Here is a 56,817-nt window from a genome sequence, read left to right on the forward strand (position 1 = left end):
GCAGTTCCGACTCGGGAGTTTCACTGGGGTTCACCCGTTCACCCTACGGTGTGGGCCCCGCGAGCGCTGTGTCATATAGGAAGGACACGGCCGGGTCCGGAGATCGCGGTGTGGTCCGGTTCACGTACCCCTCACCTGCGGAGGTGCGGTTGGTGGCTTTGTCGCCCGCGCCCTTTACGCTTGTACGCATGCCTGCGTCCCGTACCGCCCGCGTTCAGCCTGGGAGGCGTCCTGTCGCCGACCCCGCGTTCGATACCACGCTTCTCGACACGCTCGCTCGTCGTGTCGTCATCGGCGACGGTGCGATGGGCACCATGTTGCAGGCGGCGGATCTGACGCTGGACGATTTCCGCGGCCTGGAGGGCTGCAACGAGATCCTCAACGACACCCGGCCCGACGTGCTGCGCAGCATTCACCGCGCGTACTTCGAGGCGGGCGCCGACGCGGTCGAGACCAACACCTTCGGCTGCAACCTGCCGAACCTGGCCGACTACGACATCGCGGATCGGATCCGGGATCTGTCCGAGCGCGGCACCCGGCTCGCGCGGGAGGTCGCCGACGAGATGGGCCCGTCCGCGGACGGGACCCCTCGCTATGTTCTGGGTTCGATGGGTCCCGGCACCAAACTGCCCACCCTGGGGCACGCACCCTTCACGGTGCTGCGCGACGCCTACGTCGAATCCGCCCTGGGCATGCTCGACGGCGGCGCCGACGCCATCCTGATCGAAACCTGCCAGGATCTGCTGCAGGTCAAGGCCGCGATCACCGGCAGCCGCCGGGCCATGGCGCAAGCCGGTCGCCGGATCCCGATCATCACCCACGTCACCGTGGAGACCACGGGCACCATGCTCGTCGGTTCCGAGATCGGCGCCGCGCTCGCCGCCCTGGAGCCGCTCGGCATCGACATGATCGGCCTGAACTGCGCCACCGGCCCGGCCGAGATGAGCGAGCACCTGCGCCATCTGTCCAAGCACGCGCAGCTGCCGGTGTCGGTGATGCCGAACGCGGGCCTGCCGGTGCTCGGCCCCAATGGCGCGGAATACCCCTTGACGCCCGAGGAATTGGCGATCGCGCTGCGCGGGTTCGTCGCCGAATACGGCTTGGCGCTGGTCGGCGGCTGCTGCGGCACCACGCCCGAGCACATCCGCCAGGTCACCGCGGCGGTGCGCGAGGTGGAGAAATCGCTGCCGCCGATCGCCGAGCGCCGCCGGCCCGAGCACGAGCCGAGCGTCTCCAGCATGTACACCGCGGTGCCGTTCGAGCAGGACGCCTCGATCCTGATGATCGGCGAGCGCACAAACGCCAACGGCTCCAAGGCTTTCCGTGACGCCATGCTGGTGGAGGACTGGCAGAAGTGCCTGGACATCGCCAAGGACCAGACCCGCGACGGCGCGCACATGCTCGACCTGTGCGTCGACTACGTCGGCCGCGACGGTGTCAAGGATATGGAGGCCCTGGCCTCGCGCCTGGCCACCTCCTCCACCCTGCCGATCATGCTGGACTCCACCGAAACCCCGGTGCTGCGCGCCGGTTTGGAGCACCTGGGTGGCCGGTGCGCGGTGAACTCGGTGAACTACGAAGACGGTGACGGCCCCGAATCCCGCTTCCAGCAGACCATGGCACTGGTCGCCGAGCACGGCGCGGCCGTGGTGGCGCTGACCATCGACGAGGAGGGGCAGGCACGCACCGCCGAGAAGAAGGTGGAGATCGCCGAACGCCTGATCGCCGATATCACCGGCAACTGGGGTCTGCTGGAGAGCGACATCATCATCGATACGCTCACCTTCACCCTCGGCACCGGCCAGGAGGAGTCGCGCAAGGACGGCCTCGAAACCATCGAGGCCATCCGCGAACTCAAGCGCAAACACCCGGATGTGCAGACCACCCTGGGGCTTTCGAACATCTCCTTCGGTCTCAACCCGGCTGCCCGGCAGGTGCTGAACTCGGTGTTCATGCACGAATGCGTCGAAGCCGGACTGGATTCGGCGATCGTGCACGCGTCCAAGATCCTGCCGATGGCCCGCATTCCCGAAGAACAGCGCCAGACCGCGCTGGATCTGGTCTACGACCGCCGCGGCGAGGATTACGACCCGTTGCAGAAGTTGATGTCGCTGTTCGAAGGTGTGTCGACTTCCTCGACGAAGGCCTCGCGCGCGGAGGAACTCGCGGCGCTGCCGCTGTTCGAGCGTCTGGAGCGGCGCATCGTCGACGGCGAAAAAGCCGGTATGGAAGCCGATTTGGACGCAGCCATGGCCGAGGTGCCGCCGCTGCAGATCATCAACGAAACCCTGCTGTCGGGCATGAAGACCGTCGGTGAGTTGTTCGGGTCGGGCCAGATGCAGTTGCCGTTCGTGCTGCAGTCCGCCGAGGTGATGAAAACCGCGGTGGCCTATCTGGAACCGCACATGGAGGCCACCGACGACAGCGGCAAGGGCCGCATCGTGCTGGCCACCGTCAAGGGCGACGTGCACGACATCGGCAAGAACCTGGTCGACATCATCCTGTCCAACAACGGCTACGAGGTGGTCAACCTCGGTATCAAGCAGCCGATCGCGACGATTCTCGACGCCGCCGTGGACAAGAAGGCCGACGTCATCGGCATGTCCGGCCTGCTGGTGAAGTCCACGGTGATCATGAAGGAGAACCTGCAGGAGCTCAACGCCAAGGGCGTCGCCGAGCAGTTCCCGGTCCTGCTCGGTGGCGCGGCGCTGACCCGTGCCTACGTCGAGCACGATCTCACCGAGGTCTACCAGGGCGATGTGCACTACGCGCGGGACGCGTTCGAAGGCCTGCGTTTGATGGACGAGATCATGACCGTCAAGCGCGGCGGCGGTATCGACCCCAACAGCCCGGCCGCCGTCGCCGAGCGGGAGAAGGCCGCCGAACGCAAGGCCCGCCACGAGCGTTCCAAGCGCATCGCCGAGGAGCGCAAGGCCAAGGAGGTGCCCGTCGTGGTGCCCGAGCGCTCCGACGTGGCCGCCGACCTGCCCGTTCCGGTGCCGCCGTTCTGGGGCACCCGCGTGGTGAAGGGGCTGGCGCTGCAGGAGTATTCGGGTCTGCTCGACGAGCGAGCGCTGTTCCTGGGCCAATGGGGTCTGCGCGGCCAGCGCGGCGGTGAGGGCCCCAGCTACGAGGAGCTGGTGGAGACCGAGGGCCGGCCGCGGCTGCGGTACTGGCTGGACAGGCTGGCCACCGAGAACGTGCTGCAGCACGCCGCGGTGGTCTACGGATACTTCCCGGCGGTGTCGGAGGGCGACGAGGTCATCGTGCTGACCGAACCGGATCCGGATGCGCCCGAACGCTATCGGTTCACCTTCCCGCGCCAGCAACGCGACCGATTCCTCTGCATCGCCGACTTCATCCGTTCCCGGGCCAAGGCGAAGGAGGCCGGTCAGGTCGACGTGCTGCCGTTCCAGCTGGTCACCATGGGCCAGCCGATCGCCGACTTCGCCAACGAGCTGTTCGCCGGCGACAATTACCGCGACTACCTCGAGGTGCACGGCATCGGCGTGCAGCTCACCGAGGCGCTCGCCGAGTACTGGCATCGCCGAATCCGCGAGGAGCTGACGCTGGAAGGGCATGCGGTGGCCGAATCCGATCCGGCCGACGTGCAGGACTACTTCAAGCTCGGTTACCGCGGCGCCCGCTATTCCTTCGGCTACGGCGCCTGCCCTGATCTGGAGGACCGCGCGAAGTTGGTCGACCTGCTGGAGGCCGGCCGGATCGGTGTGGTGCTGTCGGAGGAACTGCAGTTGCATCCCGAGCAGTCCACCGACGCGTTCGTCCTGCTGCACCCGGAGGCCAAGTACTTCAACGCCTGATCCGACCACGCGGGATGTTGTGACGGTGCTCACGGAATGATCGGCGTCGGCGGACCGCGTATTCGGTTGTCCGGGAACGGATAAGACCAGGTTATCCGGTACCGGCGGGCACGTGATTCGTCCCACCCGGCGGAAGTCTTGCCGCGAGTTGGTGGATCTCCGCCGGTTGGGTATGCCATTGTCGATGCAGTTGCAACTGCATCCGGAGCAGTCGGCGGATGCGTTCTGTCGGCGACTGTTCGCAGGTCGCCCGAAATGGTCGGCCACAAACTGCTTACGGGTGCAAAGTACTTCGGCGCGTACGATTTTCGGATATTCCGGACTCGCGCGCAGGAGTGCGATCGAGCTCGGCGTGAAAGCAGGGAGGGTTACAACCCAATGACGGCGGACCGGTTGATCGCTGGACGGTATCGGCTCACGGATCCGATCGGCACCGGCGCCATGGGCGTGGTGTGGCGTGCCACCGATGTCCGGCTGCGGCGCACGGTCGCGGTCAAACAATTGATCCTCGGCCCCGGGTTGTCCCGCTCGGCCGCCCTCGAAGCCAAGTTGCGCGCCATGCGCGAGGGCCGGATCGCGGCCCGGCTGCACCACCCCAACGCCATCACCGTCTTCGACGTCGCCGAAGAGGACGGCCAGCCCTGGCTGGTCATGGAATACATGAACGCGCCCAGCCTGGCGGCGAAACTGTCCGGCCACCAGACGCTGCCGCCCGAGGAGGTGGCGCGGATCGGCGCGCAGGCCGCGGCCGCGCTGTCCGCCGCGCACGAGGCGGGGATCATGCACCGCGACGTGAAGCCCGCCAACCTCTTGGTCGCCGACGACGGCACCGTGAAGATCACCGACTTCGGTATCTCGCGTGCTGTCGGCGACGTCACGGTCACGGCCACCGGCTTCCTCGCCGGGACCCCTGCCTATCTCGCGCCGGAAGTGGCGCGCGGCGAGAATCCCGAACCCGCCTCCGACGTGTTCGCGCTCGGTTCGACCCTGTACGCGGCCGTCGAGGGCAGCCCGCCCTTCGGTGAAGGCGACAACCCGCTGGCTGTGCTGCACTCGGTGGCCCGGGGCGAGATCCCGCCGCCGAAGCAGGCCGGTGAACTCGGCCCGGTGCTGCTGCGTCTGCTCGCACCCGTCATCGATGCCCGGCCGACCATGCGCGAGGCCCGCGAGGCGCTCGAGGCCATCGCCGACGGCCGGGTGCCGGCCTTGGCCGCGGCTCCGGTGAGCACCCGGGTGATGCCCGCGCCGGGTGGCGACGCCACCACGGTGCTCGCCACCCCGGGTTCCGATGATCACGGCCCGACCGAATTCATTCCGGCCGCCGCACCGGCGGCCCGGAACCCCACCCCGCCACCGCCCACCCGGACCGGTGACACGCTGCGCGGGGGTGCGGGGGAGCGCGGACCGAACAAGCAGATCCTGGCGCTGGTGGCTTTCGCCGCGGTGGCGGTGTTGATTGCCGGGGTGCTGCTGTGGAGCCGCGACAACGGCGACGACCCGGTGGCCCAGCAGAGCACTACCGCGGAGCCGGCCGCCCCGTCCTCGGTCGGCGGCGGCGATCCGGTGCAGCGGGAGCCGCAGAACCCGCCGTCGTCGACGACCACGCCGCCGCCCACGAGCAGCACCACGCCGCCGCCCACCACAACCCCGCCCCCGACGACCACGCCGGCCGGGCCGCCCACCCCGGAGCGGGTCGCGCAATTCATTCAGGGCTACTACGGCATGCTGCCCGGCAATATCGACGGTGCGTGGTCCCAGCTCGCCCCGGCCTATCAAGCCCAGACCGGCGGCTACAACGCCTACTCCTCGTGGTGGCGGACGATCCGGTCGGTGAGCGTCAGCAATGTCACGCCCAGCGGGGACGGGGCCACGGCCACGATCAACTACGTGAAAGCCAACGGTCAGCGGGACAGCGAAACCCGCTGGTTCCGCGTGTCCTCCGAAGGTGGCCGCCTGCTCATCACCGCCTCGAGCACCTGACCTCCGGAAACGGCCAGCCGTTACTCTGGTGAACGACTTGGTGGAGAGGCCGCCGCGGATTTCGAGGAGTGACACCGAACGTGACAGCGCTTGCCGCGGTTCTCTGGGATATGGATGGCACGCTGCTCGATTCGGAGAAGCTGTGGGACATAGCCGTTCGTGAGCTCGCTCGGGAACTGGGGCACGAGATGACCGACGAGATCCGCCACGCGCTGATCGGCTCCGCGGGCCCCGACGCCATGCGCATCATCTTCACCGGCCTCGGTCTCGAACCGGACGTGGCCGAAGTCGAGCGGGCCCGGCTGTTCCTGGAGACCCGCGTCGCCGAGCTGATGACCGGACCGATCCCGTGGCGCCCCGGCGCGAAAGACGCCCTCGCCATGGTCCGCGCGGCCGGCCTGTCCAGCGCCTTGGTCACCAACACCAAGCGGTCCCTCGCCGAATACGGCCTGGACACCCTCGGCCGGGAATTCTTCGACGCCTCGGTCTGCGGCGACGAAGTCCTCCAGGGCAAGCCCGACCCCGCCATCTACCTGCGCGCCGCCGAACTCCTCGGCGTCGACCCGAAACACTGTGTGGCCATCGAAGATTCGCCGACCGGCGCGCGAGCGGCCGAACTGGCGGGCTGCGCGGTCCTGGTCGTGCCCTGCGAAATCCCGGTCCCCCCGAGCCCCACCCGCGTCTTCCGCGACACCCTCATCGGCCTCACCCACACCGACCTGCGACACATTCGCCACGAGATCGCCTGACCCGCGATCATCGCACGTCCGACGTGGCCGGCTCGCGCGGTGGCCGCCGCATTGGAGGTAGGCACAAACCGCGGTGAGAGGCATTGTCTTACAACATAACTCGGTATCGGTGCGGATTGTGATGGTGCTCACGGGGTGGGGAAAGCGGCGCGCGGAGCTCGTGGGTCGATCAAAATAGCAACATGGCGGCGACCGGGGATTTGGACGAATTGGTCGACACCGTGCGCTATCCGCTGGCCGATCGCGAGGGTCGGGGCGCGGCTGTGGCGCGGGCTCGGGCCGACCTGGCCGACGGTGGCTGCACGGTCTTGCGGGGGTTCATCCGGCCGGAACTGATCGAAACGCTGCGGGCGCAGGGCGCGGCGCTGGCGCCGCACGCGCACTACGAGGTCGAGCAGGTCAACGCCTACAATATTCCGCTGCACACCGACTTGCCGCCCGATCATCCGGGGCGGATCGTGCTGGAGCGAGGCAACGCGTTCGTGGCGCGCGACCGGATCCCCGGCGACGCACTGATTCATCGGCTCTACACCGACGAACGGTTCCAGCGTTTCGTCGCGGACTGTTTCGGCCTCGCCGAGCTGCATGAATTCGCCGATCCACTGGCCGGGCTCTGCCTGAACGTGGTGGCTCCCGGCATGTCGCACCCCTGGCACTTCGACACCAATGAGTTCACCGTCAGCATGCTCACCCAGCCCGCGGAATCCGGCGGGGTCTTCGAGTACTGCCCCAATATTCGATCTCCCGAAGCGGAGAACCTCGACGACGTTCGCAGTGTGCTCACCGGCTCCGGTGCGCGGCACGTGCGTCGGCTGGAGTTGCGGCCGGGTGACCTGCAGCTGTTCCAGGGGCGCTTCTCGCTCCATCGAGTGTCACCGGTATCCGGTGCCGCGCAACGCCATTCGGCGATCTTCGCCTACACCGACCGTCCCGGTGTGATCGGCACCGTGGAGCGCACCCGGCAACTGTTCGGCCGTGTCCTGCCCGACCATCTAGCCGCCCGGGCACGCCTGGTCCGTGGCGACCAACTGCTCGACTGAGCAGCCGCGTCCGTTCGAGAGGAACACACACGTGCCAGTACCGTTGCATACGACCGGGAAAGCCTCCTTCGACGACATCTACCACCGTCCCGATCCGCGCGACTATTACACCCGCCTGGCAGATTTGGACTATCGCATACCGGAATTAGCGAAAACCCATTTCGCACAGCAAATCCTGGAGTGCCGCGCGGCGACGGGCGGCGAAACGCTCACCGTGCTCGATATCGGCTGCTCCTACGGCATCAACGCCGCGTTATTGCGCCTGGATACCAGCATGGGCGAGCTGGCCGAATATTACGGCGATGCAGTCGAATTCGATCGGGCCGCATTGGCCGCTCGCGACCGCGCGCGACTGGCCACGGCGGACAAACTGCCGGGTATCCGATTCCTGGGTATGGATGCCGCCCGCCCCGCGCTCGCCTACGCACACGCGGCGGGCCTGCTGCACGACACGGTGCATGCCGACCTGGAAACCTCCGAGCCGACCGAGGAGCAACGCCGTATTCTGGCGAGCGCCGACCTGGTGATCTCGACCGGATGCATCGGCTATGTGACGGAGAAAACCCTTGCGCGCATCGCGTCCGCCGGCTCGCGCCGCCCACCGTGGATGGCGCATTTCGTGCTGCGAATGTTCGATTTCGCGCCGATCGCCGCGCACCTGTCGACCCTGGGTTATCGCACCGAACGTGTTCCCGGCATGTTCGAGCAGCGCCGGTTCGCTTCCCCTGGTGAAAGGTCGCAGGTGCTGGATCTTTTGACCGCCAAGGGCATAGATACCGCAGGCTATGAAGCACAGGGCTGGCTTTACGCCAACCTCTACCTCTCGCGCCCATAATTCCCTTGCCGCACCGCATCGAATACGAGGAATCCCAGTTGAGTGACCGAACCTTCGCAGCCGACGACCATCTGCCCCGGGTGCCGCTGCCGGCATTGACGGACAGCTGCACCCGATTCATGCAGTGGTGCGCACCGTTGCTCAGCGCCGAGGAATACGCCACCACCCAGGCCGCGGTCGACGATCTGCTGCGCCCCGACGGTCCCGGCCGGAAATTGCACGCGGCACTCACCGAATACGACAACACTCCCGGTGTCGGCAGCTGGCTGGACTTGTTCTGGCCTTCGCGTTATCTCGGACGGCGTGATCGCATCGCCCTGAACGCCAATTTCTTCTTCCTCTTCCGGGACGACACGACCTTGGCGACGTCGACCGAGGCGAATCAAGTGGATCGTGCCGCGGCGATCGTCTCCGCCGCCACCGCGTACAAACTCGCGCTCGACGACGAAGCGATCGAGCCCGCCACCCAGCGCGGCCAGCAGTTGTCGATGTGGCAGCACAAATATCTGTTCTCCGAAACCCGGATTCCCGGCGCCGATCAGGACAGCGTGCGGGTGCCCTACAGCGATGACTGGCCGGGGCCCTCGGACGCACGCCACATCGTGGTGTTCTGCCGCGGCACTATGTTCCGGCTGGACGTGATCGGTCCGGGCGGGCGGCCGTACTCCCCGGACGACCTCGCCGAAGCCTTGCGGGCGGTACTCGCCACGGCGGGCACCGCCGAGGCGCCCGTCGGACATCTCACCACCAAGGCCAGAGCCGAATGGGCCGCCAGCAGAACAACTTTGCGGGCCGAACCGGCCAACGTCGCAGCACTCGACACGATCGAGACCGCCCTGTTCTGCCTATGCCTGGAAGATCTCGAGCCGCGTGACGACTTGCACGCCTGCGATCAACTGCTGCACGGGAACAGCGGGAACCGCTGGTTCGACAAAGCGGTGTCGTTCATCGTTTTCGCGAACGGTCAGGCCGGCATCAACGTCGAGCACTGCGGACTGGACGGCACCACCATTCTGTCCTTCGTCGACACCCTGCTGGAGACGCCGGCGGCTGAGCACGCGGCCCGCTCGGGTGCGCACACACAAGGCACACCGCCGCTCGAGCCGATCGAATTCGTCCTCGACGAGGCACTGCGGGCCGATATCGCGGCGGCCGGCGCGGACTTCGCGGAGTACGCCGCGGCGAACGCCACCACCACGGTCTCCTTCGATTTCGGCACGGCCCGCGCCAAACAACTCGGCATCTCCCCGGACGCGTTCGCGCAGTTGAGCTATCAGTTCGCACACCGGCGCAGCAAGGGTTTCACCGGCGCCACCTACGAATCCATCGCCACCCGTCAGTGGCGCAACGGCCGCACCGAGGCGATGCGGGTGGTGACGCCGGAGATGGTGGCGTTCGTCGACGCGATGCAGGACCCCGCGGTGGGCCGGGAAGCGCGCATTGCCGCCGCCCGCACCGCGGCGGGCGCACACGTCGAACGGGCCAAGCAGTGCCAGGCGGGCGACGCGCCCGAGCAGCACCTGTGGGAACTGCAGTGGATCCAGCGTCGCCGGGGCGCCGAGCTGGGCGTCACCGAGCCGATCCCGCTCTATGACAGCCCAGGGTGGCTGATCATGCGCAACGACTACCTCAGCACCAGTTCCGCTCCGTCGGTCAACATCGAGTACTTCGGGTTCGGTTCCACCAGTCCGACCTGCATCGGCGTGGCCTATGTGCTGCTGCCGGACCGGTGGAACCTCTACCTCGCCACGCCGAAAGCGGTGGCCGGCCAGATGTACGCCTTCGCCGACCAGCTGCGCACCGCGGTCGCCGATCTGGCCGCATTGCTGGCGTGATCGAGGTCCGCACGCGGGGTGAGCAACTCTCCCGCGTGCGGATCTGAAACAATCTCTTTCGTGAAGAACTTCGAATCCCTGTTCGCCGAGCTGCAGGATCGTGCCGCCACCCGCCCCGCGGGCTCCGGCACCGTGGCCGCATTGGATGCCGGCGTGCATGCCCAGGGTAAGAAGGTGCTCGAAGAGGCCGGCGAGGTCTGGCTGGCCGCCGAGCACGAGAGCGACGAGTCGCTCGCCGAGGAGATCTCGCAGCTGCTCTACTGGGTGCAGGTGCTCATGGTGGGCCGGGGACTGAAGCTCGAAGACGTGTACCGACATCTGTGATGTCCGCACCTCTTCCCGCCGAAACTCCCTGAAAGGACCAGCCCATGCTGCGCGTCGCAGTCCCCAACAAAGGCGCTCTCTCCGAATCCGCGACCTCGATCCTGGCCGAGGCCGGCTATCGCAAGCGCACCGATTCGCGGGATCTGACCGTCCTCGATCCAGCCAACCAGGTGGAGTTCTTCTTCCTGCGGCCCAAGGACATCGCCATCTACGTCGGTTCCGGTGAACTCGACCTCGGCATCACCGGCCGCGATCTCGCCCTGGATTCCGGCGCGCCGGTGCAGGAACGATTGTCCCTCGGCTTCGGCCGCTCCACCTTCCGCTACGCCGCCCCCGCCGGGCGCGATTGGACGGTCTCCGACCTGCGGGACAAGCGCATCGCGACCTCCTACCCGAATCTGGTGCTCACGGATCTGCGGGCCCGTGGCATCGAGGCCGAGGTGATCCGGCTCGACGGCGCGGTGGAGATCTCCATCCAGCTCGGCGTCGCCGACGCCATCGCCGACGTGGTGGGCTCCGGCCGCACGCTGCGCCAGCACAACCTGGTCGCGTTCGGCGAGTCGCTGTGCGATTCCGAGGGTGTGCTGATCGAGCAGGTCGGTTCCGACCAGAACGAGCGGGCGCGCAACCAGCTCATCGCCCGCGTGCAGGGCGTGGTCTTCGGTCAGCAGTACATCATGCTGGACTACGACTGCCCGAAGGAGTTGCTGGACAAGGCGGTTCAGATCACCCCCGGCCTGGAGTCGCCGACGGTGTCCCCGCTGGCCGACGAGAACTGGGTCGCGATTCGCGCCATGGTGCCGCGCAAGCAGGGCAACGAGGTCATGGATCAGCTCGCCGATCTCGGGGCGAAGGCCATCCTGGCGTTCGACATCCGGTCCTGCCGCGCGTTCTGATCAGTCGTTCGCGACGGCGTCGCGCTGGGCCGGACCGCCGGCGCTTCCGCTGAGGTGCCTCCGGTGCCGTCCACCCATGTATTCACGGTGAGCGCAACCGGTGTGCGCGGGTTTCGGCCGTCATACCTTGGGTCCTCTCGATGAGGAACGCAAGGAGTGACCGACCGTGTCGCAGATTTCGCCCGAAGACGATTCGGGCCGCACGTTCACTGTGAACGAGGACTGGCTGGCGGCGATCGCCGGACTGCTGCTCATCGCGCTGGTCCTGACCGGTGTGATCCCGGCTTGGCTGGTATCCCCGGATTGGCTGGTGCGGTGATGAGCGGCGAAACTGTCGCCGAAACGCCGGTCAAGTCGGAAACGGCCGCGCTGCAAGGGATTGCCAGGCCGACGAAGCGGGAGATCGCGGCCGGGGTCGCCGTGGTGCTCGCGCTGGGGCTGGTAACCCGCTACTTCGACGCGCATGTGCCGGAGTGGGCCAAGGGCACGCCGTTCCAGCGGGTCGCCAAGTCGGTCGAGTACCCGGTGTACGCGATCGCGCTCGGCCTGCTCGGCAATGTCATCCTGACGAAACTGCATCTGCGGGAACGGCTTTCGGCGGGTTTCCGCACCGAGTTCTTCATCAAGACCGGTGTGGTGCTGCTCGGCGCCTCGATCAACCTGAAGATCCTGGTGACCGCGGCGGGCCCGTCGATTCTGCAGGCGCTGTTGCTGATCACCGTGGTGTTCGGGTTCACCTGGTGGTTCGGCGGTGTGCTCGGCCTGGACGACAAACTGCGCGCGCTGCTGTCCTCGGCGGTGTCGATCTGCGGAGTCAGTGCCGCGATCGCCGCCGCGGGCGCGGTGCAGGCCAAGCGGGAGCAGATCGCCTACGCGGCTTCGCTGGTGATCATCTTCGCGCTGCCGTCGATTTTCGTGCTGCCTTGGCTGGCCGACCTGCTCGGGCTCTCCGATGCCGTCGCGGGCGCGTGGATCGGCGGCAATATCGACACCACGGCCGCGGTGGCCGCCTCTGGTGCGCTGGCGGGGGAGGACGCGCTGAAGATCGCCGGCATCGTGAAGACCACGCAGAACGCGCTAATCGGCATCGTGGCGATCGCGCTCACCGCGTATTTCACGCTGCGCGTGGAACGCCGGCCGGGGGCGGCCCGGCCGTCGGCGCGCCAATTCTTCGAGCGGTTCCCGAAGTTCGTTCTCGGTTTCGTGGCGGCGTCGATCATCGGCACGCTCTACCTGCAATCGGTGGACAAGCAGACCGGGACCGCGCACATCGCGATCGTCAACGATCTGCGGACCTCGTTCCTGATCCTGGCGTTCGTCTCCATCGGGCTGGAGTTCTCCTTCCGCGGACTCCGTGCCGCCGGGTGGCGGCCCATCGCGGTCTTCGGCTCCGCCGTCGTGGTGAACCTGATTGTCGGCCTAGGGCTTTCGGTTATCCTCTTCCGCGACTTCACCCTGTGACCCGGTGGAGAGCTCCCGGCGGCGCACGGCCGCCGGGACTCCGGATCGGCGGCGACCACCACGTACCCGGTGGTCAGTCCGCGACCGCGTCGGCGAAGGTTTCCTCCGGGGACTCCGGAGCGTCGGCGGGCCAGCCGGGATAGGCCGGTGGCGTCCCACCGAAGGCGGGGCAGAGGGGTTTGTAGTCGCAGTAACCGCAGAGCCAGCTGGTGGTCGGCTGGAACTCGCCGGTGCGCCCGGCTTCGAGGATCGCCTCCCAGAGCGCGCCCAGGGTGCGTTCGAAGCGGGCCAGTTCCTCCGCGTCCGGCGCGTAGGTGAGGATCTGCTCGTCGGCCAGGTAGATCAGCCGCAGCTGGGCGGGCAGGATCCCGCGGGTGCGCAGCACCACCAGGGCGTAGAACTTCAGCTGAAACAGCGCCTTGGTCTCCTGCGCGAGCCCGGGGGCGCGACCACTCTTGTAATCGACCACGCGCAGCTCACCGGTCGGCGCGACATCGATCCGATCGACGAATCCGCGCAGCAGCACCCCGTTACCGAGTTCGACCTCGACTCGGGCTTCCCGCGATTCCGGTTCGAAGCCTGTCGGGTCTTCGAGGCGGTAGTAGCTGTCGAGCAGTTGGCGTACTTCCGCGAGCAACGGCTCGATCCCGTCGGCGACGACCAGTTCGGCGACCTCGGGCCGCCCCTCGAGGACCCGGGCCCAGGCCGGCTCGATCAATGCGGCGGCGCGCTCCGGTCTTCGCTGGTCGGCGGGCAACCCGTAGAGGTCTTCGAGTACCGCGTGCACCACCGTGCCGCGCACCGCGCCACGCGAGGGACGCTCCGGAATCCGATCGATCGCGCGCAGGCGATATTTCAACGGGCACTGTTTGAAATCGATTGCGCGCGAGGGTGACAGCGCCGGCCTGCGCCGCCCCGAATCCTGCTCCGGCCCGGCCTCGGGGGTGAGATCGGCAGGGGGCTTGCACGCGGACGCTGACATACCTGGCAGGCTATCCGGCGGCACTGACATAAAGACAGCTCGCCGCGTGCGAGCTCAGCGGCCGCAGGCGGCGGCGCGGCATCATCACGAAGTCGTGGCGAGTACCGCGATCGAATTCGGAACGGAGATACATGACGGCCAGACGGACCGGGCCTTTCACCATCGGTGACCGGGTGCAGCTGACCGACGCCAAGGGGCGCCTGTACACGGTCGTGCTGGAGGAGGGCAAAGAGTTCCACACCCATCGCGGCGGCATCAAGCACGACAAGCTGATCGGCGCGGACGAGGGCACCGTCGTCACCTCCACCAACGGCACCCCGTATCTCGCACTGCGCCCGCTGCTGGTCGACTATGTGCTCTCCATGCCCCGCGGCGCGGCCGTCATCTACCCGAAAGACGCCGCCCAGATCGTGCACGAGGGCGATATGTTCCCCGGCGCGCGCGTGCTGGAGGCCGGCGCGGGCTCCGGCGCGCTGACGTGTTCGCTGTTGCGCGCGGTCGGCCCGCAGGGCGAGGTCATCTCCTACGAGATCCGCGACGATCACGCCGAGCATGCCATCCGCAATGTGGAGACCTTCTTTGGCGAACGTCCAGCTAACTGGTCGTTGACGGTCGCCGATGTGGCGAACTACGACGGCGAACCGGTCGATCGCGTCGTGCTGGACATGCTCGCGCCCTGGGACGCGCTGCCGGCGGTGTCCAAGGCGCTGGTCCCCGGCGGCGTGTTGATCGTCTATGTGGCGACTGTCACGCAGCTGTCCAAGGTGGTCGAGGCACTGCGCGAACAGGAATGCTGGACCGAGCCGCGGTCTTGGGAATCGATGGTCCGTGGCTGGCACGTCGTGGGCTTGGCGGTGCGGCCCGAGCATCGGATGCAGGGCCATACCGCGTTCCTGGTGAGCGCGCGCCGCCTCGCCGAGGGCACCGTGACCCCGAAACCGCAACGGCGTCCGTCGAAAGGCTGACGCTGCGACCGGCTAGGGCGCGCAGGGGGCAACGAATGCCAGCAAGGTGCACGCACCCGCGTCCGACAGCTTCCACTTGCCGTCCAGGTATTCCCAGGTCATCGGCATCGCGGGCGCGGCGCCGTGCGGGGAGGTGGTGACCACCTGCGCGGTCGCCTTGGTGCCGTCCACCTTGACATCGCTCACCGCGAAGGTGAGCGTGCCGTAACCGGCGAGCGCCCGGTTCATGGTTTCGATGTTGGCCTGCCGCTTGGCGCCGTCGGCCACGACCGCGGTCTTCTCGGCGGTGGGCTTGGCCGGATCGGCCAGCAAAACCAGCGTCGCCTGCAGGTCAGCGGCCGAAGGCGCCGCCACGGCGGACTGCGCGCCGTTGCCCGCGGCGGAAGTGGTGACCGCCGCACTGGTGCTGGTGGCGGTCTCGGATTTATCGTCGGAACCACAACCGGTTACACCGGCCGTAACGGCGAGCGCCACCGCGACGCTAGCCATAGACAGACGGAGTGTCCGCACGGGAAGGAGCATTGAGTCAGCAACCTTTCGGCTCGATCGGCGAGCATGCTCGCCTGGTTCGGGTTAGGGGAGGCTAACATGGACGCAAGCAGGTCGATCGCAGCCCAGATGTGATCACGACGAAACCGTGTTGGAAGGCGAGAACCGTTCGAGCCCGGTAGCGTTGATAGACCGGGACTGGGAGGAGCAGCACATGAGCCCCATCGAGAATTCGGATTCGGCGGCCTGGAGAGAGCTCGAGGCGGTACGCGCCGAAGCAGCTGCACTCCGGAGGCAACTCGCCGATTCACCCGATCGCGCACGGGAATTGGAAGCCCGCATCGATTCGCTGACCATTCGCAATACCAAGCTGATGGACACCCTCAAGGAAGCGCGGCAGCAACTCGTCGCACTCCGCGAGGAAGTCGATCGACTGGGTCAGCCACCGAGTGGATACGGCGTTCTGATCGGTGTGTACGACGATCAGACGGTCGACGTGTTCACTTCCGGGCGCAAGATGCGGTTGACCTGTTCGCCGAACATCGACACCTCGACGCTGGAATACGGCCAGACCGTCCGCCTCAACGAGGCGCTCACCGTCGTCGAGGCCGGCGTCTACGACGCGGTCGGCGAAATCGGAAGTCTGCGAGAGATTCTCGACGACGGACGGCGCGCGCTGGTGGTCGGCCATGCCGACGAGGAGCGCGTGGTGTGGCTGGCCGGGCCGCTGTCCAAGCTCGCCGAGATGGATGATCTGGAAGATCCGGATCGTCCCATTCGCAAACTGCGGCCGGGCGATTCGCTCCTGGTCGACACCAAGGCCGGCTTCGCCTACGAGCGCATTCCCAAGGCCGAGGTCGAAGATCTCGTGCTCGAGGAAGTGCCCGACGTCGACTACAGCGATATCGGTGGCCTCGGTCGCCAGATCGAGCAGATCCGCGACGCCGTGGAGCTGCCGTTCCTGCACAAAGACCTGTTCCGCGAGTACGCGCTGCGGCCGCCCAAGGGTGTGCTGCTCTACGGTCCGCCCGGTTGCGGTAAGACGCTGATCGCGAAGGCCGTCGCGAACTCGCTGGCCAAGAAGATCGCCGAAGCCCGCGGTGAGGATGCCAAGGAAGCCAAGTCCTTCTTCCTCAACATCAAGGGCCCGGAGCTGCTGAACAAGTTCGTCGGCGAGACCGAGCGGCACATCCGCATCATCTTCCAGCGCGCCCGGGAGAAGGCGTCGGAGGGCACCCCGGTGATCGTGTTCTTCGACGAGATGGATTCGATCTTCCGCACCCGTGGTTCGGGTGTCTCCTCCGACGTGGAGACCACCGTTGTGCCGCAGTTGCTTTCGGAGATCGACGGTGTCGAGGGCCTGGAGAACGTCATCGTCATCGGCGCCTCCAACCGCGAGGACATGATCGACCCCGCGATCCTGCGCCCCGGACGTCTCGACGTGAAGATCAAGATCGAGCGCCCGGACGCGGAATCGGCCCAGGACATCTTCTCCAAGTACCTGGTCGACACGCTGCCGCTGCACGCCGACGATCTCGCCGAGTTCGGCGGCGACCGGACGGCCTGCATCCAGGCGATGATCGATCGGGTGGTCGAGCGGATGTACGCCGAGAGCGAGGACAACCGCTTCCTGGAGGTCACCTACGCCAACGGTGACAAGGAAGTCCTCTACTTCAAGGACTTCAACTCCGGCGCCATGATCCAGAACATCGTGGACCGGGCCAAGAAGTACGCCATCAAGTCGGTGCTCGACACCGGCGCCCCGGGCCTGCGCATCCAGCATCTCTTCGATTCGATCGTGGACGAGTTCGCCGAGAACGAGGACTTGCCCAACACCACGAATCCGGATGACTGGGCACGCATCTCGGGCAAGAAGGGCGAGCGGATCGTCTACATCCGCACGCTGGTCACCGGCAAGAACGCCAGTGCCAGCCGGGCCATCGACACCGAGTCGAATACGGGTCAGTACCTGTAGGTTCCACCTACCGCAGGGCCGCGTTTCCACTCGGGAACGCGGCCTTTCGGCATCTCGGAGTGTTGCGCGGTCCGGCCGATATCCGACATACCGGGTAGCGTTTCCCGCGCTGACCAGAGGAGATCGAATGAATTACCCGCAGCCCGAACCCTATCCGGGTGCTGAACCGTATCCGGGCGGTTCCTACGAGCCATACGGTCCGGGCGGCGGCAAGCCGCCGGTCCCGTCCACGGTGCAGTACGCCTTCTATCTGATGCTGGCGGGCGCCGCCGTCACGGTGCTGAGCACGCTGCTGATCTTCACGCAATTGGACGTGGTGCGCGAGGAGGTGCAGAAGCAGGACGTCGATGCGGTCTTCACCGAGTCCCAGCTCGATTCCCTCGTCATCTTCTCGGTGGCCATCGGTGTCGCCACCAATCTGGTGTCCGCCGGGTTGTGGATCTGGATGGCGTTCGCGAATCGAGCGGGCAAGAACTGGGCCCGGATCACCGCGAGCGTCCTGTTCGGCCTCAGCACCGTGTTCACCATTCTGAGCCTGGTGGGCTCGGGTGTGTTCGGCGCGGGCAGCGGGGGCGCCGGGATCATCGCGGGCGTGCTCACCTGGCTGATCGGAGTGGCCGCGATCGTCCTGCTGTGGCACAAGCGGTCGGCCGCGTACTTCAAGCCCGCGCCGCCCCCGGGGTATGCCCCGCCGCCGGGCTTCGCTCCGCCGCCGCCCGGATCCTGACGGCGCGAAGGGCCGCGTTTCCCGCCAGGAGACGCGGCCCTTCGGGCGTCCGGACTCAGTTCGCGATGGCTACCGAGTCGATGACCATGTCCGCGGCGGGCGCACCGTCACCGGTGCCGTCCTTGGTGCCGCCGTTCGCGACGGCCGTCAGCTTCTCCATGCCGGCGGTGATCTTGCCGAAGGGCGTGTAGTTCGGCGGCAGCTGCGAATCCTGGGTGACCAGGAAGAACTGGCTGCCATTGGTGTTCGGACCGGCATTGGCCATGGCGACGGTGCCCGCCGCGTAGGTCGCGCCGGCCAGGTTCTCATCCGGGACCTGGTAGCCCGGACCGCCGGTCCCCGTGGCGGTCGGATCGCCGCATTGCAGCACGAAGATGCCCTGGGTGGTCAGCCGGTGGCAGCGGGTGTGATCAAAGTAGGCCTCGTTGGCCAGGAAGACGAACGAGTTGACCGTGCGCGGAGCCTTGGCCGCGTCGAGCGCGATCGTGACGGCGCCGCAGCTGGTGTTCAGCGTCGCGGTGTAGTTCGCGCCCGGATCGATTGTCATCCCCGGTTCCGCGGGCCACTGCTTGCCGTTCGGCTGGCCGGCGTCGGGTGTGCAGTCCGGGGCCGCGGCCGCGGCCTCGGGCATCGCCACGATGCCGCCGAGGCCGAGTACTGCCAGTGCCGCGCCAGCAGCGAAAAGCCGTGCACCGCCTAGGGTTCCCCGGAGAAGTCCGCTACGGGTGCTATGGACGAATTGCCGCTGTTCGCTGCTCAACGTTCTCCAGTCTCCTTCATTCGCTTACCGCATCGGTCGATGCTTTGGCGCATCATGCCATTTCGGGGCACGGCGTGGAGGCGGATGCCGAAGGGAATTCCCGGTTCGCGTCGGTCGACAGCGAACACGAGATCATCCAGCCGCTGATCGACGGACTGACCCAGGGGCAGCGCGACGAGACCTGGCCCGGAATGCTGCGTCTGAGCTGAGCCGCGCTCCCGGCCTCGGCTTCGGGCGGAATACTCTGCGGCTCAACGCTGTCGGCGCTGCTATAGTCCTCGCCTAGTCGGGTTTTCACCTGACTATTCGGGAAGGGAGGCCCGAATGGTTGGTGTCGAGGGCACCACCTTCGGTGGGTACATCATCGAGCGAAGGCTCGGCAGTGGCGGTATGGGCACCGTGTACGCGGCCCGGCATCCGCGCCTGTCCCGGGTCGACGCCGTCAAGATCCTGTCCGAGCAACGGGGCGGCGACCCGGAATTCCGGGCCCGGTTCTTGCGCGAGGCCGAGATCGCCGCGCGTTTGCAACATCCGAATCTGGTGGCGGTCCGCGACCGCGGCGACCAGGACGGCCGGCTGTGGATCGCGATGCAATACGTCGAAGGTCCCGATCTCGGTGCGCTGATCAAACGTGGTCCCGCCGTCCTCGACATTCCGCGCGCCGTGCACATCCTCACCGAAGCGGCACAGGGGCTCGACGAGTTGCATCGGGCGGGGCTGCTGCACCGCGATGTGAAGCCCGCGAACATCCTGATCGCCGAACAGCCCGGCGGGCCGGACCGCGTGCTGGTCACCGACTTCGGGATCGCCAGGGCCGCAGACGATTCCACCACCTTGGCCGGACCGGGTGGAGTCACCGCCACACTGGCCTACGCGGCGCCCGAGCAGATCAGCGGTGCGCCGGTCGACCGGCGTGCGGACGTGTACGCGCTGGGCGCGACGCTGTATCACATGCTCACGGGCACGGTCCCGTACCCGCGCAACAGCCCCGGCTCGGTCATGTACGCGCATCTGCACGAGCCGCCGCCGCGCCCGTCCCAGCGAAACCCGCAGGTAACCAAGGCGTTCGACACGGTGATCGCCACGGCGATGGCGAAGCGGCCGGATGACCGGTATGACAGTTGCGGCGCGCTGGCCGCGGCCGCCGCGGCGGCGCTCTCCGGCCGCCGCGCCGCCGGTAGGGGCCGTCGCGGGCTCGCCGCCGCCCTGCTGACTGTGCTGGCGACGACGGCGGCAGCCGTCTGGTTCGTGCGCGCCCAGGAGACGACGCCGGCGGCGGCGCGTCATCACCCCGTCGCCGATAGTGTCGACCCGGCGCAGTGGGGCGTGTACGCCTATATGCCCGAAGCCTTTCCGCGGCTGCTGCCGCCGTTCCCGTACGGCTCGGGGTATCAGGATCTCTCGGCGTGTGTGCCGCAGGCCGAGGCGGTCGACAGCCTGCTCGACAGCGCGGTGCCGGTCGGGGAGTTGTTCTGCCTCGGGGATCGGAATCCGGCCGAATCGGTGCAGGTCTTCTGCAATGCCGATCGGTCGCCGATGGGGCCGAGCCGGTCGTATGCCAAAGCCGAAGGTGACGAGCACTGGTCCCGCCCTTCGGGCACGGGGCATGTGTTCTGGGGAAGTGATCTGTATTCCGGGACAGGGACGTTCCTGGACGGCAAAGTCTGGGGTGTGCTCGATGTCTACTTCGACGACCCGGCCCGCAACTTCTGCCGGGTACGAGTGGTGGGCGAGGGACCGACCGGGACGGTACTACGCGATCGGTGGTGGGCGAATGCGCCGCTTTAGTATTGCGTCGGCATTGACGGCGCTCGCGCTCGTCTCGGGGTGCACCATCGCGGGCAATCCGCAACCGCAGCAGTACGACCTGACATCGTTCGACGTCGGCCCGTACAGCGTCCAACCGCTCGAGGTGCCGGCCGAGACCAGCGAGAAGCACGGGCGGACTTTGGAGTCGGCGCGGATGACCGAGGCGTTGATCGATCCGGTCGAAGCGGATCCGGCCCTGGACAAGCCGACCGGCACGACGGCCTTGGCCGCGCTGCCGACGCCGGCGAAGGTGACGACCTTGCTCGCGGCCCCGGTTCGCGCGGTGCTCGAGCGCAACGACATGCTGAGCGCGGCGGCGGTCGGCGGCACCGATGTCACCTCGGGTCCGCGCGGCCCGGTCGTGGGCGAGTCACGGGTGCTCACCGTGCTCGTGACGCGCTTCGCCGATGCCGCGACGGCACTACGCGCCGCCCGCGACATGGATGCCGCCGACGCGGCGGTGAACCCGGAGAACGTCGCCGTCACGATCCCGGAATACCCTGCGGCGCTGGCGCATTGGCGGCCGAACGTGCCGACCTTGGCCGTCACCCTGCCCACCGACTTCTATGTGATCAGCCTGCTCGTCGGGCACACCAGCCCCGACCTCGCGGCGCTGGCCGAGCTCGCCCGCAAGGCCTTCGCCGCACAGCTGCCGCGGTTACGCGCATTCGCGCCGACCCCGCGCGAGCGGTTCGTCTCCATGCCGCTGGATCCGGAAGGCATGCTGGCCCGGATGCTGCCGCTGGCGCCGAGCCGCTGGCCCTACCCCACCGTAACGGCGGTGAACCACAGCGAGATCGCGGGATGGGGCGGCACCCTGCAACCCAGTGGCCTGGTGTTCGGGCCACGGGCCGCCTACCTGTATCTCACCCGGCCGCGGCGGACAGCGACGGAGGCATTGGCCTTCAACGGGTTCAATGTCCTGGCTCGGTACCCGGATGCCACCGCCGCGCGCGCGAGCTACGACCGCACGAAAAGAGTGCAGTTGGAGAGCGGACTGAGGGAGGTGCCCGGTCCCGCCGGGGTGGCGGATGTCTTCTGCGCCGAGAACCCGTCGCCGGATAAGCTCGGCGTCATCAAGTACACCTGCTGGGTACTGCACGGCCGGTATGTCGCAACGCTTTTCGCCCGGGAGTCGAAGAGCGCGCAGCAGCGGGCAGCTGCCCAGTACGGCCTGCTGGTGAACGGCGGATAGCGTGATGTCCGAGATGCCGCCCGCACCGGCATTGGCGCCCGGGACGATATTCGCCGGTTACCGCGTCGAGCGCGTGCTCGGTAGCGGTGGCATGGGCACGGTGTACCTCGCCGCGCACCCACGGTTGCCGCGCTACGACGCGCTGAAGGTCTTGTCCGAGTCGCACAGTGCCGACCCGGAATTCCGGGCCCGATTCGGTCGCGAGGCCGAACTCGTCGCGCGGCTGGACCACCCGAATATCGTGGCGGTCCGGGACCGGGGCGACGAGCACGGGCGGCTCTGGTTCGCCATGCAATTCGTCGAGGGCGGGGATGCCGCCGAGCTCCTTCGCCGCTACCCGGGCGGAGCACCGCCGGCCACGGTGCTGCATATCGTCAGCGAGGCCGCCGCCGGGTTGGACGCCGCGCACCGGGCAGGTCTGCTGCACCGTGACGTCAAACCGGCGAACATCCTGCTCGAGCCGCGCCCCGGCGCCCCGGATCGGGTGTATGTCACCGACTTCGGCATCGCCCGCGCGGCCGCCGAGACCACGGCGCTGACCGAGGCGGGCACCGTGCTGGCCACGCTCGCCTACGCCGCGCCCGAGCAGATCATGGCGCAGCGGATCGACCAGCGTGTGGACGTGTACGCCCTGGGCTGCACGCTTTACGAATTGCTCACCGGGGCAAAGCCTTTCCCGCGCGATAGCGCCGTCGCGGTGATGCACGCCCACCTCTACGACGCGCCGCCACGGGCGAGTGCGCACAATCCCGCGCTGCCCGCCGCGCTCGACGGAGTGCTGGCCACGGCGCTGGCGAAGAATCCGGAGCAGCGCTATCCGTCCTGCGGGGCACTGGCCGCCGCGCTGGCAGCGGCATTAGGCGCGAACCCGGAGACCACCGCGGTGCTGCGACCGCCGACCGGCCCGCGCAAGCCGTGGGCCGTGGTCACCGCCGTCGCGGCCATCCTCGCGGTGGCGCTGGTCGCCGGTGTGATCTGGATGAACCGCGCCCCGGCACCCACCGGCCACGCCGGGACATCCAGTAGCGCACCGGCTGCCACCCCGACCAGCACGGCGCTTCCCGTCGCGGCGGTGTCGTGGAGTAGTTATCGCGTGGTCGTCGACGCACTGCCCGGACTGTTGCCCGTCAACCCGATCGGCAGCGGATACCAGGGAATGCGATGTGTCGCGGTGGACAGCGAGATGAAACAGATCGACCTGAACGCGCGACCCGGCAAGATCCTGTGGCTGTCGTGCTACGGCAACGAGGATCCGCTGGAATGGATGCTGGTGAGCTGCAACGCCAACCTCGCTCCGACGCTTCTGTCCCGGCCGACTGACGGCACGATCGCGGGAGACGAGCTCTGGGAGCGGCCGTCGGGCCGGGGGCGGATGGTCTGGGGGAACAATCCCGATCTGCGGACCGGGCAGCCCGAGGGGATGCTGTTCATCCAATTCGACGATCCCGCACGGAATTTCTGTCAGCTGTCGGTACAGGGCGGCTCGAGCGGGCAGGAACTGATCGACCGGTGGTGGCGTGATGCGCCGCTGTAGCCGAGGGGAGGAATGGTGATCGAAGCCGAGGAGATGACCGTCGCGGAGATGATCCCGCGCGGTGCGCTCGACATCGCCCGGACGGTGCACATCGTGACCGAGACGGCGCGGGTGCTCGACGAACGCCGCCGACATGGGGCGGCCGCCCACACCGTGCGGGCAGCGGACATCCGGGTAGCCGAACTGCCGGGCGGCCCGGATCTAGTGCGGGTGGCGACCCCGGGCCACACCGCTGAGACGGTGCGAAACGAGCCAGTTCCGGACGACACCGAGACGGTGCGCGAGGCGTCTCCGCCGGACGACACCGAGACGGTGCGACTTTCGGGTTCGGTGCCGCAGGACACCGGCACGGTGCGCCTCGCGGGCGGTTCTGGACCCGGCGCGATGACGGCGGGCAGTTCGGCACCCGGTGCGACGGCGGCGGGCAGTTCGGCACCCGGCGCGACGGCGGCGGGCGGCTTGGCACCCCGCGCCATGACGGCGGGCAGTTCCGCACCGGAAGCCCTTGCGGCGGGCGGCTCGGCACTCACCGCCAGGACCGAGCGGGCATCCCCGGTCGCCGTGGATCCCCGCGTCGACGTGCAGGCACTCGGTCGTGTGCTGTACGAAATGCTCACCGGCACCGAGGCGTCGCCGGGGTCCACGATTCTGCCGCCGACACAGGTGAACCCCTGGGTCCCCAAGGGATTCGACGCCGTGGTGGCCACGGCATTGACCGGCGGCTATCCCGACTGTGCCGCGCTGGCCGCCGCGGCGGCCGGCGCCGCCGATGTCCCGGCCGAAGGTGGCTCGCCGGAATCTCGGCGTCGCCCGATCCTGCTCGCGATCGCCCTGGCTCTGGTCCTGAGTGCCGCGGTGGCGGTGGGTGTGTGGGCGACCCGCGACGAATCGAGCTCGGCCGCCGGTCCGGCCGACGCTCCCGTGGGCACCAGTCGCTCGCCGGAATTGAAGAAGGCGCTCTGGGGTTCGCATGCCTTTGTCGCGGACGCCTTTCCGCGACTGCTGCCGGCCTCGATACACGGGATCGGATACGACGAGATTTTCGGCTGCGATACGGTCGATTCCCAGTTCGACACCGTGTCGATGGACGAGACGCCGCTGGGCTTCGCCACCGTGTACTGCGCCGGGAACACCGAGCCGCTGGTAACTCTCAAGGCCAGCTGTGATGTCAAGGGCGCGACCTTGACACCCAAGGGCGACACCTGGCGGATCGAGGGCGAGCAGCGCTGGACGCGCGGGACGGAAACCGGGGTGCTGAGGTGGGGCAACTACACCACCGTCGACAACCGGGTGCTCGGCCGCCTCGAAGTGTTCTTCGACAGTCCGCAGCGCAAGAGTTGTTATCTGACTATCAACGGAACCGGATCCGGGACCGGTCTACGCGACGGGTGGTGGTCTCGTGCGCCGCTATGACCTTTCATCGATAGTGGCGGCGCTCGCCGTCCTCGCCATGGTGGCGTCCGGTTGCGCGGTCGAAGGCAAACCCATTGCCGCCCAGCCGGATCCGGCCACGCTGGATGTCGGTCCGTTCGGCGTCGACGGGCCTCTTGCCGAGCCGCGTAACGACAGCGAGGCGCACGGGCGGGTGCTGGAATCGATCCGCATGGGTGAGGCGGTGGTCGATCCCTTCGACGTCGATCCCGCATTGACCTTCGGTCTCGGGTCGGTAGCCTCGGTGCCGATTCCGACGCCCGCGAAAGCCGGTTTCCTGGCCGCTCCGGTGCGCGCGGTGCTCGAACGGCACGGGATGCTCGCCGGCTTCTCGGTCGGGGGGACGGATCAGGAAATATCGGCCCAGGTCGCTGTCGGCCGGGCGAAACTGCTCACGGTCATGCTGCTGCGCTTCCCTGACGCCGAAGCCGCCCGCAAGACGGCCGGGGAGATCGATGCCGTCGACACCGCGGTGAGTCCGGAGAACGTCGCGGTCCGGCTCGCGGAGCATCCTGGCGCCTATGCCCATTGGCGTCCCACGGTGCCGACGCTGGCGGCGACGATCTCCGAGGGGCCCTTCGTGATCAGCGTGCTGGCCGGTCACACCGCACCGGATCTGGCTGTGCTGAGCGGTTTGGCGAGTGCCGCGTTCACCGCCCAATTGACACGGGTGCGGGAATTCGTACCGACGCCGTCGGACAAGTTCGCGCAGCTTCCGCTGGACCGGGACGGCATGCTGGCGCGGCTGCTGCCGGAAGCGCCGGGACTGTGGCCGGTCCCGACCGTGATCGCGGTCCGCAACGACGAGAATGCCGGCTGGCGCACAGGTTTCATCGTGGCGGGGGTCGTCTATGGCCCGCGCGCCGCCGGCCGGTACGGCAGTTGGGAGAAGGTGTACGACGAGGAGGAGGACGACGGCGGGATGCTGCTCGCGGTGAACGGGGGCCATGTCCTGGTCAAGCATTCCGACGCGGCCGAAGCGCGGGAAGCGTTCGTCGAAACCGTGTCCGAACTGAACGAGCAGGGGCAGCGTGCGGCCCCGCCGCCCACCGGTCTGCCGGACGGGCGGTGTACGGAGTCGTTGGCGAGCGCCGGGAAGAACGCGTTGCGCTACGCATGCCGAGTGTTGTACCGCCAGTACGAGGCCATTACCTACGGCCGCACGCTCCGGGAAGCGCAGCAGAAGATCGCGGCGCAGTACGCGCTGCTGGTGCGTAGCGAGTGAGCCGATGCTAGGAAACCTACGGCCCGGCACGGTGTTCGCCGGATATCTGATCGAACGTGTCCTCGGCGGTGGCGGTATGGGGACGGTGTACGTGGCCAGGCATCCGCGTCTGCCGCGCCGGGAGGCGCTCAAGGTGCTGGCTCCCGAGCACAGCGCGGATGCCGAATTCCGGGCGCGTTTCATCCGCGAAGCCGAACTGACCGCCCGGCTGAACCATCCGAATATCGTTGCCGTGCACGACCGCGGCGTGACCGAGGACCGCCTGTGGATCGCCATGCAATTCGTCGACGGCGTCGATGCCGCGGCGCTGGTGGGCAACGGATCCGGTCTGCCGCCGCACCGGGCACTGCATATCATCGAGCAGGCCGCCCGCGGTCTCGATGAAGCCCACCGCGCCGGCATGGTGCATCGGGATGTGAAACCGGCGAATATCCTGATCGAAGCCCGGGACGGCGACGCCGATCGAGTGCTGGTCACCGACTTCGGAATCGGCTGGGCCGCAAGCGAATCCACGGCATTGACCGAAGCCGGCTCGGTCCTGGCGACGCTGGCCTACGCGGCTCCCGAGCAGTTGCGAGCGCTGACGGTCGATCACCGCGCCGACGTCTACGCGCTCGGTGGCACTCTCTACGAACTCCTGACCGGTTCGCGGCCGTTTCCCCGGCCGACGCCCGCCGCGGTGATCCAGGCCCATTTGCAGGATCCGCCGCCGCGTCCGACCGAGCGCAATCCTGGACTGCCGCAGGCAATCGACGCCGTGCTCGCCCGGGCGATGGCGAAGAATCCGGCCGAGCGCTACGAATCCTGTGGCGCGCTGGCCGGCGCCGCCGCGAGTGCTTTCGGACTGCGGACGCCACAACCGGTTCCGCGGTTTCCGGTTCCGCCACCCTCGCGTGGACACGCGAAACTCGGCAGCGGACACGCGAAACTCGGCAGTGGCCGCGCGAAGTTCGGCATCGGGCTCGCCGTGCTGGCACTGGTCGTGGTGCTCGGCATCACGGGAGCTGTTGCCCTGAACCGGGATTCGGGCGTCAGATCAGCGCCGTCCGCCACCAGTGCCGCGCCGACGACCTCACCACCGCCTACCACCACTACCGCAACCGGCAATTGGGGCAGCCACTCCTATATCGCGAGAGCTTTCCCCGGGTTGCTCCCCGCCAATCCCGACACCGGGGGGTACCAGAACATGCGCTGCGCCGCCATCGATGCCGAGCGCCGGCCGGTCGACCTGACTGCCCCCGCCCAGGGCGAGAACCGATTGTCCTGCAACGGGAACAAGGACCCGGTGCATGTTCTGGTGGCGGTCTGCAATTCCGATCGCGGCAAGGAGAAGTCGGCGGTGGTCAGATCGGAGGAGGCGGTGGTCGGCGACCAGGCCTGGACACGATTCTCCGGGTCCGGCCGCATCGTGTGGAGCGACATCACCGACCCGCGCGGCGGCCCGGCCGGTGCGCTCTCGATTCTTTTCGACGATCTCGGCCGCGACTTCTGCCAAATCCTCGTCTATGGCGGGACCTCCGGCCAGGACCTGATGGACCGCTGGTGGTCTTCGGCACCGATCTAGCCTCAATTCGGTGTGCTGGCAAGCACATACGCGCGAACGGTGTCGACTTCGGCCGGATAGGCGCGGCGTTCGAGGGTGGCATCGATGCGGAACCCGGCTTCGGTCAGCAGGGACTCGATCTGCGTGCGTTCGAAGAAGTGGAATTCGAGGTCGACGCGGTGGCCGAGCATGTCGTCCAAGTGCAGCACCTCGCTGCCGACATGGAACGACAGCAGCACCTGACCGCCCGGTAGTAGTGCGCGGTGGAATTCTTCGAACACCCCGGGCAGTTCTGTCACCGGCACATGAATGATCGAGTAGAACGCCACGATGCCGCCCCACACGGCGTCCGGCACGTCGAGTTTGCGCATATCGCCGACCCGGAACTCGATGTCCGTGTGTGCCGAGGCGGCCAGTTCGACCATGCGCGGCGACAAGTCGAATCCCACCGTGCGCGCTCCGAGATGGTCCAGGTACCAGGTCACATGTCCTGGGCCGCAACCGATATCGGCGACTATCGCTTCCTCGCCGACCGTGTCGGCGAATACCCGCAGCAGCGCCCGATCCAACGGCTTGTCCCGTAACTCCGCGCCGAACCGCGCGGCGTAGTCCTCGGCGATCTCGTCATAGCTGTCCCGCGTACCCACCCGCCCATCCTCCCCGGACCGGCCACGGAGCGCATAGCGGGCGATGGTCGGCGCGGGGCGGGAAACCACAGAGTTCTCTCACAAGTTCCGGGCGCGGCGCCGGGCGCCGGGGCAGTAGCGTCCACGGAGAACGAAGGAGATCGACCATGACCGGTGGGCGTAACGGATTCCTGCTGCTCGGCGGTGTGGCCTCGCTCGGGGCGGGCGCGCTGCACTTGTTCGCCGCGGGACTGCACACCGAGCACGCCACCCTCGCCCGGCTGATGGTGGTGCTCGCGGCCGCACAGTGCGCGGCGGGGCTGCTGGCCTCGGTCAGCACCCGAAAGGCCGTGCCTCTCACGGTGATAGGAGTCAACCTCGTCGCGGTGGCGATCTGGGGCTACACCCGGTTCGCGGGGCTGCCGTGGCCCGACGGTCTCGGCACCGCCGAGGCGCCGCAATTCCTGGACACGACGTGCGCGGCACTGGGGCTGCTCGCCATCGCGGGTGCGGCTGTCGCGCTGACCCGGCCCGCGGCGAGCCTGCCGACGGTTCCCACCGCGACCGCGGCCGGACTGGCGGGTGTGCTCGCCGTAGCGGCGATGCTCAGCGGCGCCGGACACGTGCACAGTCACGACGGCGCCGCGCACGCGCACACCGCCGGCGACCACCACGACGACCACGGAACGGGCGCGAATTGGCCGCGGCCCTGGGATCCGGTGACCCCGATCGACGTATCCGGTGTGCCGGGCGTGACCGCCGAGCAGCAACAGCGCGCGACCGCACTGATCCGCAGCACCCTCGACCGGCTACCCGCCTTCGCCGACGTGAATACCGTAGGGGCACTGGGCTTTCGCTCCATCGGCGACGCGGCCACCGGCTACGAGCACTACATTAACGCCGGTTACATCCGGGACGACCGATTCCTGGATCCGGCATATCCGGAGTCCCTCGTCTACCGGGTCGACGGCACCGCGCGCACGCTGGTTTCGGCGATGTACATCGCCAAGGGCAAGAAGATCGACGACGCCGAACTGGTGGATTACGGCGGCTCGTTGATGCAGTGGCACGTCCACGACAACCTCTGCTGGAAGTCCGGCCCGGACGGACCCCAGGTCGCTGGCGTCACCGACGCCCAGGGCAACTGCCCGCCCAACTCGGTCAATCCCGGTGCGGGCAACCCGATGGTCCATGTCTGGATCGCCGCCAACCAGTGCGGACCGTTCGCGGCCCTGGAAGGCCACGGCGCGGGCCAAGCCGCCACAGCCACCGACGGCCGCCGCACCGACATCTGCTCCCACGATCACACCGGCGGCCACCGCTGAACCACCGATGTGCACGAAACCTGCTGTGGGGCTGAATGTCCCACCGGGTTCAGTCGTCGAACAGGGGGAGCTGCCGCGACACCGGGGCGGTGCCGCCTCCGACCTTGCGCAGGCAGCGCGCACAGGTGATCTCGGCCCGGGTCGGCGCCAGCGCGGCCGGTGACCAACCGGCCACCCCGGTGCGGCAGAGCAGTTCGGGAGCTTCTTGCCCGCCGATCCATTGCACCAGGCTGACCGCGTGCACGGTGCGTCCGGCGCGGACGACGGCGTGCACGCCGGCATCGCCGAACACGGGCCGCGGGGTCGCGGCGAGCGGAAGGATCTCGGTCATGTGCCCAACCATACGAGCGACCTCCGACATCGGCGTGGTCATCGGCCGCAGCGGGTCCGGTGTCGTCGCCGGCGCGCGGTGCGGGCGGCGACGACGGACGGATCAGAGCGCGGGCGCCGCCAGCTCCGCGGGGACCGAAGCGGTGCCCGCGGGCCGGCGCAACACGGTCACGCTCACCACGAGCGCGGCGACCAGCAACCCGGCCGCGACGGTGAAGGCCAAACGGTAGCCGCTGGTCAAGGCTTCCGCTGCGGAGGCACCCGACACCAACTGGCTTCCGGTGCGGGAGGCAGCAAGCGTGGACAGGACGGCGATCCCCAGCGCCATCCCGACCTGCTGGGTGGTGTTGAACAATCCCGAGGCCAGCCCGGCGTCCTCGGCATTCGCACCGGACATGCCCAGCGTGGCCAGCGCGGGCAGCACCAACCCGCCACCGGCGATCAGCACCATCATCGGCAGCAGATCGACGACGTAGGAGGCGTGCACCGGAAGCCTGGTCAGCCAAGCCATTCCGGCCAGCAGCAGGACCAAGCCGGTGACCAGCACGGCACGTGCACCGAAACGGGTGATCAACCGAGCCGAGGCGAACAGCGACACACCGCCGATGGCGACGGCCGCGGGCAACATCGCCAGCCCGGTCGCCAGTGCGCTGTAGCCGAGGACCCGCTGCATATACAGCGCGACGATGATCTGGAAGGCGAACATGGCCGACAGCGTCAGCATCTGCACCAGATTCGCACCGGAAACGTTGCGGGAGCGGAAGATTCGCAGCGGCAGCAGGGGCGTGCGCGCGGTCTGCTGCCGGACGACGAAGGCGACGAGCAGGCCGGCGGCGACTGCCCCGAGGCCGAGCGTGCGCGCCGACGTCCAGCCGTGCTCCTCGATCTGTACCACCGTGTAGATGCCCAGCATGAGACCACCGGTCACCAGCAGGGCGCCGAGCGCGTCCGCACCCGCGGCCAGCCCGATACCCCGGTCGGCGGGGAGCGCCTTGATCGCCAGCGCGACGGTCACCACACCGATCGGCACATTGATGAGGAAGATCCAGTGCCAGTTCAGCGCGTCGGTCAGCACGCCGCCGAGCACCTGGCCGATGGAGGCGCCGGCCGCGCCGGTGAAACTGAAGATGCCGATGGCCTTGGTCCGCTCCCGGTTCTCGGTGAACAAGGTGACCAGGATGCCGAGCACCACCGACGAGGCGACAGCGCTGCCCACACCTTGGAGGAAGCGGGCGGCCACCAGCATCGCCGGCGTAGTGGCCGCTCCGGCGAGCAGCGAGGCGACGGTGAAGATCACATTTCCGGTGAGGAACATGGTCTTTCGGCCGATCAGGTCACCGAGCCGTCCAGCCAGCAGCAACAGTCCGCCGAAGGCGATGAGGTAGGCGTTCACGGTCCAGCTGAGCCCGGCCGCGCTGAAGCCCAGATCTTGCTGGATCGCGGGCATCGCGACTGTCACGATGCTGCCGTCGAGGATGGTCATCAACGTCGCCGCCGACAGGACGGCGAGGGCGAGGCGTTTGGAACTGGTCATCGGTGGTCTCCCGTTCGATAGCAACAGGAGTGACCGTACTAGATAGTTTTGTTGTAGACAATATTGAAGCGGATCATTGCCGGGCGCGCCGTGCCGCCGACGTCTCCGCCGGTGCGGCGAGATGTCCTTCGGTCAGGGAGTTCAAGGCGCGCAACAAGTTCTCGCGATCCGCCGCGGGTAGCGCCCCCAGCGCCTCCCGATGCACCTGGTCGACGATCTCCTGACTCCGCTCGGCGATCTTCGCCCCGGCCGGAGTGACCGCGATGATTCGCGCTCGCCGGTCCGTGCTGGAGGGTCGCCGCTCGGCCAATCCGGCCCGCTCGAGCGCGTCGACGGTGACCACCATGGTGGTCTTGTCCATATCCCCGAGTTCCGCGAGCTGAATCTGCGTCCGCTCCGCCTCGAGCGCGTGCACCAGCACGCAGTGCATGCGAGCGGTCAACCCGATCTCGGCCAACGCCGCCGCCATGCGGGTGCGCAGCACATGGCTGGTGTGGTCGAGCAGGAAGGACAGGTCGGGCTCATCGCGCTTGGGTGCCAGTGCCGTCATGCCGCCATAATAGTTCTGTTGCGGATAATCTTCACGCCCTCATATCTGTCAGGCGTCGGCGAAGCTGCGCTGGACCTCGGCGGGCTCGGTGATCCCGTTGATCAGCAACAGCTGCAACAATATTCGGGACTTGGCCGGGTTGAGAGCGAGCGCGGAAACGGTGCCGAGCTCGTCGTCGTCGAGTTCGGCGTTCCGCACCACGCTGCCGGAACTGACCCGGCTGGAACGGACCACGAGCACGCCCTTCCCGGCGGCCGCGCTGAGGGCGGCGACGACCGGCTTCGCGGTGTTCCCGTCACCGACGCCCGCCAGGACGATGCCCTTCGCGCCGTGTCCGAGCGAATCGTTGACCTGGGTGGCATCCATGCCGGCGTGCGAATAGACGATGTCGACGCGGGGGAACGGAGCCTTGTCCGGGACCCGGAACGTCGACCGCCGCCGCGTGGACGGCGGTTCGGTGAACCGCACGGCCGCTGCGTCGACGTGACCGATGGGCCCGGTGTTCGGCGAGGCGAAAGTCTGCACGCTGGTCGTGTTGGTCTTGGTCACGTCACCGGCGGCGTGGATGGTGTCGTTGAGCACGACCATGGTGCCGCGCCGCCGTGCGTCCGGCGCGGCCGCGACCTGAACGGCCGAACGCAGGTTCGCCGGGCCGTCGGCGCTCAGCGCGGTGGACGGGCGCATCGAACCGACCAGGACCACCGGTTTGTCGGCGGCGACAACGTGGTCGAGGAAGAACGCGGTCTCCTCGATGGTGTCGGTGCCGTGGGTGACCACCACGCCGTCGGCTCGATCGTCGGCGAAGATCTGCTCGATCCGGTCGGCCAGTTGCAGCCACACCTGCTCGTTCATGTCCTGGCTACCGATGTTCGAGATCTGCTCGGTGGTCAGCTGCGCGATCTTGTCCAAGCCGGGCACCGCGTCGATCAGGTCCTGGGCGCTCGCCTCACCCGCGGTGTAGCCGACCGCCGAGTTGGCGTTGGCCTTGCCCGCGATGGTGCCGCCCGTGGCCAGGATGCTGATGCGGGGCAGGCCGGCGGGAACCGGCGCGTCGCTGGTCTTGCCGCCGGTCGCCGGGGGAGCGGAGGACTGGGCGGCCGGGGCGGGTTCGCCGCCGCATCCCGCGACGAGGATCGCCGAGCACACCGCCAGGCCGGCGATACGGAGCATGGTCTTTCGCGCCATCGTGCTCTCCTGATCGGACGCAGCGTCGGTTCTCACACTCGGTAGCGATAGGCAGCCTAGCGGCAATCTTCTGGCAAACACCTCCGGTTCGGCCATAATCGGGGCATCCTTGCGGTGCACGGGCCATGAGATCGACCGGACTTCGAGACACGAAGGGTGGACGATGAGCGTCGAGAACCAGGTCGATCGCCGGACCGAGAAGAAATGGGAACAGCTCAGCCCGTTCGAGCTCAAGGACGAGCTGATCGATCTGGCCGGCGAGCACATGAAGAAGACCGCGCACACGATGATCAACGCGGGGCGCGGCAATCCGAATTGGACCTCCGTCGTCGCCCGCGAGGCCTTTTATCTGCTCGGCCGATTCGCGGTCGCCGAGGCCAAACGCGACTGGGACGAATTCCCCGGCTTGGCGGGCATGCCCCAGCCCGGCGGAATCGCGGCCCGATTCGACGCGTTCCTCACCGCCGAGCCCGAAGGCGACGCGGTGCGGTTGCTGCGCGAAGCGGTCGAATACGGCACCACCACACTGGGTTTCGATCCTGATGCGTGGGTAGGCGAACTGGCCGACGCGATCCACGGCGACCACTACCCGGTGCCCGACCGCATGCTGACCCATATCGAACAGGTGGTGCACGCCTACCTCGACCTCGCGATGGGCGGCGCGCCGGCGGGCGGCTGGGATCTGTTCGCCACCGAGGGCGGCACCGCCGCCATGTGCTATTTGTTCGACAGCTGTGTGGTGAACGGCATGCTGGCGCCTGGTGATCGGATCGCGCTCATGACACCGATCTTCACCCCGTACCTGGAGATCCCGCATCTGGAGCGCTTCCAGTTCGACGTGGTCGAGGTGCGGGCGTCGAAGACGGCGCCCGACGGCATGCATACCTGGCAGTATCCCGACGAGGAGATCGCGAAGCTCGCCGACCCGAGCGTCAAGGCGCTGTTTCTGGTCAATCCCTCGAATCCGCCCTCGGTGATGCTGGATTCCGCGACGCGGGAGCGGATCGCGCGGATCGCGGCCGAGGAGAACCCGAACCTCACGATCATCACCGACGATGTGTACGGCACGTTCGTCGAAGGCTTCCAGTCGCTCATGTCGGCGGCGGCGGCAAACACGATCGGCGTCTATTCGTTCAGCAAGTACTTCGGGTGCACCGGGTGGCGATTGGGCGTCATCGCGGTGGCCAAGGACAACGCCTTCGATGCCCGCATCGCGAAACTGCCTGCCGCCGAGCAGGATCGGCTCGCGAAACGGTATTCCAGCATCGCCCTGGAACCGGCGAAACTCAAGTTCATCGACCGCATGGTCGCCGATTCCCGCGATGTCGCCCTCAATCACACCGCCGGATTGTCGACGCCGCAACAGGTCCAGATGGCCTTGTTCGCCCTGTCCGATCTACTCGACAAGGACACCCGGCACAAGCAGGACTGCGAGGCGATCATCGCCCGCCGCCTGCGGGCCCTGTGTGAAAGCCTCCGGGTCCCGGTGCCGCAGGATCCGAACGCGGCGAACTACTACGTCGAACTCGACCTGATGATGTGGGTGAAACAGCATTGGAGTCACGAGTTCGCCGAGTGGCTGGCCGCCGAGCACGAACCCGTCGACCCGGTCTTCCGGCTCGCCCAACAGGGTTCGATCGTATTGCTGAACGGCGGCGGGTTCGACGGACCGGAATGGTCTGTGCGGGTATCGCTGGCGAATCTCCGGCAGGACAGCTACGTCGAGATCGGCCGGTGGCTGCGCGAAATCATGGACGAGTACCACCGCGAATTCCAGAGCCGCACCTAGCCGCGCCGACCCGGCCCGCATCGACCGGAGGACGACTCCATGCATGCGATCAAAACATTTCTGCAGGACACCCCCGAGGCCGCCCTGTTCCTCTGTCTGGCACTGGGTTACGCGATCGGCAAGATCCGGATCTGGAAACTGTCCCTCGGTGGGGTGGCGGGCACGCTGATCGTGGCGATCTTCGTCGGGATGGCGGGCCACATCACGGTGAACGAGCAGGTGAAGAACATCGCCTTCGCGCTGTTCATCTTCACGCTGGGCTATATCTCCGGTCCCACGTTCTTCGCCAGCCTCAACCGGAAGAGCCTGAAATACGGGACATTCACGCTGATCGAGGTCGCCGGCGTGCTGGCGATCACCGCGGCGGCGACACTGGTCATGCAACTCGACCCGGGCACGGCCGCCGGTCTGCTGGCCGGTGGCGCCACCGAGTCCGCGGCCGTCGGCACCGCGACCGATGCCATCGCCCGGCTGGACCGGCCGGCGCAGGAAATCAGCGAATTGCAGGCCAATGTCGGAACGGCCTATTCGATTTCGTATATCTGCGGCCTGATCGTGGTCGTGCTGCTGTCGAGCCAGATCTTCCCGCTCATCATGCGGATCAATCTGCGCGAGGAGGCGGACAAGCTGTGGCGGCAACTCGGCGGCGGCAGCGAGGACGCCGAAGACCAGGTGGCCGCCGCGCCCGATCTGATCGGCCGCGCTTTCCAGGTGCGGCGGGTGGCCGGGCGAACCGTCGCGGCGCTCACGGCGGATCTCGGGGGACACCTCACGATCGAGCGAATCCTGCGCGGGGGCAAGGTCATCGCGGTCACCGACACCGTGGTGTTGCGGGCCGGTGATCAAGTGCTGGTGGTGGGACCCCGTGCGGCCATGGTGCCCGCGGAAGACGCGATCGGCCCCGAGATCGTGCCGGGCAAAGACCTCGAGACCACGCTCGAGATCGACCAGGTGGTTCTCGATCACCGCCAGGACAAGTCCAGCACCCTGGGCGACCTCGAGCAGAAGCTGGGCAACCGCCTCTACGTCACCGGCGTCGTCCGCGCGGACAAGGAACTCCCGCTGCGACCCAGCATGCCGGTGCAGCGCGGCGATACGCTGCGGCTGACCGGCGCGAAGAACGACCTCGCCGAAGCCGTTCCAGGACTTGGCTATCGGCTCGATCCCGGCGTCAAGGCCGATGTCATCTACATCGCCCTCGGCGTCGCGCTCGGCTTCATGATCGGCAAGATCGTCGTGCCCGCCGGGAACATCCCGATGACGCTCGGCACCGGCGGCGGCTGCCTGCTGACCGGATTGTTGTTCGGCTGGTTCCGTTCGCGGAACCCGAAGATCGGTCAGTACGCTCCGGCGGCCGCCGATGTCATCAAAACCCTCGGCCTGTCGGTATTCATCGCCGTCGTCGGTTTGACCTCCGGCCCGCAGGCGGTGGAACTGGTGCGCAAGTTCGGCTGGGGACTCCCCATCGCCGGCGTCCTGATGACGGCCGTCCCCGCGTGTGTCTCACTCCTGGTCGCGTGGAAGTTCATGAAGCTCCCCGCACCGCTGGCCCTGGGCGCGATTACCGGGCAGCAGTGCTCGACACCGGGCATCACCGCCGTCCAGCAGGTCGCCGGCAACGCCACCCCGCTGATGTCCTACACGATCGTCTACGCCCTCTCCAATGTCGCTTTGCCGCTGCTGGGCCCGATCGCCGTCGCCATGACCGAAGCCCTTTCCTGAAGCGGCGCAACCGATTCGGGTGTGGCTATCCGCCGGTTCACCCGGCGGCGGAGACCACCCGGCGGTTGAGTGTTCCGTAGCGGGCGCGCGCTTGCGCGGGCGAGCGGGTTTCGGGGTTGGCGGGTAGTTCCTGCTTCACGTGCTGTTCCAGGATCTTGCCCGCGGTGGGAGCGATGAGCGGGGCGGCCAGAATCAGGCCGCGCTTGTCGAACAATGTGAACAGCCACACCAGGATTCGGCCGGCCGGACGCACCAGCAGGTCGATGACGCGCCACTGGTCGAAGCGGCCGAGGCGGCGCATCCAGGCGGGCAGGGTGGCGATGGAAGCCGTCGCCAGCAGGCGTGCGCCGATCGCGTAGGTCCAGCCGGCCCCGTGCTTCGGGGAGGTGAACAGCATCTGGTGCATGCCGTCGAGCGCGCGCTCGGTGGTGCACAGGCGCGGGCGCACCGTGTCGAAGTACTCCTGGATGCCCTCGCGGGTGCGCGGGACATCGCGGGGATCGCAGGTTTGCAGTTCGGCGGCGATCGCGCATTCCTCCCAGTAGCGATTCTCCTCCTCCGTGCTGAGCCGGCCCGGACCGAACATCTCGTAGGCCTTGAGCACCGAATGCCAGCCGGTGAGGTGGATCCACAGCTGGGTGTCGGGATTGTTGGGGCTGTACCGGCGGCCGGTGACCGGTTCGATGCCGGTCGAGCGCGAGTGCAACTCCATCAGGTGCTCGGACGCTCTGATCGCGGTCGGTGTATCGCCGATCGCCACGATCAGGAAATACGCGAAGGTCATGTCGAGGCGGTGGCGCGGATCGGAGTAGATCTTCGCCGTGTCCGAGACCGACGCGGTCAGGAACGGGTCGAAGAACTCGAGGGCCACCGCGCGCTGGAATCCGATCACGGCGGTCGGTGCGGTCCAGATCTTCCAGCTCGGGGAATCGGGCCCGAAGAAGCCGTAATCCTCCCGTCGGAGCGTGGTCGGATCGAAGGTCATGGTGACTCCTCTGCGGTTCCAGCTAATACAACGCCACCGTAGCAATTGTCCCGACCGAATACAACGGGTGCGTAGCTTTGGCTCGGACCGCGCTACAGAACGCGGCCACGAACTGGCAGGATGGGTCCGATGGAGGCGAAGCGGCAGTGAGCACATCTCGATCCACGCAACGTCCGCGCCGGCGATACGCGGCCCGATTGCCGGCCGAGCAGCGCCGCGTCCAGCTGCTGGACGCGGCGTTCGCGGTGCTCGAGCGGGTCGAGTTGCACGAGCTCAGCATGGAAGCCGTCGCCCAGCAGGCCGGGGTGGGTAAACCGGTGCTCTACACCGTGTTCAAGACCCGCGCCGAACTGGTGGAGGCATTGCTGGAACGGGAACGCGACCTGGCGCTGGAGCAGGTCGCCGATACGTTGCCGGTCGACCTGGTCGGGGCCGATCCGGTGGTGGCGGCTTCGGCGACGATCGAGGCGTTCGTGGCGGTGGCGCTGGAGAATCCGACCCGGTGGCGGCTGGTGCTCGCGGGCCCCGGCAGTGCGCCCGATGAATATCGCGACGCGATCCGCAGTTCCCGGGCGGACATCTTCGATCAGGCCGAGGCGCTGGTGCGCATGGGGCTGGCCATCGACGCGCGCTGGGCGGCAATGGATTCGGCCTTGCTGACCAATGCGCTGCTCACCATCGCCGAGATGCTCGGGCGGCTCGCGGTCAGCGAACCCGCCGAGTATCCACGCGAGCGGATCGAGGCCTTCGTGCAATCCATCGTCCAGCTGCTGGTGGGCCCGTCGGCCGACTCCTGAGCGGCGGTGCGCGGCACGCAATTTCGCGGTAGCCCCGTGGCGGAAGGGGTTTCGGTGCTTGAATCGAACGTAGAACGTGTTTCAGATCACGCTTTCGCCGTCGCTGCCGAGCGCGGACCAGTGGGAGATAGCCATGGCCACACCGTCGATACCCGCCGGATTCGATTTCACCGACCCCGACCTGTGGGCGCATCGCCGGCCGACCGAGGAATTCGCGGAGCTCCGTCGTGTCGCGCCGGTCTGGTGGTGCGAACAGCGGGACAGCGGATTCCACGACGGCGGCTACTGGGCCGTCACGAAACTCGAGGACATCAAAGAGATCTCCAGACACCCGGAGACTTTCTCCTCCGCCGAGAACTCCGCGATCGTTCGCTACACCGCCGACGTCACCCGCGAACAGCTCGATATGCAGAAGGTGATTCTGCTCAATATGGACCCGCCGGAGCACACGAAGAATCGGCGCATCATCTCCAAAGGGTTCACCCCGCGTGCCATCGAAGGCCTGTGGGGTGCGCTGGCCGAGCGGGCCGAGCGAATAGTGCACGAGGCCAAACAGTCCGGTCGCGGTGACTTCGTCGAGCAGGTCGCCTCGGAACTGCCGTTGCAGGCGATCGCCGAACTGCTCGGTGTGCCGCAGCAGGATCGCAAGAAGATCTTTCACTGGTCCAATTCGATGATCGGTTCCGACGACCCCGAATTCGCCTCCGAATCGGTGACCGCACGACTCGAACTCAGTGGTTACGCCTGGAAATTGGCCGAGGAGCGGCGACGCTGCCCGGCCGAGGACATCGTCACGCAGCTGGTGCACGCCGATATCGACGGCGAGCACCTCGGCTCCGAGGAGTTCGCGTTCTTCGTAATCCTGCTGTCGGTGGCGGGCAACGAGACGACGCGTAATTCGATCACCCACGGCATGAAAGCTTTCGTCGACCACCCCGCGCAGTGGGAGCTGTACAAGGCCGAGCGGCCGCGCACCGCACCGGATGAGATCGTCCGCTGGGCCACGCCGGTCACCGTGTTCCAGCGCACGACGACTCGGGATGTCGAACTCGGCGGCCGGTTGATCAAAAAGGGTCAGCGGGTCGCGATGTTCTACAGCTCGGCCAATTTCGACGAGGACGCGTTCACCGATCCCTTCACCTTCGACATCCTGCGCGACCCCAACCCGCACGTCGGTTTCGGCGGGGCCGGGACGCACTACTGCGTCGGCGCGAATCTGGCCCGGCTGGTGATCGACCTGATCTTCCACGCGATCGCCGACACCATGCCCAACCTGCGCCAGCTCGCCGAGCCGGAGCACTTGCGCTCCGGTTGGCTCAACGGCATCAAACACTGGGAAGTCGCCTACGAATAGCGCCCGGGCGGTTGTTAGGGTGGTGGCGTGAATTCTCCGGAGGCGTCCAGGCGATAGCCGCTCGGCCTGTGGCCGGGCGGCGTTGTGAGTGTGGTTTCCGCGGGTCGCCGAGCGACCGGCGGTGTTCGCTGTCTCCCAACGCCGGATGATGTCGCTTCTTGCGATCGGATGCTGAGTCGCCCGATTCCGCAATCATCTCGGGTGCCGCCGTTGTGCCGGTGGTGCCCTGGTTTCCGGGAGTTTGTCATGCCCATTGTGGTGTTCGTGCTGGCTGTCGCGGTGTTCGCGCAGGGCACGTCCGAATTCATGGTGTCTGGATTGCTCGAGCAGATCGCGGGCGATATGGGGATATCCCTAGGGGCGGCGAGTTCGCTGACCTCCTTGTTCGCGGCCGGCATGGTGTTGGGTGCGCCGGTGATGGCGATGACGGCGGGGCGGTTGCCCGTCAGATATTCGGCAGCGGGGTTCTTGGGAGTGTTCTGTGCGGCTCATGTAGTCGGCGCTCTCACAACCGGATTCGAAGCGTTGCTGGTGACTCGCGTAGTCGCGGCGGTCGCCAACGCCGGATTCTTGGCCGTCGTGCTGGCGGCGCTGCCGCGGTTGGTCGGGGCGACGGAAGTGGGGCGCGCGACTTCTGTGGTGGTGTCCGGGGTGACGGTGGCGTGTATCGCCGGTGTTCCCGCGGGCACTGTGTCGGGGCAGGTGTGGGGATGGCGTTCGGCGTTCTGGGCCGTCGCCGTGATCAGCGCGGCAGTGCTTGTGCCGGTGTGGATTCTGCTCGGCCGCGGCATGGGCGACGCGGGTCGCCCGGACGGGCGAGCGCCGTCGATGCGGCGTGAATGGTCCGCGCTGTCCCAGCGGCCGGTGCGGGTCGCCGTAGTGGCCGGAATCCTGGTCAACGCAGCCACTTTCGCCGGGTTCACCTACCTCGGCACGATCACCGTCGGCGTCGCCGGAGCCGGCCCGTGGGTGCCGCTGGCGCTGGCGTTGTTCGGTCTCGGATCGTTCGCCGGTGTCACGCTCGCCGGTCGCTACAGCGACAACCATGGTCGCCGGATCATCACCGCCGGAACCATTGCGCTCGTGGGCGTTTGGCTGCTGGCCGCGCTGGCCGCGCACATGCTGACCGGCGTGCTGGTCATGTCGGTGGTGACCGGTGCGGTGGCGTTCGGCGTCGGGTCGACGCTCATCGCGACAATTGTGCGGACCGCCGCGCCGACCGCCCCGCGCATCGCCGGCGCCCTGGCGACCACCGCCTTCAATATCGGTGCCGTTCTCGGCCCGGTCACCGCCGGTGTGGTGGTCGATTACACCGGTCGTCCCGCTACGGCCTGGTGGTGCGCCGCGGTCTGCACGACCGCGGCGGTGGGCGTGATCCTGGCGGCGCACCGTAGGCGCGGCACGATCCGAGCCGAGCGGGGACAAGTGGACGCACACTGACGCACCGCTTCCGGCGAAACGTCGGGCCGCGCCCCTGGACTCCCGCTGGACCGCAGCGGGCTTAAGCCGGTGTTCGGGTCGCGGCGGGGCGATGGTGTGGGACGGACGGGTCCGCTATGTTCGATCGGTCGCTGGGTGAGAGGAGATCGGTATGGGTTCAACGGTTTTCGCGGTGCTGCTGCCGATCGCGCTGGCGCTGATCATGTTCGGGCTCGGGTTGACCTTGACGGTCGACGATTTCGTCCGGGTGCTGCGGTATCCGAAGGCGGCGGTGGTGGCGCTGGCGTGCCAGATGGTGCTGTTGCCCGCGGTGTGTCTCGGGTTGATCTATCTGTTCGGGCTCACCGGGGCGCTGGCCGCCGGGATGATGCTGCTGGCGGCGTCGCCGGGTGGGCCGTCGGCGAATCTGTTCAGCCATATCGCCGGGGGCAATGTGGCGCTGAATATCACGCTGACGGCGGTCAATTCGGTGCTGGCGGTGTTCACGATGCCGTTGGTGGTCGCCTTGTCGTTCAGTCTCTTCCTCGACGACGCGGAATCCATCGGCCTGCGCCCGGACAAGTTCGCGCAGGTGTTCGCGATCGTGCTGGTGCCGGTGGCGATCGGAATGTTCGTGCACCGCCGGTTCACCGGCTGGGCCGAGCGGATGCGCGGCAAGGTGAAGGTGCTCTCGATCGTCGTGCTGGCGCTGGTGGTGACCGCGGCGGTGGCGAAGAATTTCGAGACGCTCACCGAGAACATCGGGCGCCTGGCCGCGATCTGCCTGGTGTTCGCGGTGCTCAGCCTGGCCGTCGGGTACTTCGTGCCCAAACTGCTGCGGGTCGACGAGGACCAGGCGATCGCCTCGGCCATGGAGATCGGAATTCACAACGGCGCCATCGCGATCGCGGTAGCGGCGACGGTGCTGCAGAACGACGCGATGGCGGTGCCGGGCGCGGTATACGGCGTGCTGATGAACATTCCGGCCGCCGCGGCCGCCTACCTGCTGGCCCGGCGGCGGGTGCCGGAACCGGCGGCGACCGTCTGATCACTCGGGCGGCGGGAACTGGCCCCGCGCGGTCACCGTGGTGCCGTTCAAGCTGAAAGTGACCACGCTGGGCCCACCCGTCGGGCAGCACAGGGCGTCCGTCGGCAGTGGCCAGCGGTATTGCACCTGAACGGTATCGCGGGTCTTACCCAGCACGTGGGTGTAGGCATAGGGCTCTTCGGACGCGGTGCCGAGGTACTTCCCACCGGTGAAGAAGAGGATGTGCGTGGCGGGGTGGATACCCGTGCCCTCCACCGTCATCCAGGACAGCACCCCGGAGCAGCCGTCGGAGATCAAGTCCGCACTGGCGCCGGGAATGATCCACTCCGTGGCCGGTTCGGCCGCGGTCACCCGGGCGAAGGCGGACTGTGCGAGTTCGGAATTCACGTCGAAGCAATAGCCGTGGCCGCTGCCCGGCTGGGCCGCTGCCGGGGTCGAGGGTTGGGCGGCTACCGGCGGAGCCTCGGGCGTGGTCGGGTTGATCGCGGTGCTGATCTGGGGCGTGGCTGGGCTGACGCTCGCCGGGCGAGACGGTGTTCCGGGGGCGGAGGGTGGCGACGGGTTTTCGCCACAGCCGGTCACGGCGACACCGAGGCCCGCGGCGAGGACGACCAGCACCGGTTTGATGCCCATGTTTTCCCTCGATCACGTCCGATGGGGAGAGCGTTACCCCTGCTGGTGAAATCGCGATGCGGACGGACGGTGTTACCGGACAGCGTTACTCGGCGCGGCGACCCGTCATGGTCGCCGGACGCGGCGATAGGTGGGGGCGGCAACGGTGGCGGCGGCCAATTCGGTTGCCAGCCAATCGACATCGATGCCGGCCAGCGGGGAAACGGTGAGCCGGAGATGATCCGAGGCGGGCTGATCGCCGACTTCGAACGGTCCGCCGGGTGCGACCTTGATACCGGCGGCGGCGAGGGAGATCATGGCGGCGTTCTCGTCGGCGACGGGCAACCACAGGTTGATGCCGTCACCGCGCGGGACGACGACGCCCTTCTTGGCCAGCGCGCGCCGGAGTTCGCCGGCGCGCCTGCGGTATTCGTCGCGGGCGGCGGTGACGGCACGGACGGATTCCTGGTCGCCGAGCATGGTCAGCAACACTCGCTGCAGCAGGCGGCTGGTCCAGCCCGCGCCGAGCATGCGGCGTTCGATGACCGGGTCCAGCAGCTCGGCGGGACCGCCGGCGACGGCCAGGCGCAGATCGGCGCCGTGGGATTTGGAATACGACCGCACGTGCACGGTGCGCCGCGGCAGCCGAGCGCCCAGCGAACGCAGTGCCGCCGCGGCGATGCCCGCACTGTGATCGTCCTCGATGACAAGAACTCCGGTGTCGCGCAGCACGTCGGCGAGTTCGCGGACGCGCCGCGCCGTCAGGGAGACTCCGGTGGGGTTCTGTGCCCGCGGCTGCATCAGGAAGACGGTGGCCCCGAAGTCGGCGACCGCGCGGGCGAGGTCACTCGGCAGTGGGCCGGACGCGTCGAGATGAACCGGGACGGGCCGAGCGCCGAGCCGGGCGAGCAGATCCAGAAATGGTGGGAAGCAGGGGTCCTCGACCGCGACGGTGTCGCCCAGGCCCACATGGCCGGCCAGCAGCCGGTCGATGGCGTCCAGCGCGCCGTCGAACACGGCGAGCCGTTCGGGCCGGAACGGCCAGTCGGCCCGGACCGTTGCCGCCAGTTCGGGCAGCACGGCCTCCCCGAGATAGTCGGCGGCGAGGTCACCGGCCTCGTGGTCGGTGATCTCGCGCAGCGCGGCCGCCAGGCCGGGTAGCAGTGCCGGATCAGGGGTGCCGCGCGAAAGGTCGACCCGGAAGGCGTCGTCGGAGGGGGGATGCAGGCGTTGGTAGCGTCCGGCCGGTCGACTGGCCACGGTTGCGGCAGGTTCGCCGACGAAGGTGCCCGCGCGCCCGCGCGCGATGATCGCTCCGGTAGCCGCCAGTGCCCGCCAAGCCTGGTTGACGGTGGCGGGGGAGACCCGCAGTTGCTTCGCGACCTCACGCACCGTAGGCAGCCGGGATCCGGGAGGCAAAGCGCCGGAACGGATTCGACGACTGATCCCGGCGGCGATGCCCGCCGGGGTGCGATCGTCCAGATCGGCGGTGAGCTCGGACAGCGACATGAGCGCGACCGGCGGCACCCCGTCGGGAAGTGCGCCGTCCATGCTCGCGCGTTCGATCGTCACGGCTCAATTCTGCGACAGCCACGGTCCGGCAACCGGCACCGGCCCCAGGATTTACCGCGCCGAAATTGTTTCCGCGCAGTTGTAACACATTGGACCTGCTTCAGGGTGCACGATAACAATCATGCCAACCGAGCTCACCCAGCCCGCCGGCTCCGGCGGCAACCGTCCCCCTGTCCGAGCCGCGCTCGTCCAGACGAACTGGACCGGCGACAAAGAGTCGATGATCAAAGTGCACGAGGATTACGCGCGGCAGGCGGCCGCGCGGGGAGCGCAGGTGATCTGCTTCCAGGAGCTGTTCTACGGGCCCTACTTCTGCCAGCAGCAGGACACGAAGTTCTACGCGTACGCGGAGTCGGTCCCCGGACCGACCACGGAGCGATTCGCCGCGCTGGCAAAGGAATTGGGCATGGTGATGGTCCTGCCCGTCTATGAACAGGAACAGCCGGGGGTGCTCTACAACACCTCGGCCGTGATCGATGCCGACGGCAGCTACCTGGGTAAATATCGCAAGCACCACATCCCGCAGGTCAAGGGTTTCTGGGAGAAGTTCTATTTCCGGCCCGGCAATCTCGGCTGGCCGGTGTTCGACACCGCGGTCGGCAAGGTGGGTGTCTACATCTGTTACGACCGGCACTTCCCGGAAGGCTGGCGGGCACTGGGTCTGGCCGGGGCGGAAATCGTGTTCAACCCCTCGGCGACCTCGCGGGGTCTGTCGGCCTACCTGTGGAAGCTGGAGCAGCCCGCGTCGGCGGTGGCCAACGAGTACTACATCGGCGCGATCAACCGGGTCGGGGTGGAAGAGTTCGGGGACAACGACTTCTACGGGACCAGTTACTTCGTGGACCCGGAGGGCAAGTTCGTCGGTGAGGTCGCCTCCGACACCGACCCGGAACTGGTGATCCGCGACCTGGACATGGATTTGCTGAAGGTGGTGCGCGACCGGTGGGCGTTCTATCGCGATCGCCGGCCGGACGCCTACGGACCACTGCTGGAGCCGTGATGACTACTTTCATCCACGGCGGCACCGTGGTCTCCGCCACCGGCTCGCAGCTGCTCGACGTGCTGATCGACGGCGAGACGATTGTCGCTGTGCTGCAACCCGGTTCGACCGCGCTGGGCGCTGACCTGCGCGGCTCCGCCGAGACCGTCATCGATGCCACCGGCAAGTACGTGATCCCCGGCGGCGTGGACGGGCACACGCATATGCAGCTTCCCTTCGGCGGCACCGAAGCCTCCGACACCTTCGAGACCGGCACCCGCGCCGCGGCCTGGGGCGGTACCACCACGATCGTCGACTTCGCCGTGCAGAAGCCCGGGGAACGGGTGCAGGACACCCTCGGCCTGTGGCATCAGAAGGCGGCCGGGAACTGCGCCGTCGACTACGGATTCCACCAGATCATCGGGTCGGTCGACGACGAATCCCTGAAGGGCATGAGCGAACTGGTGTCCGAGGGCGTTACCAGTTTCAAGCTGTTCATGGCATATCCCGGGGTCTTCTATTCCGATGACGGCCGGATTCTGCGGGCCATGCAGACCGCGGGGGAGCTCGGCGCGCTCATGATGATGCACGCGGAGAACGGCATCGCCATCGACGTGCTCGTCGAACAGGCTCTCGCCCGCGGCGACACGGCGCCCTACTTTCACGGCACCTCCCGTCCGTGGCAGATGGAGGAGGAGGCCACCCATCGCGCGATCATGTTGGCGCAGTTGACCAATGCGCCGCTCTACGTCGTGCATGTGTCCGCCAAGCAGGCGCTGGAACAGATCGCCACCGCGCGCGGCAACGGGCAGAACGTCTTCGGCGAGACCTGTCCGCAGTATCTGTACCTGTCGCTCGAAGAGCAGTTGGGCGCACCGGGTTTCGAGGGCGCCAAGTGGGTGTGCTCGACTCCGCTGCGGTCTCGGGCCGAAGGACATCAGGACGAGTTGTGGCGCTACATCCGCACCGGGGATGTCGCCACGGTGAGTACCGACCACTGTCCGTTCTGCATGAAGGATCAAAAAGAGCTGGGACGCGACGATTTCAGCAAGATCCCCAACGGCATCGGCGGCGTCGAACACCGGATGGACTTGATGTTCCAGGGTGTCAAGAACGGCTGGATCTCACCGGAACGCTGGGTGGAGGTCTGCTGCACCACGCCGGCCCGGATGTTCGGCATGTATCCACGCAAGGGCGTGATCTCGCCGGGCGCCGACGCGGACGTGGTGATCTATGACCCCAACGGCCACACCAGCATCGGATACGACAAGACCCACCACATGAACATGGACCACTCGGCGTGGGAAGGGTTCGAGATCGACGGGCACGTCGACACGGTGCTCTCGCGCGGCCGGGTGATCGTCGACGGCGGGCGGTACCTGGGCCGCGCCGGCCACGGCCGGTACATCAAACGCGAACTCTCGCAGAATCTCATCTAGATCGGAGACGGCCGGATGGACATCGGTGTGGTGCTGCAATGCACACCCCCAGCCTCCCGTGTGGTCGAACTGGCCAGACAGGCGGAGACGCACGGCTTCTCGCACGTGTGGACCTTCGACTCGCACCTGCTGTGGCAGGAGCCGTACGTCATCTACAGCCAGATCCTCGGCGCCACAAGGAAAGTGGTGGTAGGTCCGATGGTGACCAACCCCGCCACCCGGGATTGGACGGTGACCGCGTCCACGTTCGCGACGCTGAACGACATGTTCGGCAATCGCACCATCTGCGGGATCGGGCGCGGCGACTCCGCGGTGCGAACGCTGGGCGGCAAGCCGACAACCCTTGCGACACTGCGCGAGTCCATCGAGGTGATCCGGGAACTCGGCAACGGCCGCAGCGCCCGGATCGGGGACACCCTGGTGCGGTTGCCCTGGGCGGCGGCTTCCCGGCTGGAGGTGTGGGTGGCGGGTTACGGCCCGCGCGCGCTCGACCTGACCGGGGAGGTCGCCGACGGGTTCATCCTGCAACTGGCCGACCCGGACATCACCGCGTGGACCATCGCGCGGGTCCGGGCGGCGGCCGAGCGGGCGGGCCGGGATCCCGCCGCGGTGAAAATCTGCGTCGCCGCACCGGCTTACGTCACCGACGGCTCCGCGGCCGCCCTGGCGCACGCGCGGGAGCAGTGCCGCTGGTTCGGCGGGATGGTGGGCAATCACGTCGCCGATATCGTCGCCAAATACGGTACCGGCGGCGCCGTACCGGCCGCGCTGACCGACTACATCGCGGGCCGGCAGGGCTATGACTACAACCAGCACGGCCGCGCCGGGAATACGCACGCGGACTTCGTGCCGGATGTCATCGTCGATCGGTTCTGCCTGATCGGCACTCCGGACGATCAGCTGGCCCGGTTGCGTGAGCTGGAAAAGCTCGGTGTCGATCAGTTCGCGGTGTATCTGCAGCACGACGCCAAGTCGGCGACGCTGGAGGCCTACGGCGAGTCGATCCTGCCGCGGATCGCGCTTCCGGTGGCGGCCACCGAGGTCGTCGGATGAGCGCGGCGCGCAGCAGGCTCGGGCGCGTGGCCTATCCCGCCGGCGCGCTGCTCCTGCTCGTGGCGGCATGGGAACTGGTCAAGGCGCTGGTCCCGCCGGGCGGCGTGAGCATCGGCGCCCAGCGGATCCTGCCGCGCACCACCGATGCCGCACTGCCGCATGTCTGGTCGGTGTTCACGGTGCTCGGGGAACCGGATGGCAAGCGAACCGTCGGGGCCACCCTGCTGCATACCGCGGGGTTCACCTTCGGGCTGGCCATGATGGCGTTGCTGATCGGCACCGTGATCGGTGTCGGGCTGGCGGTGCTGATGCAGCGCTTCGCGTTCGTGGAACGCGGACTGTTGCCCTACATCGTTGTCTCGCAGACGGTTCCACTGATCGCCCTGGCGCCGCTCGTCGCGGGCTGGGGCGGCAAGATCGTGATCACGGGGCAGCCGTGGCGGCCGTGGATGAGTATCGCGGTGATCGCCGCCTATCTGGCGTTCTTCCCGGTGGCGGTGGGCATGCTGCGGGGGCTGCACGCGCCGTCGAAGGCGTCGGTGGAGCTGCTGTACAGCTACTCGGCCGGCTGGTGGGACACCTTGGTGCACTTGCGTTTTCCCGCCGCCGTCCCGCACTTTCTGCCCGCGCTGCGGCTGGCCGCCGCCGCCTCGGTGATCGGCGCGGTGGTGGCCGAGATCTCCACCGGCACCGCCGGCGGGATCGGCCGGCAGATCATTGTCTTCTCCCAGCAGGCCACCGGTGATTCGTCCCGGCTGTACGCGGCCGTGCTCGCCGCGGCGCTGCTGGGTATCGCGGTCACCGCTGTGGTCGCGCTCGCCGAATTCGCGTTACGCCGCTACAGCCGTCCCGCCGGGGCCGGTCGCTCGTCAGGAGGTACTCGTTGATCGCCAAGCAACGCCCGGCATCGGCAACCGAATCACACGGGGCAGCAGCACCATTCGACATAAGTGCGACGTCTGCGCCATCGGCCGGGCGGTCCGTGCCCATACCCCCGGGCCGCAGGGCTGATGCTGGATCCGGCTCAGCGACCGCGGCTACCAACTCTGTCGTGCTGTCGACCGGAGATCCGGAAGCGGCTTCCGAGCCCGCTGCCGGTCCGGTCGCCGCGGTCCAGTTGGCAGGTGTCGGGAAGATCTTCCCGGCGGGCTCGGTCACCGCCCTGGCGGATGTCTCGCTGACCGTCGGCGCGAGCGAATTCGTTTCGCTCATCGGTCCCTCCGGTTGCGGCAAATCGACCCTGCTGCGGATCGTGGCGGACTTGGAACAGCCCTCCGGCGGTACCGTCACCGTGCACGGCAAGACCGCACGCCAGGCACGCCTGGACCAGGATTACGGCATCGCGTTCCAGCAGGCCGGGCTGCTGGACTGGCGCACCGTGCAGGCGAACGTCGAACTTCCGCTGGAGCTGCACAAGGTCCCGAAGGCCGAAAGACGCGGGCGCAGTGCGGAACTCCTGGAAATGGCCGGTCTCACCGAATTCGCCACCCGATACCCGCCCGAGCTGTCGGGCGGTATGCAGCAGCGCGTCGCGATCGCGCGGGCACTGGCGCGCAAGCCGTCGTTGCTGCTGATGGACGAACCGTTCGGCGCGCTCGACGAGATGACCCGCGAACGCATGCAGGCCGAACTGCTCCGGATCACCGCGGAGACCGGCGCCGCGGTGGTTTTCGTGACGCACTCGATTCCGGAGGCGGTATTCCTGTCGGATCGGGTGGTGGTGATGTCACCGCGTCCCGGCCGCATCACCGGCATCGTCGAAACGGGCGGCTGGGGCCGCGCCGAGACAGCGCGCGAGGCGGACGACGTGCGTTCCAGCGCACCGTTCTTCGAGGCGGTCGCCGCGGTCCGCGCGGCATTGCACGGCGGCCACGCGCCGGGGCGGGATCACCGATGACGTCGCTGAAATCGCTGCTCCCGCCGCTGCTCTTCGGTCTCGGCGGCCTCGCGCTCTGGCAGCTCCTGACCGTCGCCGCGGGCGTGCCGTCCTTCCTGCTACCCGCGCCCACCGCCATCGCCGCACAGTTCACCGAGAACTTCGCCCGGATCCTCGAAGCCGCCACCGCCACCGGCGCCAACGCCCTGGTGGGCTTGCTCGTCGGCGCGGTGCTGGGGATCGTCGCCGCGATGGTGGCGGTGCGCTTCCAGGTCGTCGACGGATTGCTCAGTCCGATGGCCGCCGCGGCCGCCGCCGTGCCGATCGTGGCGCTGGCGCCGCTGTTGAATTCGATGTACTCGACCACCACCGACACCCCGCGCCGGATGGTCGTCACGATCGTGGTGTTCTTCCCGGTGTTCGTCAGCACCGCCAAGGGGCTGCGCCAGGTACCGCAGGTGCACCAGGACCTGATGACCTCCTATGCCGCCGGCGGCTGGCAGGTCACCCGCACCGTCCGGCTGCCCGCCGCGCTGCCGTATCTGTTCACCGGACTGCGCATCGCCGCACCGGGCGCGGTGATCGCCGCGATCATCGCCGAGTATTTCGGCGGTCTGCAGAACGGCCTCGGCTCGCGCATCATCTCCGCCGCCTCGAACACCGCCTACCCCCGGGCCTGGGCGTACGTCGCGGGGGCCATGCTCGTCGGCCTGATCTTCCTCGCCGCCGTCGTTTTTCTCGAATTGCTCACCCGCAAGCCAAGGCTCGTCCTCAGGAGAACCACATGACCAGACCCACCCGGAGATTGCGCGCCTGTCTGGCGCTGGCGGTGCTCGCCGCGGCGGCACTGACCGGCTGCAGCACGACCGAGGGCGATTCGGGTACCACCGCCGACGGCCTCACCAAGGTTCGCCTGCAATTGCAGTGGTTCAAACAGGGCCAGTTCGCGGGCTACCTGGCCGCGGTCGATCAGGGCTTCTATCGAGAGCAGGGGCTGTCCGTCGAAATCCTGGACGGCGGAACCGATATCGTGCCGCAGACCGTGCTCGCGCAGGGCCAGGCCGATTACGCGGTGGCCTGGGTCCCGAAGGCCCTGGCCTCCCGGGAAGCGGGCGCGGGCATCACCGAGGTGGCGCAGATCTTCCAGCGGTCGGGCACCAAGCAGGTGGCGTTCAAGTCCGACAATATCGCCAACGCGGCGGCGCTACGCGGCAAGACCGTCGGAAACTGGGGCTACGGCAATGAATTCGAACTCTTCGCGGGCATGACCAAAGCGGGGCTCGATCCCGCTCGCGACGTCAAACTCGTGCAGCAGCAGTTCGACATGAACGCTTTCCTCGCCAAGGACATCAACGCCGCCCAGGCCATGTCCTACAACGAGTACGCCCAGCTGTTGGAGACCAAGAACCCCGCCACCGGAAAGCTCTACACCGCAGACGATTTCACCACCATCGACTGGAACGACGCGGGGGTGGCGATGCTGCAGGACGCGATCTGGGCCAACACCGCGAAACTCGCGGATCCGGGATACCAGGACCAGACCGTGCGTTTCCTGGCCGCTTCCCTGAAGGGCTGGGCCTTCTGCCGCGACAACGTGGACAAATGCCGCGACATCACGGTCGCCGCGGGCAGCACGCTCGGCGCCAGCCACCAGCAGTGGCAGATCAACGAGGTGAACAAGCTGATCTGGCCGTCACCGGCCGGGATCGGGATGGTCGACCGGGCGGCATGGGATCGAACGGTGCGGATCGCCAAGGAAACCCGCAACGCCGAAGGTGCGACCGTGCTGCGCAAGGACCCCGACCCGAGCGCCTACACCAGCGAATACGTCACCAAGGCCCTGCAACTGCTGAAAGACGGTGGAATCGATGTCACCGGAACGGGTTACCAGCCCATCCAGGTGACGCTGACGGAAGGTGGGAAATGAGCGCAGCTGATCATGTCTTCTATCCCTGGAGCGTGCAGGGTGGCCCGAATCCGCCGATGATCACGGGGGCGTCCGGCTCCTGGTTCTGGGACGAGCACGGCAAGAAGTATCTGGACTTCTCCTCCCAGCTGGTCAACGTCAATATCGGCCACCAGCATCCGGAGTTGATCGCCGCCATCGTCGAGCAGGCGCAACTGCTGGCCACCATCTCACCCACCGTCGGCAATCAGGCGCGCAGTGAGCTGGCCCGGCTGATCACCGAACGCGCACCGGGACAACTGAATCGGATCCTGTTCACGACCGGCGGCGCGGAAGCGGTCGAGCACGCGGTGCGACTGGCGCGCAGCTGCACCGGCCGGACCAAGATGCTGGCCGCCTACCGTTCGTATCACGGCGGTACGGGCACCGCGATCGGCCTGACCGGAGAACCGCGACGCTGGGGCGCGGAGCCGACCAATGTCGACGTGACCCGGTTCTTCGCGCCCTACCCCTACCGATCACCGTGGGGCACAAGCAGTCCCGAAGAGGAGACGGCGGCGGCGCTGAGTCATCTGCGGCAGGTGATCGAGCTGGAGGGCCCGAACCACATCGCGGGCCTGATCCTGGAAACCGTCGTCGGCACCAACGGTGTCCTCGTCCCGCCGCCCGGCTATCTCGCGGGCGTGCGGGCGCTGTGCGACGAGTTCGGCATCGTCTATATCGCCGACGAGGTGATGGTCGGCTTCGGCCGGGTCGGCGAGTGGTTCGCGGTCCAGGCCTGGGAGGTCGAACCCGACATCATCACCTTCGCGAAAGGCGTGAACTCCGGTTATGTCCCGCTCGGCGGCGTCCTCATCGCCGAACGGATCGCGCAACGCTACGACGACACCCTGTATCCGGGTGGCCTCACCTATGCGGGTCACCCGCTCGCCTGCGCGGCGGGTGTGGCCTCCATCGGCATCTTCGAACGCGACGGCATCCTCGACCACGTCCGGACCGTCGGGGCGGACGTGCTCGGTAAAGGCTTGCAGGAGTTGGCGAGTCGGCATCCCAGCATCGGCGAGGTGCGCGGGCTGGGGTTCTTCTGGGCGCTGGAACTGGTCCGCGATCCGGCCACCCGGGAGCCGCTGATCCCGTTCGCCGCCACCGGTGCGGCGGCCGAGCCGATGCTGCGCGTGACGGCCGCCGCCAAGGAGCGCGGCGTGTGGCCGTTCAACGCGGGCAATCGATTCCAGATCGCGCCGCCGTTGACCACGTCCGCCGATGACCTGCGCACCGGGCTGGAACTCGTCGACGAGGTGCTGGAGGTGGCCGACGAATACGTGCGCTGACCCTCACTTCGGGGTGAGCTCGATGACTACGCCGCCCAGCTTCCAGGTCTGATAGATGTCGGCCTTGACCGGGGAACCGTCCTGGGCGAACCCGATGCCGTTGAACTTGGCGTTGGTCGGGTTGTCCCGGGCGATCACCTCGAACAGCCGCATCACGTCCAGCTCGCCGGTGTGCACGCGCGGATCGAACTCGCGCGGCTTGCCGCCCATCGAGGCGGTCACCGGCGTGCCGGGGCGCAGGTTCTGCACCCAGGGCCGCAGGGCGGTGCCGATCAGGATGGCGCCGTCGTGGCGGGTGTAGGCCACGGGCACGTCGAATACCTTGCCCGATTTGCGTCCCACCACGTGCAGGACCAGTAACCGTTTGCCGATCACCCGGGACAGTCCGGGAACGCGCAGCAGGGTGCGGACGATCGAGTTGACCAGTTGCTGCCGCTTCATCAGTGGCTCGGGGCCACTGGTTGTCGGTGTGCCGAAAGGGTTTTCGGCGGGTTTGTGCTCGCTCATGGCACCAGTATCGTCCGGGCCGGCGAACGCCGCGGCGGACTCGCCCCGCCGGGCCGGCAGTCCGGCCCGCGCCGGCGCGCCTTTAATCTGGACGCCATGACGACCGAGATCTGGCACAACCCGCGCTGCACCAAGAGCCGCACCGCGATGGCGCACCTGGACGCGGCCGGGATCGACTACACCGAGCGTCGCTACCTCGACCAGCCGCCGACCGCGGCGGAGCTGCGTGACGTGCTGAAACGGCTGGGCGCCGAGCCGTGGGACATCACCCGCACCGGCGAACCGGCCGCCAAGGATCTCGGCATGGCGAGCTGGGGTCGCACCGCCGCCGATCGCGATCGCTGGATCGACGCGCTCGCCGCGAATCCCCAGCTGATCCAGCGGCCGATCGTCCTCACCCGCGACGGCGGAGCGGTCGTGGCCCGCAGCGACGAAGCACTGCGTCAGCTGGACTGAATCGCTGTAGGGTCGGCGAATATGAAGGTACAACTGCGCCACAATCCCGCCTCCACGATCGCGCGGTGCTTCCTGGCGGGCGGCGAGCCGATGCGCGTGGAAAGCGGTGCGATGGTGGCCCATTCGGCCGGCGTCACGCTGCAGGCCAAAGCCGAGGGCGGAATCCTGGCCGGGCTCAAGCGTTCGGTGCTGTCCGGGGAATCGTTCTTCGTGTCCACCTTCACCGCGCCGCCGCAGGGCGGCTGGGTGGATGTGGCGCCCGCGCTCCCCGGGGACATGCTCAACCTGCAGATCACCCAGGATCGCCCGTATTTCATCAGCCGCGGCGGGTGGACGGCCAATTCCCATGGCGTGCAGGTGGAAAGCAAATGGGGCGGCTTCGCGAATCTCTTCGGCGGCGAGGGCGGGTTCGGCTTGCGCGCGCACGGTGACGGCGAGGTCGTGGTCGGCGTGTTCGGCGCGATCGATGTCGTCGACTTGCAGCCGGGCGAGCCGATCACCATCGACACGGGGCATGTGGTGGCCTACGACCTGGCGATGAATTTCACCATCCGGCGCGCGGTGTCCGGGCGATCGATTCAGTCGCTGAAATCCGGCGAGGGGTTCGTCTTCGATTTCGTCGGTCCCGGCCGGGTGCTGCTGCAGACCCGCAATCCCGGTGCTTTCGCGGCGTGGGCCGGTTCGGTCGCTTCGACCAGCTGATATTCCCAGCGATTGCGTGGTGAGGGTTTCAACGCGAGGATGTCACCTGGAGTTCATGAGTGCGACGCGGGCAACCGGGATGCTGTGGGCTCCTGATCCTGCCCCTCGATAGAAAGACTTACTCCATGGAGATCCTCGCTGTGCTGGCCGCCCTCGTCCAGAACGTGCTCAACCTGAGCACCCTCAGCGCCGGCTGACGCACCGCGCACCACCGCAACGGCCCGCCGGTATTCCGGCGGGCCGTTTCATGCGAGGAGGTCCTCGACGATCACCCGGGTGTCGGGGACGAAGGGCCAGTTCGGGTCCGCCAGGTGCGCGCGTAGTTCGGCATCGGTCCACCACCAACCGTCGGCGATCTCCTCGGGCTGATGCCGGATCGGCCCGTCGTAACGCAGTTCATAGGCGAACAGGTGACAGCGCATGGGCTTGCCGTTCCATTCGCCGTCCCACGCGGCGGCGGCCATCGGCAACGGACTCGTGCCCGCAGGCACGACGATGCCGAGTTCCTCCGCCAGTTCCCGTACCGCCGTCTGCTCGGGATCTTCGCCCGGACCCACCACGCCGCCGGCCAGACAATCGTGCATACCCGCGAACACCATCTTCGTCTCGGTACGCCGGTGCACGTAGACCCGCGCACCGTCCGGCGAGCGGACCAGCACACCGGCGCTGGCATGCCACAGCCCCTCGCGATAGACCAGTGCCCGGTCCTCGGCACCGACGACCCGGCCCATCCGGTCATAGACCGCGATCATTTCACTCTGCTGCGGCTGGGAGTTCGGCTGCGCTGACACCGGCCGAGAGTACCGTGAGGTCAGCGCGTTCCCCGATGAGAGGACCGGCCCATGGTGCTTCCCCGCGCACTCGCGAGATTCAACCGGCACGTCACGAATCCGGCGGCGAGCCTGCTGGCCGGCCGCGTTCCGCCCTTCGGGACGATCGTGCACAAGGGCCGAAAATCCGGTCGCGCCTATCGGACGCCGGTGTGGGTGTTCGAAGACGACGGCGCCTACCGGGTCGCGCTGACCTACGGCCCGGACGTCGACTGGGTCAAGAACCTCACCGCCGCGGGCTCCTTCCAGCTCGAATGGAAAGGCCGCACCCTCGATCTGATCGAACCCGAGGTGGTGCACGACCCCGCCGCCGGCTGGGCGCCGATCGTGGTGCGCCAGGTGCTCACGGGAATCGGCGCCGAGTACTACCTGCGGGCCCGACCGGTCCGCTAGCCGCATGGCCGAGTCGGACAGCTGGAATACCCCGCTCCCCGCTCAGCCGAACGAGCGTGCAGCTTTAGCCACACTAAACGTCTGTTCGTGAATACGTCATTGCCGCAGGTCATGCGACTAGCCGATGCTGGAACTCGTTCTCCCCCAACGAAATAGCAGGAGCTGATCGCATTATGAGCGACAAATTCGCGGGCAAGAAGGCCGTCGTCACCGGCGGCACACACGGTATGGGCCTGGCGATCGTCGAGGCGCTGCTCGCTGCCGGCGCGGAGGTCGTACTCACGGGCCGCAGCGAGAAGACCCTGGCGAGCGCGCGAAACGGACTGGCAGGACGGGCGGCACACGTCGTGCGGTCCGATGCCGCGAGCATGAGTGAGATTGCCGCACTGGCAGATACCGTCCGGGACACATTGGGGCGAGTCGACTATCTCTTCGTCAACCACGGCATCGCCGAGTTCGCCGAACTCGCCGAGGTCACGGAAGCGGCGTGGGACCGGCACTTCACCATCAACACCAAGGGCGCTTTCTTCACTGTGCAGGCCTTGGCGCCGCTGCTGTCCGACGGCGGCGCCATCGTCTTCACCACGGTCGGCAACGACGTCGTCTTCCCTGGGCTCAGCGCCTACTCCGCCTCCAAAGAAGCCACCCGCGCTTTCGCCCATGTCCTCGCGGCGGAACTGCTGCCACGCCAGATCCGGGTGAACTCGGTCGCCCCCGGCTTCATCGAGACACCGACGATGGGCGTGGCCGGGCTGAGCGCGCAGGAACGCGAGGAGTTCGTGCGGCAGGGTCACGAGTCCACTCCACTGCAGCGCACCGGCACGGTCGAGGAAGTCGCCACGGCCGCGCTGTTCCTCGCCGCCGACGCCACTTTCACCACCAATGTCGAACTCGCGGTCGACGGCGGCTTCGCCCAGGGCC

53 protein-coding genes (2 of these 53 running past the window's edge) are annotated in these 56,817 nt (G+C 67.7%); 39 read left to right on the top strand and 14 right to left on the bottom strand.

Annotated features, from left to right (window positions below):
- Positions 1-34 carry the 5' end (the start) of a PAC2 family protein gene (locus BJ987_RS19085; RefSeq protein ID WP_209891802.1) on the bottom strand. Its footprint begins 851 nt before the window's first position, so 34 of the gene's 885 nt are visible here — the first part of the coding sequence; its start codon is at positions 32-34; its stop codon lies beyond the left edge, outside the window.
- A 154-nt stretch (positions 35-188) separates the two neighbouring features.
- Here BJ987_RS19085 and metH point away from each other — a divergent pair, with 154 nt between their 5' ends.
- From metH to BJ987_RS19135, 10 genes are all read left to right on the top strand, one after another.
- Positions 189-3,821: a methionine synthase gene (metH, locus tag BJ987_RS19090; RefSeq protein WP_209891805.1), complete on the top strand. Its 3,633-nt coding sequence runs from the start codon at positions 189-191 to the stop codon at positions 3,819-3,821.
- 378 nt (positions 3,822-4,199) lie between these two features.
- The gene (locus BJ987_RS19095) at positions 4,200-5,801 is read left to right on the top strand and encodes a serine/threonine-protein kinase (protein WP_209891806.1); all 1,602 of its coding nucleotides are present in this window, start codon (positions 4,200-4,202) and stop codon (positions 5,799-5,801) included.
- A gap of 68 nt (positions 5,802-5,869) precedes the next feature.
- A complete protein-coding gene (locus BJ987_RS19100; RefSeq protein ID WP_372446879.1) occupies positions 5,870-6,550 on the top strand; it encodes an HAD family hydrolase in 681 nt (226 codons plus the stop codon).
- Between the two features lie 182 nt (positions 6,551-6,732).
- On the top strand, positions 6,733-7,590 hold the full coding sequence (locus BJ987_RS19105) for a HalD/BesD family halogenase (protein WP_209891809.1): 858 nt from the start codon (positions 6,733-6,735) through the stop codon (positions 7,588-7,590).
- Entirely contained in the window at positions 7,568-8,425 is an 858-nt protein-coding gene (locus tag BJ987_RS19110; RefSeq protein WP_307869674.1) for a class I SAM-dependent methyltransferase, read from the top strand. The genes BJ987_RS19105 and BJ987_RS19110 overlap by 23 nt, the downstream gene beginning before the upstream one ends.
- 38 nt (positions 8,426-8,463) lie before the next feature.
- Positions 8,464-10,260 carry a choline/carnitine O-acyltransferase gene (locus BJ987_RS19115; RefSeq protein ID WP_209891812.1) on the top strand — a complete coding sequence of 599 codons (1,797 nt, stop codon included), beginning with the start codon at positions 8,464-8,466 and terminating at the stop codon, positions 10,258-10,260.
- 60 nt (positions 10,261-10,320) lie between these two features.
- Positions 10,321-10,584, top strand: a complete 264-nt coding sequence (locus BJ987_RS19120) for a phosphoribosyl-ATP diphosphatase (protein ID WP_194813789.1) — start codon at positions 10,321-10,323, stop codon at positions 10,582-10,584.
- Positions 10,585-10,628: 44 nt separating this feature from the next.
- Complete coding sequence (gene hisG / locus BJ987_RS19125; protein ID WP_209891815.1) at positions 10,629-11,480, top strand: ATP phosphoribosyltransferase; 852 nt, start codon at positions 10,629-10,631, stop codon at positions 11,478-11,480.
- 166 nt (positions 11,481-11,646) lie between these two features.
- Complete coding sequence (locus tag BJ987_RS19130) at positions 11,647-11,799, top strand: hypothetical protein (protein ID WP_209891818.1); 153 nt, start codon at positions 11,647-11,649, stop codon at positions 11,797-11,799.
- Positions 11,799-12,941 (top strand): YeiH family protein, encoded by a 1,143-nt coding sequence (locus BJ987_RS19135; protein ID WP_209891821.1) that lies wholly within the window; start codon positions 11,799-11,801, stop codon positions 12,939-12,941. Before BJ987_RS19130 ends, BJ987_RS19135 begins: the two co-directional genes overlap by 1 nt.
- Before the next feature lie 73 nt (positions 12,942-13,014).
- Here the strand turns inward: BJ987_RS19135 and BJ987_RS19140 are convergent, their stop codons facing one another.
- Entirely contained in the window at positions 13,015-13,923 is a 909-nt protein-coding gene (locus BJ987_RS19140; RefSeq protein ID WP_245366035.1) for a RecB family exonuclease, read from the bottom strand.
- 131 nt (positions 13,924-14,054) lie between these two features.
- Between BJ987_RS19140 and BJ987_RS19145 the strand changes: the two genes are divergently transcribed.
- Entirely contained in the window at positions 14,055-14,888 is an 834-nt protein-coding gene (locus BJ987_RS19145; RefSeq protein WP_209891827.1) for a tRNA (adenine-N1)-methyltransferase, read from the top strand.
- A gap of 12 nt (positions 14,889-14,900) precedes the next feature.
- On the opposite strand, the gene BJ987_RS19150 is transcribed toward BJ987_RS19145, so the two are convergent.
- Positions 14,901-15,377, bottom strand: coding sequence for a WKL family lipoprotein (locus BJ987_RS19150; RefSeq protein ID WP_245366036.1), 477 nt, complete (start codon positions 15,375-15,377; stop codon positions 14,901-14,903).
- A gap of 214 nt (positions 15,378-15,591) precedes the next feature.
- Here BJ987_RS19150 and arc point away from each other — a divergent pair, with 214 nt between their 5' ends.
- Both arc and BJ987_RS19160 read left to right on the top strand, forming a co-directional pair.
- Positions 15,592-17,352: a proteasome ATPase gene (gene arc / locus BJ987_RS19155; RefSeq protein WP_209891833.1), complete on the top strand. Its 1,761-nt coding sequence runs from the start codon at positions 15,592-15,594 to the stop codon at positions 17,350-17,352.
- Between the two features lie 127 nt (positions 17,353-17,479).
- On the top strand, positions 17,480-18,079 hold the full coding sequence (locus tag BJ987_RS19160) for a hypothetical protein (protein ID WP_209891836.1): 600 nt from the start codon (positions 17,480-17,482) through the stop codon (positions 18,077-18,079).
- Positions 18,080-18,134: 55 nt separating this feature from the next.
- Here the strand turns inward: BJ987_RS19160 and BJ987_RS19165 are convergent, their stop codons facing one another.
- The gene (locus BJ987_RS19165; RefSeq protein WP_245366037.1) at positions 18,135-18,839 is read right to left on the bottom strand and encodes a peptidylprolyl isomerase; all 705 of its coding nucleotides are present in this window, start codon (positions 18,837-18,839) and stop codon (positions 18,135-18,137) included.
- 74 nt (positions 18,840-18,913) lie between these two features.
- Between BJ987_RS19165 and BJ987_RS37765 the strand changes: the two genes are divergently transcribed.
- From BJ987_RS37765 to BJ987_RS19195, 7 genes are all read left to right on the top strand, one after another.
- Entirely contained in the window at positions 18,914-19,048 is a 135-nt protein-coding gene (locus tag BJ987_RS37765; protein WP_281070378.1) for a hypothetical protein, read from the top strand.
- A gap of 115 nt (positions 19,049-19,163) precedes the next feature.
- Positions 19,164-20,627 (top strand): serine/threonine-protein kinase, encoded by a 1,464-nt coding sequence (locus BJ987_RS19170; RefSeq protein ID WP_209891839.1) that lies wholly within the window; start codon positions 19,164-19,166, stop codon positions 20,625-20,627.
- A 13-nt stretch (positions 20,628-20,640) separates the two neighbouring features.
- Positions 20,641-21,843, top strand: a complete 1,203-nt coding sequence (locus BJ987_RS19175; RefSeq protein ID WP_209891842.1) for a DUF7373 family lipoprotein — start codon at positions 20,641-20,643, stop codon at positions 21,841-21,843.
- 4 nt (positions 21,844-21,847) lie between these two features.
- Positions 21,848-23,377, top strand: coding sequence for a serine/threonine-protein kinase (locus tag BJ987_RS19180; protein ID WP_245366038.1), 1,530 nt, complete (start codon positions 21,848-21,850; stop codon positions 23,375-23,377).
- A gap of 15 nt (positions 23,378-23,392) precedes the next feature.
- Complete coding sequence (locus BJ987_RS19185) at positions 23,393-24,790, top strand: hypothetical protein (protein WP_209891845.1); 1,398 nt, start codon at positions 23,393-23,395, stop codon at positions 24,788-24,790.
- Positions 24,777-26,033 carry a DUF7373 family lipoprotein gene (locus BJ987_RS19190; protein ID WP_209891848.1) on the top strand — a complete coding sequence of 419 codons (1,257 nt, stop codon included), beginning with the start codon at positions 24,777-24,779 and terminating at the stop codon, positions 26,031-26,033. The genes BJ987_RS19185 and BJ987_RS19190 overlap by 14 nt, the downstream gene beginning before the upstream one ends.
- Before the next feature lie 4 nt (positions 26,034-26,037).
- Complete coding sequence (locus BJ987_RS19195; RefSeq protein ID WP_209891851.1) at positions 26,038-27,597, top strand: serine/threonine-protein kinase; 1,560 nt, start codon at positions 26,038-26,040, stop codon at positions 27,595-27,597.
- A gap of 2 nt (positions 27,598-27,599) precedes the next feature.
- On the opposite strand, the gene BJ987_RS19200 is transcribed toward BJ987_RS19195, so the two are convergent.
- Entirely contained in the window at positions 27,600-28,223 is a 624-nt protein-coding gene (locus BJ987_RS19200) for a class I SAM-dependent DNA methyltransferase (protein WP_209891854.1), read from the bottom strand.
- Between the two features lie 146 nt (positions 28,224-28,369).
- Here BJ987_RS19200 and BJ987_RS19205 point away from each other — a divergent pair, with 146 nt between their 5' ends.
- A complete protein-coding gene (locus tag BJ987_RS19205; protein WP_209891857.1) occupies positions 28,370-29,527 on the top strand; it encodes a hypothetical protein in 1,158 nt (385 codons plus the stop codon).
- Positions 29,528-29,576: 49 nt separating this feature from the next.
- Here the strand turns inward: BJ987_RS19205 and BJ987_RS19210 are convergent, their stop codons facing one another.
- The 4 genes from BJ987_RS19210 to BJ987_RS19225 all read right to left on the bottom strand — a co-directional run bounded on the left by BJ987_RS19210 (position 29,577) and on the right by BJ987_RS19225 (position 33,126).
- On the bottom strand, positions 29,577-29,858 hold the full coding sequence (locus BJ987_RS19210) for a hypothetical protein (RefSeq protein WP_209891860.1): 282 nt from the start codon (positions 29,856-29,858) through the stop codon (positions 29,577-29,579).
- A gap of 102 nt (positions 29,859-29,960) precedes the next feature.
- Positions 29,961-31,391, bottom strand: coding sequence for an MFS transporter (locus tag BJ987_RS19215; protein ID WP_209891863.1), 1,431 nt, complete (start codon positions 31,389-31,391; stop codon positions 29,961-29,963).
- A 73-nt stretch (positions 31,392-31,464) separates the two neighbouring features.
- Positions 31,465-31,941: a MarR family winged helix-turn-helix transcriptional regulator gene (locus tag BJ987_RS19220; RefSeq protein WP_209891866.1), complete on the bottom strand. Its 477-nt coding sequence runs from the start codon at positions 31,939-31,941 to the stop codon at positions 31,465-31,467.
- Between the two features lie 48 nt (positions 31,942-31,989).
- The gene (locus BJ987_RS19225) at positions 31,990-33,126 is read right to left on the bottom strand and encodes an asparaginase (RefSeq protein ID WP_209891870.1); all 1,137 of its coding nucleotides are present in this window, start codon (positions 33,124-33,126) and stop codon (positions 31,990-31,992) included.
- Between the two features lie 163 nt (positions 33,127-33,289).
- Here BJ987_RS19225 and BJ987_RS19230 point away from each other — a divergent pair, with 163 nt between their 5' ends.
- Both BJ987_RS19230 and aspT read left to right on the top strand, forming a co-directional pair.
- Entirely contained in the window at positions 33,290-34,915 is a 1,626-nt protein-coding gene (locus tag BJ987_RS19230) for a bifunctional aspartate transaminase/aspartate 4-decarboxylase (protein ID WP_209891873.1), read from the top strand.
- A 39-nt stretch (positions 34,916-34,954) separates the two neighbouring features.
- The gene (aspT, locus tag BJ987_RS19235) at positions 34,955-36,637 is read left to right on the top strand and encodes an aspartate-alanine antiporter (RefSeq protein ID WP_209891875.1); all 1,683 of its coding nucleotides are present in this window, start codon (positions 34,955-34,957) and stop codon (positions 36,635-36,637) included.
- A 37-nt stretch (positions 36,638-36,674) separates the two neighbouring features.
- Here the strand turns inward: aspT and BJ987_RS19240 are convergent, their stop codons facing one another.
- On the bottom strand, positions 36,675-37,622 hold the full coding sequence (locus tag BJ987_RS19240; RefSeq protein ID WP_209891876.1) for an oxygenase MpaB family protein: 948 nt from the start codon (positions 37,620-37,622) through the stop codon (positions 36,675-36,677).
- 146 nt (positions 37,623-37,768) lie between these two features.
- Between BJ987_RS19240 and BJ987_RS19245 the strand changes: the two genes are divergently transcribed.
- The 4 genes from BJ987_RS19245 to BJ987_RS19260 all read left to right on the top strand — a co-directional run bounded on the left by BJ987_RS19245 (position 37,769) and on the right by BJ987_RS19260 (position 42,240).
- A complete protein-coding gene (locus BJ987_RS19245) occupies positions 37,769-38,419 on the top strand; it encodes a TetR/AcrR family transcriptional regulator (RefSeq protein ID WP_209891878.1) in 651 nt (216 codons plus the stop codon).
- Between the two features lie 133 nt (positions 38,420-38,552).
- The gene (locus tag BJ987_RS19250; RefSeq protein WP_209891879.1) at positions 38,553-39,773 is read left to right on the top strand and encodes a cytochrome P450; all 1,221 of its coding nucleotides are present in this window, start codon (positions 38,553-38,555) and stop codon (positions 39,771-39,773) included.
- A gap of 246 nt (positions 39,774-40,019) precedes the next feature.
- Positions 40,020-41,213 carry a Cmx/CmrA family chloramphenicol efflux MFS transporter gene (locus BJ987_RS19255; RefSeq protein WP_209891880.1) on the top strand — a complete coding sequence of 398 codons (1,194 nt, stop codon included), beginning with the start codon at positions 40,020-40,022 and terminating at the stop codon, positions 41,211-41,213.
- 151 nt (positions 41,214-41,364) lie between these two features.
- Positions 41,365-42,240, top strand: a complete 876-nt coding sequence (locus BJ987_RS19260; RefSeq protein WP_209891882.1) for a bile acid:sodium symporter family protein — start codon at positions 41,365-41,367, stop codon at positions 42,238-42,240.
- On the opposite strand, the gene BJ987_RS19265 is transcribed toward BJ987_RS19260, so the two are convergent.
- Complete coding sequence (locus BJ987_RS19265; protein ID WP_209891884.1) at positions 42,241-42,873, bottom strand: LppP/LprE family lipoprotein; 633 nt, start codon at positions 42,871-42,873, stop codon at positions 42,241-42,243.
- 105 nt (positions 42,874-42,978) lie between these two features.
- Positions 42,979-44,424 (bottom strand): aminotransferase-like domain-containing protein, encoded by a 1,446-nt coding sequence (locus tag BJ987_RS19270; protein ID WP_307869675.1) that lies wholly within the window; start codon positions 44,422-44,424, stop codon positions 42,979-42,981.
- 121 nt (positions 44,425-44,545) lie between these two features.
- On the opposite strand from BJ987_RS19270, the gene BJ987_RS19275 reads away from it, so the two are divergent.
- From BJ987_RS19275 to BJ987_RS19310, 8 genes are all read left to right on the top strand, one after another.
- Positions 44,546-45,424 carry a nitrilase-related carbon-nitrogen hydrolase gene (locus BJ987_RS19275; protein WP_209891887.1) on the top strand — a complete coding sequence of 293 codons (879 nt, stop codon included), beginning with the start codon at positions 44,546-44,548 and terminating at the stop codon, positions 45,422-45,424.
- Positions 45,421-46,842, top strand: coding sequence for a dihydropyrimidinase (gene hydA / locus BJ987_RS19280; RefSeq protein ID WP_209891889.1), 1,422 nt, complete (start codon positions 45,421-45,423; stop codon positions 46,840-46,842). The genes BJ987_RS19275 and hydA overlap by 4 nt, the downstream gene beginning before the upstream one ends.
- 15 nt (positions 46,843-46,857) lie before the next feature.
- The gene (locus BJ987_RS19285) at positions 46,858-47,895 is read left to right on the top strand and encodes a TIGR03842 family LLM class F420-dependent oxidoreductase (protein ID WP_209891892.1); all 1,038 of its coding nucleotides are present in this window, start codon (positions 46,858-46,860) and stop codon (positions 47,893-47,895) included.
- Entirely contained in the window at positions 47,892-48,782 is an 891-nt protein-coding gene (locus BJ987_RS19290) for an ABC transporter permease (protein ID WP_209891895.1), read from the top strand. Before BJ987_RS19285 ends, BJ987_RS19290 begins: the two co-directional genes overlap by 4 nt.
- A gap of 164 nt (positions 48,783-48,946) precedes the next feature.
- On the top strand, positions 48,947-49,792 hold the full coding sequence (locus BJ987_RS19295) for an ABC transporter ATP-binding protein (protein WP_307869676.1): 846 nt from the start codon (positions 48,947-48,949) through the stop codon (positions 49,790-49,792).
- Positions 49,789-50,559, top strand: coding sequence for an ABC transporter permease (locus tag BJ987_RS19300; protein WP_245366040.1), 771 nt, complete (start codon positions 49,789-49,791; stop codon positions 50,557-50,559). Before BJ987_RS19295 ends, BJ987_RS19300 begins: the two co-directional genes overlap by 4 nt.
- Positions 50,556-51,698, top strand: a complete 1,143-nt coding sequence (locus tag BJ987_RS19305) for an ABC transporter substrate-binding protein (protein WP_209891898.1) — start codon at positions 50,556-50,558, stop codon at positions 51,696-51,698. Before BJ987_RS19300 ends, BJ987_RS19305 begins: the two co-directional genes overlap by 4 nt.
- Positions 51,695-53,008 carry an aspartate aminotransferase family protein gene (locus tag BJ987_RS19310; RefSeq protein WP_209891901.1) on the top strand — a complete coding sequence of 438 codons (1,314 nt, stop codon included), beginning with the start codon at positions 51,695-51,697 and terminating at the stop codon, positions 53,006-53,008. The genes BJ987_RS19305 and BJ987_RS19310 overlap by 4 nt, the downstream gene beginning before the upstream one ends.
- Positions 53,009-53,011: 3 nt before the next feature.
- Here BJ987_RS19310 and BJ987_RS19315 read toward each other — a convergent pair whose 3' ends face one another.
- Entirely contained in the window at positions 53,012-53,515 is a 504-nt protein-coding gene (locus BJ987_RS19315; RefSeq protein ID WP_209891904.1) for a nitroreductase/quinone reductase family protein, read from the bottom strand.
- A 96-nt stretch (positions 53,516-53,611) separates the two neighbouring features.
- Here BJ987_RS19315 and BJ987_RS19320 point away from each other — a divergent pair, with 96 nt between their 5' ends.
- A complete protein-coding gene (locus BJ987_RS19320) occupies positions 53,612-53,971 on the top strand; it encodes an arsenate reductase family protein (protein WP_209891907.1) in 360 nt (119 codons plus the stop codon).
- 21 nt (positions 53,972-53,992) lie between these two features.
- On the top strand, positions 53,993-54,673 hold the full coding sequence (locus BJ987_RS19325) for a TIGR00266 family protein (protein WP_209891910.1): 681 nt from the start codon (positions 53,993-53,995) through the stop codon (positions 54,671-54,673).
- Between the two features lie 245 nt (positions 54,674-54,918).
- On the opposite strand, the gene BJ987_RS19330 is transcribed toward BJ987_RS19325, so the two are convergent.
- The gene (locus tag BJ987_RS19330; protein ID WP_209898718.1) at positions 54,919-55,425 is read right to left on the bottom strand and encodes an NUDIX hydrolase; all 507 of its coding nucleotides are present in this window, start codon (positions 55,423-55,425) and stop codon (positions 54,919-54,921) included.
- A 90-nt stretch (positions 55,426-55,515) separates the two neighbouring features.
- On the opposite strand from BJ987_RS19330, the gene BJ987_RS19335 reads away from it, so the two are divergent.
- Both BJ987_RS19335 and BJ987_RS19340 read left to right on the top strand, forming a co-directional pair.
- Positions 55,516-55,896 carry a nitroreductase family deazaflavin-dependent oxidoreductase gene (locus BJ987_RS19335; protein ID WP_209891913.1) on the top strand — a complete coding sequence of 127 codons (381 nt, stop codon included), beginning with the start codon at positions 55,516-55,518 and terminating at the stop codon, positions 55,894-55,896.
- A gap of 173 nt (positions 55,897-56,069) precedes the next feature.
- Positions 56,070-56,817 carry the 5' portion of an SDR family oxidoreductase gene (locus tag BJ987_RS19340; protein ID WP_209891916.1) on the top strand. It continues 29 nt past the right edge of the window, so only the first 748 of its 777 coding nucleotides appear in the window; its start codon is at positions 56,070-56,072; the stop codon falls past the right edge of the window.

This window comes from Nocardia goodfellowii (genome assembly GCF_017875645.1).
Lineage (GTDB): Bacteria > Actinomycetota > Actinomycetes > Mycobacteriales > Mycobacteriaceae > Nocardia > Nocardia goodfellowii.

Excerpts from the sequence above, each read along its gene's own strand:
- arc (WP_209891833.1), top strand. The coding sequence starts at position 15,592 with ATGAGCCCCATCGAGAATTCGGATTCGGCGGCCTGGAGAGAGCTCGAG.
- BJ987_RS19170 (WP_209891839.1), top strand. The coding sequence starts at position 19,164 with ATGGTTGGTGTCGAGGGCACCACCTTCGGTGGGTACATCATCGAGCGA.
- BJ987_RS19260 (WP_209891882.1), top strand. The coding sequence starts at position 41,365 with ATGGGTTCAACGGTTTTCGCGGTGCTGCTGCCGATCGCGCTGGCGCTG.
- BJ987_RS19255 (WP_209891880.1), top strand. The coding sequence starts at position 40,020 with ATGCCCATTGTGGTGTTCGTGCTGGCTGTCGCGGTGTTCGCGCAGGGC.
- metH (WP_209891805.1), top strand. The coding sequence starts at position 189 with ATGCCTGCGTCCCGTACCGCCCGCGTTCAGCCTGGGAGGCGTCCTGTC.
- BJ987_RS19310 (WP_209891901.1), top strand. The coding sequence starts at position 51,695 with ATGAGCGCAGCTGATCATGTCTTCTATCCCTGGAGCGTGCAGGGTGGC.
- BJ987_RS19180 (WP_245366038.1), top strand. The coding sequence starts at position 21,848 with ATGTCCGAGATGCCGCCCGCACCGGCATTGGCGCCCGGGACGATATTC.
- hisG (WP_209891815.1), top strand. The coding sequence starts at position 10,629 with ATGCTGCGCGTCGCAGTCCCCAACAAAGGCGCTCTCTCCGAATCCGCG.
- BJ987_RS19290 (WP_209891895.1), top strand. The coding sequence starts at position 47,892 with ATGAGCGCGGCGCGCAGCAGGCTCGGGCGCGTGGCCTATCCCGCCGGC.
- BJ987_RS19335 (WP_209891913.1), top strand. The coding sequence starts at position 55,516 with ATGGTGCTTCCCCGCGCACTCGCGAGATTCAACCGGCACGTCACGAAT.
- BJ987_RS19275 (WP_209891887.1), top strand. The coding sequence starts at position 44,546 with ATGCCAACCGAGCTCACCCAGCCCGCCGGCTCCGGCGGCAACCGTCCC.
- aspT (WP_209891875.1), top strand. The coding sequence starts at position 34,955 with ATGCATGCGATCAAAACATTTCTGCAGGACACCCCCGAGGCCGCCCTG.
- BJ987_RS19225 (WP_209891870.1), bottom strand. The coding sequence starts at position 33,126 with ATGGCGCGAAAGACCATGCTCCGTATCGCCGGCCTGGCGGTGTGCTCG.
- BJ987_RS19250 (WP_209891879.1), top strand. The coding sequence starts at position 38,553 with ATGGCCACACCGTCGATACCCGCCGGATTCGATTTCACCGACCCCGAC.
- BJ987_RS19150 (WP_245366036.1), bottom strand. The coding sequence starts at position 15,377 with ATGGCTAGCGTCGCGGTGGCGCTCGCCGTTACGGCCGGTGTAACCGGT.
- BJ987_RS19230 (WP_209891873.1), top strand. The coding sequence starts at position 33,290 with ATGAGCGTCGAGAACCAGGTCGATCGCCGGACCGAGAAGAAATGGGAA.
- BJ987_RS19105 (WP_209891809.1), top strand. The coding sequence starts at position 6,733 with ATGGCGGCGACCGGGGATTTGGACGAATTGGTCGACACCGTGCGCTAT.
- BJ987_RS19205 (WP_209891857.1), top strand. The coding sequence starts at position 28,370 with ATGACCGGTGGGCGTAACGGATTCCTGCTGCTCGGCGGTGTGGCCTCG.
- BJ987_RS19095 (WP_209891806.1), top strand. The coding sequence starts at position 4,200 with ATGACGGCGGACCGGTTGATCGCTGGACGGTATCGGCTCACGGATCCG.
- BJ987_RS19325 (WP_209891910.1), top strand. The coding sequence starts at position 53,993 with ATGAAGGTACAACTGCGCCACAATCCCGCCTCCACGATCGCGCGGTGC.
- BJ987_RS19320 (WP_209891907.1), top strand. The coding sequence starts at position 53,612 with ATGACGACCGAGATCTGGCACAACCCGCGCTGCACCAAGAGCCGCACC.
- BJ987_RS19135 (WP_209891821.1), top strand. The coding sequence starts at position 11,799 with ATGAGCGGCGAAACTGTCGCCGAAACGCCGGTCAAGTCGGAAACGGCC.
- BJ987_RS19315 (WP_209891904.1), bottom strand. The coding sequence starts at position 53,515 with ATGAGCGAGCACAAACCCGCCGAAAACCCTTTCGGCACACCGACAACC.
- BJ987_RS19265 (WP_209891884.1), bottom strand. The coding sequence starts at position 42,873 with ATGGGCATCAAACCGGTGCTGGTCGTCCTCGCCGCGGGCCTCGGTGTC.
- BJ987_RS19240 (WP_209891876.1), bottom strand. The coding sequence starts at position 37,622 with ATGACCTTCGATCCGACCACGCTCCGACGGGAGGATTACGGCTTCTTC.
- BJ987_RS19305 (WP_209891898.1), top strand. The coding sequence starts at position 50,556 with ATGACCAGACCCACCCGGAGATTGCGCGCCTGTCTGGCGCTGGCGGTG.
- BJ987_RS19210 (WP_209891860.1), bottom strand. The coding sequence starts at position 29,858 with ATGACCGAGATCCTTCCGCTCGCCGCGACCCCGCGGCCCGTGTTCGGC.
- BJ987_RS19220 (WP_209891866.1), bottom strand. The coding sequence starts at position 31,941 with ATGACGGCACTGGCACCCAAGCGCGATGAGCCCGACCTGTCCTTCCTG.
- BJ987_RS19140 (WP_245366035.1), bottom strand. The coding sequence starts at position 13,923 with ATGTCAGCGTCCGCGTGCAAGCCCCCTGCCGATCTCACCCCCGAGGCC.
- BJ987_RS19160 (WP_209891836.1), top strand. The coding sequence starts at position 17,480 with ATGAATTACCCGCAGCCCGAACCCTATCCGGGTGCTGAACCGTATCCG.
- BJ987_RS19330 (WP_209898718.1), bottom strand. The coding sequence starts at position 55,425 with ATGATCGCGGTCTATGACCGGATGGGCCGGGTCGTCGGTGCCGAGGAC.
- BJ987_RS19215 (WP_209891863.1), bottom strand. The coding sequence starts at position 31,391 with ATGACCAGTTCCAAACGCCTCGCCCTCGCCGTCCTGTCGGCGGCGACG.
- BJ987_RS19145 (WP_209891827.1), top strand. The coding sequence starts at position 14,055 with ATGACGGCCAGACGGACCGGGCCTTTCACCATCGGTGACCGGGTGCAG.
- BJ987_RS19300 (WP_245366040.1), top strand. The coding sequence starts at position 49,789 with ATGACGTCGCTGAAATCGCTGCTCCCGCCGCTGCTCTTCGGTCTCGGC.
- BJ987_RS19285 (WP_209891892.1), top strand. The coding sequence starts at position 46,858 with ATGGACATCGGTGTGGTGCTGCAATGCACACCCCCAGCCTCCCGTGTG.
- BJ987_RS19195 (WP_209891851.1), top strand. The coding sequence starts at position 26,038 with ATGCTAGGAAACCTACGGCCCGGCACGGTGTTCGCCGGATATCTGATC.